The 57,671-nt window shown below is 71.1% G+C and carries 46 protein-coding genes (1 of these 46 running past the window's edge); 26 read left to right on the top strand and 20 right to left on the bottom strand.

Annotated elements, in window-relative coordinates; genetic code table 11:
• Positions 1-8,510: type I polyketide synthase (locus ABT137_RS39825; protein ID WP_351716621.1), on the bottom strand; the 8,510-nt coding region annotated here is incomplete at its 3' end.
• A 238-nt stretch (positions 8,511-8,748) separates the two neighbouring features.
• Between ABT137_RS39825 and ABT137_RS39830 the strand changes: the two genes are divergently transcribed.
• Positions 8,749-9,138, top strand: coding sequence for a YybH family protein (locus ABT137_RS39830; protein WP_351716623.1), 390 nt, complete (start codon positions 8,749-8,751; stop codon positions 9,136-9,138).
• 122 nt (positions 9,139-9,260) lie between these two features.
• Positions 9,261-10,751 (top strand): aldehyde dehydrogenase family protein, encoded by a 1,491-nt coding sequence (locus ABT137_RS39835; protein ID WP_351716626.1) that lies wholly within the window; start codon positions 9,261-9,263, stop codon positions 10,749-10,751.
• 68 nt (positions 10,752-10,819) lie between these two features.
• Here the strand turns inward: ABT137_RS39835 and ABT137_RS39840 are convergent, their stop codons facing one another.
• Positions 10,820-12,076: a cytochrome P450 family protein gene (locus ABT137_RS39840; RefSeq protein ID WP_351716629.1), complete on the bottom strand. Its 1,257-nt coding sequence runs from the start codon at positions 12,074-12,076 to the stop codon at positions 10,820-10,822.
• A gap of 241 nt (positions 12,077-12,317) precedes the next feature.
• On the opposite strand from ABT137_RS39840, the gene ABT137_RS39845 reads away from it, so the two are divergent.
• The 3 genes from ABT137_RS39845 (at position 12,318) to ABT137_RS39855 (ending at position 16,006) form a co-directional block, all read left to right on the top strand.
• Complete coding sequence (locus ABT137_RS39845; RefSeq protein ID WP_351716631.1) at positions 12,318-13,085, top strand: SDR family NAD(P)-dependent oxidoreductase; 768 nt, start codon at positions 12,318-12,320, stop codon at positions 13,083-13,085.
• A 212-nt stretch (positions 13,086-13,297) separates the two neighbouring features.
• Positions 13,298-14,482 (top strand): acyl-CoA dehydrogenase family protein, encoded by a 1,185-nt coding sequence (locus ABT137_RS39850; RefSeq protein WP_351716633.1) that lies wholly within the window; start codon positions 13,298-13,300, stop codon positions 14,480-14,482.
• A gap of 54 nt (positions 14,483-14,536) precedes the next feature.
• Positions 14,537-16,006 (top strand): flavin monoamine oxidase family protein, encoded by a 1,470-nt coding sequence (locus ABT137_RS39855; protein ID WP_351716635.1) that lies wholly within the window; start codon positions 14,537-14,539, stop codon positions 16,004-16,006.
• A 99-nt stretch (positions 16,007-16,105) separates the two neighbouring features.
• Here the strand turns inward: ABT137_RS39855 and ABT137_RS39860 are convergent, their stop codons facing one another.
• Entirely contained in the window at positions 16,106-16,627 is a 522-nt protein-coding gene (locus tag ABT137_RS39860; RefSeq protein ID WP_351716638.1) for a flavin reductase family protein, read from the bottom strand.
• A gap of 270 nt (positions 16,628-16,897) precedes the next feature.
• On the opposite strand from ABT137_RS39860, the gene ABT137_RS39865 reads away from it, so the two are divergent.
• Positions 16,898-18,484: an aspartate aminotransferase family protein gene (locus tag ABT137_RS39865; RefSeq protein WP_351716639.1), complete on the top strand. Its 1,587-nt coding sequence runs from the start codon at positions 16,898-16,900 to the stop codon at positions 18,482-18,484.
• 217 nt (positions 18,485-18,701) lie between these two features.
• Complete coding sequence (locus ABT137_RS39870) at positions 18,702-19,019, top strand: winged helix-turn-helix transcriptional regulator (protein ID WP_502984651.1); 318 nt, start codon at positions 18,702-18,704, stop codon at positions 19,017-19,019.
• A 124-nt stretch (positions 19,020-19,143) separates the two neighbouring features.
• Here ABT137_RS39870 and ABT137_RS39875 read toward each other — a convergent pair whose 3' ends face one another.
• Positions 19,144-21,684: an ATP-binding protein gene (locus ABT137_RS39875; RefSeq protein WP_351716643.1), complete on the bottom strand. Its 2,541-nt coding sequence runs from the start codon at positions 21,682-21,684 to the stop codon at positions 19,144-19,146.
• A gap of 685 nt (positions 21,685-22,369) precedes the next feature.
• Here ABT137_RS39875 and ABT137_RS39880 point away from each other — a divergent pair.
• From ABT137_RS39880 to ABT137_RS39910, 7 genes are all read left to right on the top strand, one after another.
• Positions 22,370-22,771, top strand: a complete 402-nt coding sequence (locus ABT137_RS39880) for a YybH family protein (RefSeq protein WP_351716645.1) — start codon at positions 22,370-22,372, stop codon at positions 22,769-22,771.
• 182 nt (positions 22,772-22,953) lie between these two features.
• Positions 22,954-23,142, top strand: coding sequence for a hypothetical protein (locus ABT137_RS39885; RefSeq protein ID WP_351716648.1), 189 nt, complete (start codon positions 22,954-22,956; stop codon positions 23,140-23,142).
• 3 nt (positions 23,143-23,145) lie between these two features.
• Positions 23,146-24,933, top strand: coding sequence for a fatty acyl-AMP ligase (locus ABT137_RS39890; protein WP_351716649.1), 1,788 nt, complete (start codon positions 23,146-23,148; stop codon positions 24,931-24,933).
• Entirely contained in the window at positions 24,933-25,931 is a 999-nt protein-coding gene (locus ABT137_RS39895; RefSeq protein WP_351716651.1) for a beta-ketoacyl-ACP synthase III, read from the top strand. The genes ABT137_RS39890 and ABT137_RS39895 overlap by 1 nt, the downstream gene beginning before the upstream one ends.
• A gap of 387 nt (positions 25,932-26,318) precedes the next feature.
• Positions 26,319-27,383, top strand: a complete 1,065-nt coding sequence (locus ABT137_RS39900) for a Rieske 2Fe-2S domain-containing protein (RefSeq protein WP_351716654.1) — start codon at positions 26,319-26,321, stop codon at positions 27,381-27,383.
• Positions 27,380-27,550: a hypothetical protein gene (locus tag ABT137_RS39905; RefSeq protein ID WP_351716656.1), complete on the top strand. Its 171-nt coding sequence runs from the start codon at positions 27,380-27,382 to the stop codon at positions 27,548-27,550. Before ABT137_RS39900 ends, ABT137_RS39905 begins: the two co-directional genes overlap by 4 nt.
• On the top strand, positions 27,547-28,485 hold the full coding sequence (locus ABT137_RS39910; protein WP_351716658.1) for a PDR/VanB family oxidoreductase: 939 nt from the start codon (positions 27,547-27,549) through the stop codon (positions 28,483-28,485). Before ABT137_RS39905 ends, ABT137_RS39910 begins: the two co-directional genes overlap by 4 nt.
• Here the strand turns inward: ABT137_RS39910 and ABT137_RS39915 are convergent.
• On the bottom strand, positions 28,436-29,158 hold the full coding sequence (locus tag ABT137_RS39915) for an IclR family transcriptional regulator domain-containing protein (RefSeq protein ID WP_351716661.1): 723 nt from the start codon (positions 29,156-29,158) through the stop codon (positions 28,436-28,438). The genes ABT137_RS39910 and ABT137_RS39915 overlap by 50 nt on opposite strands.
• A 202-nt stretch (positions 29,159-29,360) precedes the next feature.
• Here ABT137_RS39915 and ABT137_RS39920 point away from each other — a divergent pair, with 202 nt between their 5' ends.
• The 4 genes from ABT137_RS39920 to ABT137_RS39935 are packed head-to-tail and all read left to right on the top strand — an operon-like array spanning position 29,361 to position 32,736.
• On the top strand, positions 29,361-30,326 hold the full coding sequence (locus tag ABT137_RS39920; protein ID WP_351716663.1) for an ABC transporter substrate-binding protein: 966 nt from the start codon (positions 29,361-29,363) through the stop codon (positions 30,324-30,326).
• A gap of 38 nt (positions 30,327-30,364) precedes the next feature.
• Positions 30,365-31,120, top strand: a complete 756-nt coding sequence (locus ABT137_RS39925) for an ABC transporter permease (protein ID WP_502984652.1) — start codon at positions 30,365-30,367, stop codon at positions 31,118-31,120.
• Complete coding sequence (locus ABT137_RS39930; protein WP_351716665.1) at positions 31,117-31,893, top strand: ABC transporter permease; 777 nt, start codon at positions 31,117-31,119, stop codon at positions 31,891-31,893. Before ABT137_RS39925 ends, ABT137_RS39930 begins: the two co-directional genes overlap by 4 nt.
• Positions 31,894-31,917: 24 nt before the next feature.
• Positions 31,918-32,736 carry an ABC transporter ATP-binding protein gene (locus ABT137_RS39935; protein WP_351716667.1) on the top strand — a complete coding sequence of 273 codons (819 nt, stop codon included), beginning with the start codon at positions 31,918-31,920 and terminating at the stop codon, positions 32,734-32,736.
• Here ABT137_RS39935 and ABT137_RS39940 read toward each other — a convergent pair.
• The 10 genes from ABT137_RS39940 to ABT137_RS39985 form a co-directional block, all read right to left on the bottom strand.
• Positions 32,705-34,882, bottom strand: coding sequence for a discoidin domain-containing protein (locus tag ABT137_RS39940; protein ID WP_351716670.1), 2,178 nt, complete (start codon positions 34,880-34,882; stop codon positions 32,705-32,707). The genes ABT137_RS39935 and ABT137_RS39940 overlap by 32 nt on opposite strands.
• Positions 34,883-34,937: 55 nt before the next feature.
• Positions 34,938-36,545: a glycoside hydrolase family 13 protein gene (locus ABT137_RS39945; protein ID WP_351716673.1), complete on the bottom strand. Its 1,608-nt coding sequence runs from the start codon at positions 36,543-36,545 to the stop codon at positions 34,938-34,940.
• Positions 36,546-36,576: 31 nt separating this feature from the next.
• Positions 36,577-37,458, bottom strand: coding sequence for a carbohydrate ABC transporter permease (locus tag ABT137_RS39950; RefSeq protein WP_351716674.1), 882 nt, complete (start codon positions 37,456-37,458; stop codon positions 36,577-36,579).
• Positions 37,455-38,414: a carbohydrate ABC transporter permease gene (locus ABT137_RS39955; RefSeq protein ID WP_351716677.1), complete on the bottom strand. Its 960-nt coding sequence runs from the start codon at positions 38,412-38,414 to the stop codon at positions 37,455-37,457. Before ABT137_RS39955 ends, ABT137_RS39950 begins: the two co-directional genes overlap by 4 nt.
• A gap of 5 nt (positions 38,415-38,419) precedes the next feature.
• A complete protein-coding gene (locus tag ABT137_RS39960; RefSeq protein ID WP_351716680.1) occupies positions 38,420-39,769 on the bottom strand; it encodes an ABC transporter substrate-binding protein in 1,350 nt (449 codons plus the stop codon).
• A 141-nt stretch (positions 39,770-39,910) separates the two neighbouring features.
• Positions 39,911-40,906 (bottom strand): LacI family DNA-binding transcriptional regulator, encoded by a 996-nt coding sequence (locus ABT137_RS39965; protein WP_351716683.1) that lies wholly within the window; start codon positions 40,904-40,906, stop codon positions 39,911-39,913.
• 58 nt (positions 40,907-40,964) lie between these two features.
• Complete coding sequence (locus tag ABT137_RS39970; RefSeq protein ID WP_351716765.1) at positions 40,965-41,780, bottom strand: ABC transporter permease; 816 nt, start codon at positions 41,778-41,780, stop codon at positions 40,965-40,967.
• A 29-nt stretch (positions 41,781-41,809) separates the two neighbouring features.
• Positions 41,810-42,673, bottom strand: a complete 864-nt coding sequence (locus ABT137_RS39975; protein ID WP_351716685.1) for an ABC transporter permease — start codon at positions 42,671-42,673, stop codon at positions 41,810-41,812.
• 3 nt (positions 42,674-42,676) lie between these two features.
• Entirely contained in the window at positions 42,677-43,867 is a 1,191-nt protein-coding gene (locus ABT137_RS39980) for an ABC transporter substrate-binding protein (RefSeq protein WP_351716688.1), read from the bottom strand.
• A 77-nt stretch (positions 43,868-43,944) separates the two neighbouring features.
• Positions 43,945-44,976 (bottom strand): ABC transporter ATP-binding protein, encoded by a 1,032-nt coding sequence (locus tag ABT137_RS39985; protein ID WP_351716690.1) that lies wholly within the window; start codon positions 44,974-44,976, stop codon positions 43,945-43,947.
• A gap of 123 nt (positions 44,977-45,099) precedes the next feature.
• On the opposite strand from ABT137_RS39985, the gene ABT137_RS39990 reads away from it, so the two are divergent.
• Positions 45,100-45,840, top strand: a complete 741-nt coding sequence (locus tag ABT137_RS39990; protein WP_351716692.1) for a FadR/GntR family transcriptional regulator — start codon at positions 45,100-45,102, stop codon at positions 45,838-45,840.
• Between the two features lie 38 nt (positions 45,841-45,878).
• Positions 45,879-46,658, top strand: a complete 780-nt coding sequence (locus ABT137_RS39995) for a cache domain-containing protein (protein WP_351716694.1) — start codon at positions 45,879-45,881, stop codon at positions 46,656-46,658.
• Positions 46,659-46,748: 90 nt separating this feature from the next.
• Here the strand turns inward: ABT137_RS39995 and ABT137_RS40000 are convergent, their stop codons facing one another.
• The gene (locus ABT137_RS40000; protein WP_351716696.1) at positions 46,749-47,417 is read right to left on the bottom strand and encodes an MmyB family transcriptional regulator; all 669 of its coding nucleotides are present in this window, start codon (positions 47,415-47,417) and stop codon (positions 46,749-46,751) included.
• A gap of 251 nt (positions 47,418-47,668) precedes the next feature.
• On the opposite strand from ABT137_RS40000, the gene ABT137_RS40005 reads away from it, so the two are divergent.
• Both ABT137_RS40005 and ABT137_RS40010 read left to right on the top strand, forming a co-directional pair.
• On the top strand, positions 47,669-48,325 hold the full coding sequence (locus ABT137_RS40005; protein ID WP_351716698.1) for a helix-turn-helix domain-containing protein: 657 nt from the start codon (positions 47,669-47,671) through the stop codon (positions 48,323-48,325).
• 46 nt (positions 48,326-48,371) lie between these two features.
• Positions 48,372-48,935: a toxin-antitoxin system, toxin component gene (locus ABT137_RS40010; RefSeq protein ID WP_351716766.1), complete on the top strand. Its 564-nt coding sequence runs from the start codon at positions 48,372-48,374 to the stop codon at positions 48,933-48,935.
• Between the two features lie 41 nt (positions 48,936-48,976).
• Here ABT137_RS40010 and ABT137_RS40015 read toward each other — a convergent pair whose 3' ends face one another.
• Positions 48,977-49,957, bottom strand: a complete 981-nt coding sequence (locus tag ABT137_RS40015) for an alpha/beta fold hydrolase (RefSeq protein ID WP_351716768.1) — start codon at positions 49,955-49,957, stop codon at positions 48,977-48,979.
• 285 nt (positions 49,958-50,242) lie between these two features.
• Here ABT137_RS40015 and ABT137_RS40020 point away from each other — a divergent pair, with 285 nt between their 5' ends.
• Both ABT137_RS40020 and ABT137_RS40025 read left to right on the top strand, forming a co-directional pair.
• Positions 50,243-50,470: a hypothetical protein gene (locus ABT137_RS40020; protein ID WP_351716770.1), complete on the top strand. Its 228-nt coding sequence runs from the start codon at positions 50,243-50,245 to the stop codon at positions 50,468-50,470.
• A gap of 224 nt (positions 50,471-50,694) precedes the next feature.
• Positions 50,695-52,305 (top strand): IS200/IS605 family accessory protein TnpB-related protein, encoded by a 1,611-nt coding sequence (locus ABT137_RS40025; protein ID WP_351716700.1) that lies wholly within the window; start codon positions 50,695-50,697, stop codon positions 52,303-52,305.
• On the opposite strand, the gene ABT137_RS40030 is transcribed toward ABT137_RS40025, so the two are convergent.
• Together ABT137_RS40030 and ABT137_RS40035 are read right to left on the bottom strand one after the other, a co-directional pair.
• Positions 52,302-52,985, bottom strand: coding sequence for a 4'-phosphopantetheinyl transferase family protein (locus ABT137_RS40030; protein ID WP_351716702.1), 684 nt, complete (start codon positions 52,983-52,985; stop codon positions 52,302-52,304). The genes ABT137_RS40025 and ABT137_RS40030 overlap by 4 nt on opposite strands.
• Positions 52,933-53,838: a metallophosphoesterase family protein gene (locus tag ABT137_RS40035; RefSeq protein WP_351716704.1), complete on the bottom strand. Its 906-nt coding sequence runs from the start codon at positions 53,836-53,838 to the stop codon at positions 52,933-52,935. The genes ABT137_RS40030 and ABT137_RS40035 overlap by 53 nt, the downstream gene beginning before the upstream one ends.
• 321 nt (positions 53,839-54,159) lie before the next feature.
• Between ABT137_RS40035 and ABT137_RS40040 the strand changes: the two genes are divergently transcribed.
• Positions 54,160-55,287 carry an ATP-grasp domain-containing protein gene (locus ABT137_RS40040; RefSeq protein WP_351716705.1) on the top strand — a complete coding sequence of 376 codons (1,128 nt, stop codon included), beginning with the start codon at positions 54,160-54,162 and terminating at the stop codon, positions 55,285-55,287.
• A gap of 222 nt (positions 55,288-55,509) precedes the next feature.
• Positions 55,510-57,189, top strand: coding sequence for a carbohydrate binding domain-containing protein (locus ABT137_RS40045; RefSeq protein WP_351716706.1), 1,680 nt, complete (start codon positions 55,510-55,512; stop codon positions 57,187-57,189).
• A gap of 27 nt (positions 57,190-57,216) precedes the next feature.
• Here the strand turns inward: ABT137_RS40045 and ABT137_RS40050 are convergent, their stop codons facing one another.
• Positions 57,217-57,671 carry the 3' portion of a sulfotransferase family protein gene (locus ABT137_RS40050; RefSeq protein ID WP_351716708.1) on the bottom strand. Its footprint extends 421 nt past the window's final position, so only the last 455 of its 876 coding nucleotides appear in the window; the start codon falls outside the window, past its right edge; it ends in the stop codon at positions 57,217-57,219.

The following is a 57,671-nucleotide window of genomic DNA, read 5'->3' on the forward strand; positions in this document are numbered from 1 at the left end:
TCGAACTCGTCCGCGTCATACAGAAACCCACCATGACGCGTGTACGACGCACCCGTACGATCCGGATCCGGGTCATACAGACCATCCACATCCCAACCCCGGCCGACCGGAAACTCCCCCACCGCATCCACACCCTCGGCCACCAGCCGCCACAGACCCTCCGGCGACGCCACCCCACCCGGAAAACGGCACCCCATCCCCACGATCGCAATCGGCTCGTCCGAGGAGGCCACAGCCGCACGCACGGCGGCGGAGGCCGGGGGTGTGATCCGGTCGAGGAGGTGACCGGCGAGGGCCGCGGGCGACGGGTGGTCGAAGACGGCGGTGGCGGGCAGCCGCAGGCCGGTGCGGGAGCCGATGCGGTTGCGCAGTTCGACTCCGCCGAGGGAGTCGAGGCCGATGTCCTTGAACGCCCGGTCGGGCGTGACGCCGGTGCGGTCCGCGTGCCCGAGCACCTCGGCGACGACGGTGCGGACCAGGTCGAGCACCGCGTCCCGCCGCTCCTCCACAGGGAGTTGGGCCATGCGGTCACGCCAGGCGGTGTCGCCGCCGTTCGGGGCGTCCGCCGCGGTGACGGTGCGGCGCGCGGGGGGCGGGGCCGCGGGGCCGGCCGGGCCGCGCAGGACCGCGGGCATCGGATCCGTTCCGGTGCGCGGCCCGGCCGGGTTCAGGAGCGCCGGTACGAGCAGGGCGTGGCGCCCGTCGGCCAGCGCGCGGTCGAACAGGGCGAGGCCCTGCGCGGGGGTGAGCGGTGCGAAGCCGGCTCGGGTCCAGCGGGCCAGGTCCGCCGCGCCGAGCGATCCGCCCATGCCGGCGGCGGTGTCCCACAGGCCCCAGGCGAGGGAGAGGGCGGGCAGCCCGTTGGCGCGACGGTGCGCGGCCAGCGCGTCGAGCCCGGTGTTGGCGGCGGCGTAGTTGGCCTGTCCTGCGGTGCCGACGACGCCGGAGACGGAGGAGAACAGCACGAACGCGGTCAGCGGAAGGTCCCGGGTCAGCTCGTGGAGGTGCCGGGCGGCGTCGGTCTTGGGCCGCATGACCGCGCGGAGCCGGTCCTCGGTGAGGGACTCCACGGTCGCGTCGTCGAGGACGCCCGCGGTATGGACGACGGCGGTCAGCGGGTGCTCGGCGGGCGCGTGTGCCAACACGGACGCGAGGGCCTCGGGGTCGGCGGCATCGGCGGCGATCACGGTCACTTCGGCGCCCAGCGCGGTGAGTTCCGCCGCCAGGTTGCGGGCGCCCGGCGCGTCCGGCCCGCGCCGGCCGGCCAGGAGCAGCCGGCGTACGCCGTGCGCGGTCACGAGGTGCCGGGCCAGGAAGGCTCCGAGCCCGCCGGTACCGCCCGTGACGAGCACGGTTCCCTCGGCGTGGAACAGTGTGCCGACCCCCGTCACCGCTTCGGCGTCCGTACCGGCCTCGGCCTCTGCCACCGACTCGACACGCACGAGGCGCGGCACATGGAACCGCCCCTCGCGGACCGCGACCTGGTCCTCCCCGAGGGCCAGCGCGGCTGTCAGGGCGGTGTCGTCGGCCGGGTCGTCCAGGTCGATCAGGGTCAGCCGGCCCGGGTGCTCGGACTGCGCCGAGCGGATCAGGCCCCACACGGGTGCCGAGGCCAGGCCGGGCACGTCCTCGTCGGGCAGCGCGGCGACGGCGCGGGTGGTGACCACGGCGAGGCGCGCGTCGGCGAGCCGCTCGTCGGCCAGCCACTGCTGCACCAGCCGTAGAGTCCGTACCGTCGCCTCGGCGGTGGGACCCTCGCCCGCCAGGCCGTCCCTCTCCTGCGCGCCGATGCGGGCGACGGCGACCTCGGTGTCGTAGGCAGGGGCCAAGTCCTGGGCGTCTTCAGGCAGTTCGACCCAGTCGACGGTGGCTTTGGGGGCGGGGACGGTGGGCCAGCGCAGTGCGTGGAGCGGCTCCCCGGTGCCGTCGGCGGTCGGGTGGGCGAGCCGGTCCCGGTCGACCGGGCGCAGTGCCAGCGACGCCACGGCCGCGACGGGTTCGCCGGTGGCGTCGGCGAGGGTGAGCGCGGTGGTGCCGGTGGCTGTGTCGGTGGAGATGCGCGCCCGCAGCGCGGTGGCGCCGGCGGCATGCACGGCCAGTCCGCTCCAAGCGAAGGGCAGTTGGATCTCGCCCGGCTCCGTGTCCTGCGCCGCGTGCAGGACGAGGGGGTGGAGCACGGCGTCGAACAGGGCCGGGTGAAGGGCGAAGGCAGCGGCGGCCGCAGCTTGGTCGTCGGGGAGCCGTACCTCCGCGTACAGGTCGCCGTCGGCGCCGCGCCACAGGGCCCGCAGGCAGCGGAAGGCGGGCCCGTAGTCGTATCCGGCGGCGGCGAGACGGTCGTAGACGTCCGTGAGGAGTTCGGGCCGGGCGCCGGCGGGCGGCCAGGGGCGCAGTGCCGTGGCCGGGTCGGCGGACGCAGACGTCGGGTCGAGGGTGCCCGAGGCATGCCGGGTCCACTCGTGCGGTGCGTCGTCGCCGGTGTCGGGGCGGGCGTGCACGGTGAACGGGCGGGTGCCGTCGGCGTCCGGTGCGCCGACGGCGATCTGCACCTGAGCCGCCTGCCGGTCCGTCAGGGCGAGCGGTGCCTCCAGGGTCAGGTCCGCCACGTACGGCGTCCGGGTGCGGTCGCCGGCCGCGACGGCCAGTTCCAGGAAGGCGGTGGCCGGGACGAGGACGGAGCCACCGACGGCGTGGTGGGCGAGCCATGGCTGGTCGGCCAGGGACAGCCGGCCGGTGAGGACGGACTCGTCGCGTCCCGCCATGTCGACCGCGGCGCCGAGCAGCGGGTGCGCGGAGACGTCCAGGCCTAGGCGGCGCGGGTCGCCGTCGGGCCGCGGCGCCAGCCAGAAGTGCGCGCGGCGGAAGGCGTAGGTGGGCAGGTCGACGGTCGTGGCACCGGGGAAGAAGGAGGCGGGGTCGAGTCGGCCGCCGGCGGCGTGGGCGATGCCCAGCCCGTGGACGAGCGTGTCCGCCTCGGGACGGCCCGCACGGAGCAGCGCCGCGACGGTGACGGGGTGGACGTTTCGTTCGGCCCGGTCGGTGAGGCAGCGGTCGGCGAGGGCGGACAGGACGGCGTCGGGGCCACACTCGACGAACACGGTCGCGCCGTCGTCGTGAAGGGTGCCGACGGCGTCGGCGAAGCGTACGGCCCGGCGGATCTGGCTCGTCCAGTACTCCGGCGAACGCAGTTCGTCCTCGCCGGCGAGCCGTCCGGTGACGGTGGACACGAGAGGGATGACCGGTGTGTGGTACGTCAGGGCGGCGGCCGTCCGGCGGAACTCCTCCAGCACCTCGTCCATGTGCGGGGAGTGGAAGGCATGGCTGACGGTGAGCCGGCGCTGCCTGCGACCGCGGGCCGCCCACTCCTCCGCGACTTCGGTCACGGCGTCGGCGTCGCCGGAAATCACCACGGAGTCGGGGGAGTTGACCGCGGCGATCGCCACCCGGTGCTCGCGGCCCGCCAGGGCGGCCGTCATCTCCTCCTCGCTCGCCTGGACGGCGACCATGACGCCGTCCCCCCGCGCGGCCTGCATCAGGCGGCCGCGAGCGGCGACCAAGCGGGCCGCGTCCGCCGCCGACCACAGGCCCGCGACGTGCGCGGCGGCCAGCTCGCCGACGGAGTGGCCGGCGACGGCGTCCGGGGTCATGCCGTGATGCTCCAGTAGCCGGTACAGGGCGACCTCGAAGGCGAACAGGGCGGGTTGGGCGTAACGGGTGCTGTGCAGCAGACGTGCTCCGGCCTCGGCACCGTCTCCTTCCGCACCTTCCTCCTGTGCGAACATCACCGCCCGCAGCGGCCTGTCCAGATACGGGTCCAGTTCGGCGCAGACCGCATCCAGGGCCTGCGCGAAGACCGGGAACGCCGCGTACAGCTCGCGGCCCATGCCGACGCGCTGTGCGCCCTGCCCGGTGAAGAGCATCGCCGTGTGCCCGGCGCGGGCCGCGTCGCCGCGGGCCAGGCGGGGATGGTCCTCGCCACGAGCGAGGGCGTCGAGGCCGGCGAGCAGGTCGACGGTGCGGGTGCCGGTGATCACTGCCCGCTCCTCGAAGGCGGTACGGGTCGTCGCCAGGGAGAGGCCGATGTCGGCGGAGCCGGGCCCGGTGTGCTCGCGCAGGTGATCGCGCAGCCGCTCCGCCTGGGCGCGCAGCGCCTCGGGGTCCCTCCCGGAGACCACCCAGGGCACCGGTGTGGTCGCCTCTGCGGCCGGCGGGACCGGGTCGGGGTCGCCCTCCTCGACGATCAGATGGGCGTTGGTGCCGCTGATGCCGAACGACGACACCGCGGCCCGGCGCGGGCGGCCCGTCTCGGGCCATGCCCTGGCGTCGGTGAGCAGTTCGGCGGCACCGGAGGACCAGTCGACGTGCGAGGTGGGCACGTCCACGTGCAGGGTGCGCGGCAGGATGCCGTGCCGCATCGCCTGCACCATCTTCATCAGGCCCGCCACGCCCGCGGCGGCCTGTGTGTGCCCGATGTTCGACTTCAGCGAGCCCAGGAAGACCGGCGCGGCGCCGTCCCGCCCCTGTCCGTAGGTGGCGAGGACGGCCTCGGCCTCGATGGGGTCGCCGAGGGTGGTGCCGGTCCCGTGCGCCTCGACGGCGTCGACGTCGCCGGTGTGCAGGCGGGCGTCGGCGAGGGCCTGGCGGATCACCCGCTCCTGGGACAGGCCGTTGGGCGCGGTCAGGCCGTTGGAGGCGCCGTCCTGGTTGACGGCCGTACCGCGGATGATGCCCAGGACTCGGTGTCCGTGCAGACGGGCGTCCGACAGCCGCTCGACGAGCAGCAGCCCCACGCCCTCCGCCCACGACGTACCGTCGGCGGACGCGGCGAAGGACTTGCTGCGGCCGTCGGCGGCCAGGCCGCGCTGGCGGGAGAACTCCACGAACATCCCCGGCCCCGACATCACGGCCACGCCGCCCGCCAAGGCGAGTGAGGACTCCCCTGAGCGCAGCGAGCGCACCGCCATGTGCAGGGCCACGAGGGACGAGGAGCACGCGGTGTCGACGGTGACGGCCGGGCCGGTCAGGCCGAGCTGGTAGGCGATGCGCCCGGACATCACACTGGCGGTGCTGCCGGTCAGGACGTGGCCCTCCACACCGTGGCCGGTGTCGTCCATACGGGGGCCGTAGTCGAGCGCGGTGCCGCCGACGAACACGCCGGTACGGCTGCCGTGCAGGGAGCGCGGATCCAGTCCCGCGCGCTCGACGGCCTCCCAGGCGGTCTCCAGCAGCAGTCGCTGCTGCGGGTCCATGCCGAGGGCTTCGCGCGGCGAGATGCCGAAGAACGCCGCGTCGAACTCGCCCGCGTCGTGCAGGAATCCGCCGCGGTCGACGTAGCTGCCACCGGGTCGGTCGGGGTCGGGGTGGTACAGGTGCGGGTCCCAGCCGCGGTCGGTGGGGAACGCGGAGATCGCGTCCGCTCCGTCGGCGACCAGCCGCCACAGGTCCTCGGGCGAGGCGACCCCGCCGGGATAGCGGCAGGCCATGGCGATGATCGCGACGGGCTCGTCGTCATCGTGCCGGACGGCCACGGCGCCGTAGGGGTCATGGTCGCCGTCGGTCTCGCCTCCGCCCAACAGCCCGAGCAGATGGTCGAGGACGGCACCGGGCGTGGGCCGGTCGAAGAGCAGGCCGCTGGGCAGCCGCAGTCCGGTCGCTCCGGCCAGTGCGTCGCGCAGTTCGACGGCCATCAGCGAGTCGAAGCCGAGGTCCTTGAAGGTGGCGTCCAGGCCGATCCGCCGATCCATGTCGTCGCCCGGCTCGTGACCCAGAACCGCGGCGATGTGCGCGCGCACGGTGTCGGTGAGTGTGCGGCGGCGCTGGCGCTCGGGCAGGGCCGCCAGGCGTGCGCGGAGTCCGCCCGTCGCGTCGGCGGGCGCGGTGTCTCGCCGAGGTGCGTCGGAAGAACGTTCCGGCAGCGGTACGGGTCGCCGGACGGCGCCGTCGATCCAGTGGCGGGTGCGCTGGAACGCGTACGTCGGCAGGTCGACGCGGTGGGCGCCGCTGCCCTCGTAGGCAGCCGTGAAGTCAACCCGCCCGCCGCGTACGAACACCGTGGCGAGCGCGGCTACCAGGGTCTTCGCCTCGGGGCGGCCCGCCCTGAGGACCGGCACCGCCACGGCCGCCTCCCGGTCGCGCACCGAGGCGTCCACCATGGGCGCGCACACGCCGTCGGGGCCGAGTTCGAGGTACGTGGTGACGCCCTCGGCCTCCAGGGTCCGGGCCGCGTCGGCGAACCGCACCGGCCGGCGCACTTGCTCCACCCAGTAGGCGGGGGTGCACAGTTCGCCGACCCTCGTGGTCGTGCCGGTGACGGTGGAGACGAACGGGATGCGCGGCTCGTGGAAGTCCAGTGCCTCGACCTCCTGGTGGAACCGCGTCAGCATCGGGTCCATCAGCCGGGAGTGGAACGCGTGCGAGACCTGCAGCCGTCTGGTCCTGCGCCCCCGTGCGGCAAGTGCGGCTGCGATGTCCGCCACGGCCTCCTCGGTCCCGGAGACCACCACCGCGGTCGGGCCGTTGACCGCGGCGAGGCCCGCCTCGTGCTCCCGTCCGGCCAGCAGCGCGGCAACCTCGTCCTCGGCCGCCTCCACGGCGGCCATCGCACCCCCGGCGGGCAGTTCCTGCATCAGCCGACCGCGGGCGGCCACCAGCCGGGCCGCATCGGCCAGGGAGAGCACGCCCGCCACGTGGGCGGCGGCGATCTCGCCGACCGAGTGCCCGGCGACGAAGTCCGGTTGCGTCCCCCACGACTCGGCCAGCCGGTACAGGGCCACCTCGACGGCGAACAGAGCGGGCTGGGTGAAGCGGGTCTCGTCCAGTTCCCCGCCGGAGGCGATCACCTCGCGCAGCGAACGCGGCAGCAGCGGATCGAGGTGGGCGCACACCTCGTCGAAGGCCTCGGCGAACCTCGGGAACGCCTCGTACAGCTGTGTGCCCATGCCGGTGCGCTGGCTGCCCTGCCCGGTGAAGACGACGCCGAGGCGGCCCGGACGCGCAGTGCCGGTCACGACGTACGGAGACGGCTGCCCGTCGGCCAGGGCGCGCAGGCCCCGCAGCAGCCCGTCGCGGCCCTCGGCGAGGACGACCGCGCGATGGGTGAAGGCGGTGCGGGTCGCGGCCAGGGACCAGCCGACCGCGGGGAGTTCGGGCGCGTCCGGGCCGGTCGCGAGGTCGTGCAGCCGTGCTGCCTGTGCCTGAAGTGCGTCCCCGCCGCGCCCGGAGACCACCCACGGCAGGACGCGGGGGATCGTCCGGGGGGTGGCCGGCGGCGCGGCGGGGACGGTCCGGGGGGCTTCGGCGACCACGAGGTGGCAGTTGGTGCCGCCCATGCCGAAGGAGCTGACGCCCGCGACCAGCCGGCGGTCGGGGTGCGGCCAGGCGGTCGCCTCACGGGGGACTGCGAGACCGAGGTCGGCCAGCGGGATCGCCGGGTTGGGGGTGTCGAAGTTGCGGTTGGCCGGCAGCAGGCGGCGCTCCAGGCCGAGCAGCACCTTCAGCAGCCCGACCAGACCGGCCGCGCCCTCCAGATGCCCGACGTTGGTCTTGGCGGAGCCGATGAGCAGCGGGTCGTCGCTCCGGCGCCCGGTGCCGAACACCGCGCCCAGGGCAGCCGCCTCGATCGGGTCGCCGACCGGAGTGCCGGTGCCGTGTGCCTCGACGTACTGCACCGCGCGCGGGTCGACGCCCGCACGCTCGTAGGCCTCGCGGATCACCTGTTCCTGGGCGGTGCCGTTGGGCACGGTCAGGCCCGGGGTGGCGCCGTCGTTGTTGACCGCGCTGCCGAGCAGGACACCGTGGATGCGGTCGCCGTCGGCCTGCGCGCGTTCGAGTGGCTTGAGGACGACCACGCCGCCGCCTTCGCCGGGCACGAAGCCGTTGGCTCGGGCGTCGAAGGCATAGCTCTCCCCGTCCGGGGACAGCGCCCCGAACCGCTCCTCGGTGAGGATGGTCTCGGCGAGGATGTTCAGGTTCACGCCGGCCACGATCGCGGTGTCCGCCTCCCCGGAGCGAAGGCTCTCGCAGGCCAGGTGCACCGCGACCAGCGACGAGGACTGGGCGGTGTCCACGGTCAGACTCGGCCCGTGCAGATCCAGGAAGTAGGAGACGCGGTTGGCGATGATGCCGCGGTTCAGGCCGGTCATCGTGTGCTGGGTGATCGCCTCGGTGCCGTGCTGACGGACCAGACCCGCGTAGTCGTCGCGGAGTGTGCCGACGAACACCGCCGTGCGGCTGCCGCGCAGTGTGTCGGGCACGATGCCGGCGTCCTCCAGCGCCTCCCAGGCCAGTTCGAGGACGAGGCGCTGTTGCGGGTCCATCACGGCGGCCTCGCGCGGTGAAACACCGAAGAAGGCCGCATCGAAATCGCCGACGCCGTCGAGGAATCCTCCGCGCCTGCCGTGCGGCCCCTCGCTGATGACGCTCACGCCGGTTTCGAACAGCTCCCCGAGGGCCTGCGGGCCGGGCGCCATCGGAAGTCGGCAGGACATCCCCACGACAGCGATTTCGTTCATTCCGGTCCCCCAACGAGGCTTCGAAAGAAGGCGATACGGAAGGTCGTATGCGAAAGTGATCGCCAGTCTGCCGAAGGGCACCTCAGCACCCAGTAACACACCGGTAATCCGCTTGTGCGGCGGGAAAGGTGAGCAGGGCGTTGCCGGACGATGAGAAGGCGGTGGTGGGGGTGCGGTTACGTTCTACCGGCGCTCACAGACCGGCTTCGACACCAAAGAAAGTGGGAGCAACCTCGACATGTCCAGCACCCTCGAAGAACTCACCCGCGCTGCCGAAGAGCACGGCAAGCTCTACGTCGAGGCGTTCAACGCCGGTGACGTCGGCACACTCAGGACCATGTACACCGAAGACGCCGTCTCGGTCTGGGAGCCGGGAAACCCGTTGACCGGAAAGGAGCGTGAGGCGTCCCTCGCCGAGTTCGTCGCGCAGAAGCCGAAGATGACGGCGACGCTGCGCGAGTCGTATGTCACCGGGAACACCGCGTTGCTGGTCGTGGACTGGGCCATCGATATCTCCACTCCGGAGGGCGATGAGCACCTGGAGGGAACGGGGCTCGACGTTCTGCGTCTCGGCCCGGACGGAAAATGGCGGTTCGCCATCGACAATCCTTTCGGCGCCGAGAACTGACGTTCCCGCGCTTCTGTGGCCATGACGCGGAGGGTCTTCCCGCGTCATGGCCACACTGCTGCGCCCGGCCATCGCCGGCATTCATCCGTGTTTCCAGTGCGTCCCCATCATGAAGGGAAGCCATGAACTCATCCGTTGCCCTGTTGTCGCCCGAGGCCGCCTCATTCGTGCGGCGCACCCACGGCCTCTACGTCGGCGGGGCCTTCGTGCCCGCCGCCGACGGCAGGACGTTCCCCACGTACGACCCGTCCACGACGCAGCACATCGCAGACGTCCCCTTCGCCGGCCCCGCCGACGTCGACAAGGCGGTGGCCGCAGCCCGCTCGGCGTTGGACGGCGCCTGGGGCGCCCTGCCCGCACTGGTGCGCAGCCGGTTGCTGGTCCGGCTCGCCGAGCTGATCGAGGAACACGCGGCCGAACTCGCCGAGATCGAGGCGCTCGACGGCGGCAAGCCCGTCGCGGTGAACGAGGTCATGGACCTTCCCGCGGCGATCGAGCACTTCCGCTACTACAGCGGCTGGCCGACGAAGATCGAGGGCGAGACGATCCCGGTGTATCTGCCGGACACCCTGTGCTACACGCGCAAGGAGCCGGTGGGCGTGTGCGCGCAGATCATCCCGTGGAACTATCCGCTGATGATGGCCGCGTGGAAGCTGGCACCGGCGCTGGCGGCGGGCTGCACGGTGGTGCTCAAGCCGGCCGAGCAGACCCCGCTGTCGGCCCTGCGCCTGGCGGAGCTGGTCGAGGCGGCCGGCTTCCCGCCGGGCACCGTCAACATCCTCACCGGGGACGGCACGACGGGCGCCGCCCTCGTCGACCACGACGGTGTCGACAAGATCGCGTTCACCGGGTCCACGGAGGTGGGCCGCGAGATCGCCGCCCGGGCCGGGGCCCGGCTGAAGCGGGTGACGCTGGAACTGGGCGGCAAGAACCCGAACATCGTGCTCGCCGACGCCGATCTCGACGCCGCGGTGGAGGGCGCTTTCAACGGGATCTACTTCAACAGCGGACAGACGTGCATCGCCGCGTCCCGGTTGTATGTGCACCGCAGCCGGTACGAGGAGGTCGTGGGCCGGCTGGCCGAGGCGGCCGCCAAGGCCGAGGTGGGTCCGGCGCTGGACCGTGCGACCCGGTTCGGCCCGCTGGTCTCCGCTGAGCAGTACGACCGGGTCCGCGGCTACCTCCTGGACGGCCTCGCGGCCGGTGCCACCCTGCGCGCGGGCGAGGTGCCTCCGGCCGCCCCCGCAGGCGGCCACTACGTCCGCCCCGCCCTGTTCACCGACGTGACCCGGGAGATGCGGATCGTGCGGGAGGAGATCTTCGGGCCCGTTCTGGTGGCCGCGCCCTTCGACGAGGTCGACGAGGCGGTGTCGCTGGCCAACGACACTCCGTACGGGCTCGCCGCCGGTGTGTGGACCCGTGGTCTCGCCCAGGCCCACACCCTCGCCGCTCGCCTGCGCAGCGGCATGGTCTACCTGAACTCCTGGGCCTCCGGCGACCCGGGCGCCCCCTTCGGCGGTGTCAAGGCCTCGGGCATCGGCCGGGAGATGGGCCACGCCAATCTGGACGCGTACCTGGAGACCAAGACCGTGTGGACGTCCCTGGCCACGTGAGCCGCACTGCACGGGCCACGCCCCCGGCCGACAGAGAGGCCAGGGGCGTGGCGTGGCCGACCGCAGGATCAGACGGCGGCCTTCGAGCGGGTGAACACCGGTAGCGCGACGTGGCCGTTGGAGACGAAGGACTCCAGCGGGCGCAGCCGGTCGACGGGTTCGGCCAGGGCCAGGTCCGGGAAGCGGTCGAAGAGGGCCGGGAGTGCGACCAGGGCCTCCAGGCGGGCGAGCGGGGCACCCAGGCAGTAGTGCACGCCGTGCCCGAAGGACAGGTGGTCGCCCCGGGTCGGGCGGGTGAGGTCGAACGCGTCCGCGTTCTCGCCGTGGACCTTCGGATCACGGCCGACGGCCGCGAAGTTGACAAGGATGGCGTCGCCCTTGGCGATCACCGCGTCATCGAGCTCGATGTCCTCGACGGCGTACCGGAGGGGCAGGCTGCCCAGCGGGGAGTGGGCCCGCAGGGTCTCTTCGACGACATCCTCCCAGGAGGCGTGGCCGCTGCGCACCAGCTCCAGTTGCCCGGGGTTGGCGAGCAGGGCGCAGGTGGCCTGGTCGAGCAGGTTCACCGTGGTCTCGTGGCCGGCGGTGTACATCAGGAACAGGGTGTCGATCAGTTCCCGCTCCGACAGCCCCGTCTCGCCGTCCTGCTCCTCGTCGCGGGCGGCGACGAGCGCGCTGGCGAGGTCGTCGCCGGGGGTGGCGCGCTTGTACTCGATGAAGTCCGCGGCGAGGGTGTAGAGCGCGAGTTCGTTCGCCCGCGCCTCCTCCTCGGACGTCGAGGTCTGGAAGATGGTGGCCATCATCGTCGTCAGCTTGGTGCGCACGTCGTCGGGTATGCCGAGCAGCTCGGAGATCACCCGGGTGGGCAGCGGGTAGGCGAACTGCTCCCGCAGGTCGAGAGGTTGGTCGCCCGGCGCCGCGGCCACGGCGTCCAGCAGCTCGGCGGTGACGGCCTCGATGCGCGGGCGGAGCGCGGCCGTGCGACGAGCGGTGAAGGCCTTGGCGACCAGCCTGCGCAGCCGGGTGTGTTCGGCGCCGTACGCGGTGATCATGTTGCGGTCCTGGACCCAGATGGACAGCGGCCAGGATGCGGCCAGTTCGCCCTCGCCGTTCTCCCAGGCCGGCCAGTGGCGGTAGGCGTCGCGCGAGACCCGGGGGTCGGTCAGCAGCCGCTTGACGAGGGCCTGGTCGGTGACCGACCAGGCGGGCACCCCGCCGGGCAGTTCCACCCGGGTCGCCGGCCCCCTCTCACGCAGGAGAGCCGCCTCCGCGTGAATGTCACGACCCGTGGGATCGATGGCAAACGGGCAGGATTCTTCGGTCACGGTTGTCTCCCCTGGTGCAGGCAAGCGAAACTCTGCATTGGATGCGGGAATCCGCAGCCTAGAGAAGACCTGTAATCCGCCGCTCACCCCGCGGTCTTCCCCTCCGGCCGCTTACCTTGAGGTAACCACTGACTTGCATGTTCGTACTTGTGACCACCGCTTCCATGAGTGAGTCTGAGACGACGACCGGAAGGCATGCCTTGGCTCATCGCTTTCCGCGCGGACCAGTTGAGAGGAATTCATGAGCACGTACGCGGGCAAGAAAGCGGTTATCACCGGCGGAACCATCGGAATGGGCCTTGCCACGGCCAAGGCTCTGGTCGAGGCCGGCGGCGAGGTACTCGTCACGGGCCGAAACGAGAAGAACCTGGAGGCCGCCCAGGCCGAACTCGGCGCCAAGGGCCACGCCGTTCGCTCCGACACCGCACAGCTGAGCGACATCGAAGCACTGGGCGGGATCGTCCGGGAGAAGCTCGGCCAGATCGACCTGCTGTTCGTCAACGCCGGCTTCGCGCAGCCCGGCCCGTTCGGCCATGTGACCGAGGAGCTGTTCGACAACACCTTCAACGTCAACGCGAAGGGCGCGTTCTTCACCGCCCAGGGCCTCGCCCCGCTGGTCAGGGACGGCGGCGCGATCATCTTCACCACGTCCGTCGCCAACGACTCGGGCAACCCCGCCATGGGACCGTACGCCGGATCGAAGGCCGCGGTACGGGCGTTCACCAAGGTCATCGCGGCCGAGCTGCTGCCCAGGAACATCCGGGTCAACGCCGTCAGCCCGGGCTTCATCCACACACCGACCGCCGGCATCACCGGCGCCACGCCCGAGATGCTGCAGGCGTTCGAGAAGGTCGGTGACCAGATCACTCCGATGCGCCGTCACGGCTCGGCTGCCGAAATCGCCCGCGCCGTGCTGTTCCTCGCCTTCGACGCCACCTTCACCACCGGTGAGGAACTGAACGTCGACGGCGGCCTGGGACAGCGCATCACCCGGCCGCAGGAACAGTAACAAACCGCAGGATCCGACAGAGAATTACCGTGTGCCCGGACGAATGATGAATTCGTCCGGGCACACGGCTTTTCATCGGCGGCGGCCGGAGACAGGCTTTCCGGCGCCGTCCCCCACTTCGGCCGAGAACGACCGGTTACCGCGCTGTGACTGCACTCGGGGTCCGTTCTGCCAGGCTGCAGGTGTTGCCCCTGACGGACAAGGAGACGGCAATGCCGACGCGCGCAGTCGACGCAGCATCCCTGCTGGATGCAGTGCGAGAAATTGTCCCCAAGCTCAAGGAGAACGGGCTCGAGGCGGAGGACAACCGCTGGCTTCCCGACGAGAACCTTCAGCTCCTCGAAAAAGCCGGCGTGTTCCGCATGGCCACCCCGAAGGCGTTCGGCGGACTGGAGTTCTCCGTCGCCGACCAGGCCGCGGTGCTGGCCGAGATCGCCCACGGGGACGTCTCCACCAGCTGGATCGCCAGTGTCTGGGTCTCCAGTGCCTGGATGATCACGCTGTTCCCGGAGGAGATCCAGAAGGAGATCTTCGCGACGCCCGACGTGCGCATCTCCGGTGGGTTCACGCCGTCCGGCGTGCTCACCCCGGCCGAGGGCGGCTTCGTCCTGAACGGCTCCTGGAAGTTCAACTCCGGCTGCCGCGGCGCCCAGTGGAACGTGGCCACCTCCATCGTGCAGCACCCCGACGGCACGGCCGAGGAAGCCATCGCGATGGTGCCGATGCGGGACTTCACCATCGAGGACGACTGGCACACGTCGTCCGTGGCCGCGACCGGCAGCTCCACCTCCACAGCCACCGACGTGTTCGTACCGGCGCACCGCGTCGTGCCGACGGACCCGGCCGCGTTCGAGGCCGCTCTGGCCGACCTGCCGGCGGACTGGCAGCCCACGGGCCGCGAGTACAGCCTCTACAGCTACATCATCTCCCAGGGCGTGGCCACGCTCCTCGGTGCCGCCCGCGGCGCGCTCAAGGCGTTCCTCGAGCGGCTGCCCGGCCGCGGCATCACGTACACGTCCTGGACCGACCAGACGCAGCACCCGCTCACCCAGATCCAGGTCGCCACGGCGGACGCGAAGATCTCCGCCGCCGAGGCCCTGATGCACCGCACCTACGAGACCCTCCAGCGACGCGCCGACGCCGGTGAGCAGCCGACGGTCGAGGAGAGGGCGGCGGTGCGCGGCCACAGCGCCTACGCGGTGCAGCTGGCCAAGGAGGCGGTGGACGTGCTCTACAACGCCAGCGGCGCCACCGCCATCCAACGCGGCGTTCCCATCCAGCGGTTCCACCGCGACATCCAGGGCCTCGCCCTGCACGGAATGATCCTGCTCTCCGCCAGCCTCGAGGTGCACGGCCGGGTCCTGCTCGGCCTCGACCCCGACACCCCACTTCTCTAGCCCGATCCGCCCCCTGGCGTCCGTGCCCGGGGGTGCAACACCGAAGGAAGCAACGTGAACACAGACAGACGCCTGCCCGCCGCTCCGGCGCCCCTGGGACTCTCGCGCCGGACGTTACTCAAGGCAGGCGGCCTCACCGCCCTCGCGGTCCCGGCGGTGTCCGCACCGGCCTTCGCCTCGACCCTGGTGTCCGACGGGGCCGACGCGTCCGACGCCACTTACGACGTCATCGTCATCGGCGCCGGGTACGCCGGTGTCACCGCCGCCCGCGAGCTGCGGGCGAAGGGGCTCAAACCGCTGATCCTGGAGGCACGCAACCGCATTGGCGGCCGCACCTTCACCTCCACCTTCCTGGGCCAGCAGATCGAGCTCGGCGCCCAGTGGATCGGCCCCACGCAGCCCCTGGTCAACGCCGAGCTGAAGCGCTACGGCATAGGCACGCTCTCCGGTACCCCGCCGACCCGCCTGATCATGCCGTCCGGCGGCAGCTTCAAGGAGTTCCCCCCGGACGAGGTCGACGCACGCTACGGCGACCTGATGAACCGGCTCTTCGAAGGGGCGCAGGACCTCTTCCCACAGCCGACCGATCCGCTCTACCGCAAGGACCTCGTCACCGCGGCGGACGGGCTGTCGCTGCGCGACCGGCTCAACCAGCTGCGGCTGTCCGCGGAGGACGAGAGCTGGCTCAGCGGAACGACCGCCGGCTACTCGGGCGGCTCCAGCTCCACGGGCGCGTACACGGCCCTGGCACAGTGGTGGTCCCTGGCCGGCTACAACGTCGCGGGGTACGAGGCCGTCATGTCCCAGCGCATCTCGGGCGGCATGGCCGCACTGCTGCAGGTCATGCTGAACGACGCGGGGGCCACGCTGCGCCTGAACTCCCCCGTGGCCTCGGTGGCCGACGACGGCGCGAAGGTCAGGGTCACCGTCTGCTCGGGGCAGGTGTATCAGGCGCGAGCCGCCGTGGTCGCGGTTCCGGTGAACGTGTGGAAAACCATCTCCTTCAGCCCAGGGCTGCCGACGGTGCACCGGCAGGCCACCACCCAGGGCGTCGGAGTGCCGTTCAGCGGCAAGCTGTGGATGCAGGTCAGTGGGCTCTCCGACCGGGTGGCGGCACGCGGGACCGAGGGCAGCCCGTTCACCACGCTGCTCTCCCAGGGGAACGTCGGCGGCGGCCAGCTCATGGTCGGCTTCAACAGTCTGCCGGTCCTCGACGGCGCGGACACCGCCGCGGTGCAGGACGCTGTGCGGAGGTTCCTGCCCGAGGCGAGCGTGCAGGAGGTGCTGGCGCACGACTGGGGCAAGGACCCGTATTCCCTCGGTGGTTGGGCGCTGCGGCGTCCGAGTCAGCTCACCGGCCAGCTGCCCGCCATCCAGCAGCCGCAGGGCCGGTTGTCGTTCGCCAGCGGTGACATCGCCACCGGCTGGGTCGGCTTCGTGGAGGGTGCCATCGAGTCGGGGCTGCGGGCCGCGCAGCAGGTGCTGAAGGTGACGGGGAGCACGTTGAGCCGCGCCGCCTCCTGACCGACGCGGTAAAAGGAGCCGGTCCCCACCCTGGGGGACCGGCTCCTTCTACGTCGCCGTCGCCGAAGCCGACCTGCACCCGGTGCCGGTGCCGGGTCGTCAGCGCCCGGCCGTCGCACCCGCGTGGAAGCCGCCGTCGAAGAAGAGCAGGCCCTGCCCGCCGGGCCCGCACAGCGAGTGCAGCACCGAGCCGATGAATATCGAGTGGTCGCCGGAGTCGTGGCAGTCGGCCAGTTCGCACTCCAGCCACGCCAGCGCTCCCGCGAGCAGGGGCGCGCCGGTGCGCGGGCCCGGCCGCCAGTCGACCGAGGCGAACTGCGGCGGGCCGAGCGGGCGCGACTTGTCGGCGAAGTAGCGTGCCAGGCCCTCCTGGTCCGCTCCCATGATGGACACGGCGAACCGTCGCTCGGACGTGATCGCCTTGTGCATGACGGCGCTGTGGGCCACGCAGCACAGCACCTGCGGCGGTTCCAGCGACACCGAGCTGAAGGCGTTGGCCGTCATGCCGTGCGTGTGCTCCCCGCCCACCGTGAGCGCCACGACACCGGTGGTGAACCGTGCCATGACCTCGCGCAGTGAAGCGGGCACCGCAACGGATGTCGAGGGCCCCTGATCGGACATGTCGTTCTCCCGTCGTTCGCGAGTTCGCGGCCAGTGCCCTCGCCCGAAATCCTGAACAAAGTCCACGACAACATATCCGGGAGAACCAGGCCTGCCTCCATTCGCAGGTCATCCCCCACTAATCTGGGCCCGGGCCAGGGCATTTACCGCGCCATGACCGCTCACTGGCGCCTGCGGCGCACATCTCCCGTAAGGTCGTCTCGATATGCCGGAGTCTTCGGTGATGACCGACCACAATGTCCTGACACCCACGGCGAAAAAGGGGCCGACATGAACTCTCCGTCGTCCGAGATCGAACTCGCAGAACCGCAGATGCTCCAGTTCCTGTCGTTCCTGGGAATCGACGTGGAGTATGTGCGCGCGGAGGGCAACACCCTCTACTTCCGCGACGAGAACGGCGAGGAGATTCCGGTCCTCGACTACGCCGGCGGATACGGCGCACTGATACTGGGCCACAACCATCCCGACCTCGTTGCTGCTGCAAGGGACTTCCTCGACTCCGGTACGCCCGTGCTGGCGCAGGCTTCCCGGCAGGCGGCGGCGAGCAAGGTCGCGGCCGCCCTGAACCGCATCGTGCGGCGCGAGTTCGGCGACCCGGAGCCGTACTACGCGGTGTTCTCCAACAGCGGCGCCGAGTCGATCGAAGTGGCCCTCAAACACGCGGAATTCGACCGGGTTCTGAAGGTCCGGGCGCTGGCGGCGGAGATCGCCTCGCATGTCGACGACGCGCGGGCGGCGCTGTCCGCCGGCGGGGTCGCAGTGGCGGACGGCGCCCTGCGCGCGGTCGGCGTCGAGACGGCCGGGCGGGGCGCAGCGGCTTTCGAGGACCTGGTGGCCGAAGTCCTGCGGCGCAACGCCGAGCAGGCCGCCAGGCCACCGGTGTTCCTCACACTGGAGGGCGGGTTCCACGGAAAGCTGGTCGGCAGCGTCCAGTTGACACACAACGCCTCGTTCCGGCTGCCGTTCGCAGCCATGGCGGCGCAGGCCCGCTTCCTGCCCGTGGACCAGCCACAGGCCGTCGCCAAGCTGGCCGCGGAGGAACGGGCCGGCGTGCTGGACGTGGTCGTCGAGGACGGCGAGGTGCGCCTCGTGGAGCGCCCGTTCCCCATCTTCGCCGCGTTCGTGCTGGAGGTCGTCCAGGGCGAGGGCGGGATCCGGCCGGTCTCGCCGGAGACGGCCCAGGCCGTGCGGCTCGCCTGCGACGCCGTGGACTGCCCCGTCGTCGTGGACGAGATCCAGAGCGGCATGGGCCGCACCGGGGCGTTCTTCGCCAGCTCGCTGATCGGCCTCAAGGCCGACTACTACGCGCTGGCCAAGGGACTGGGCGGCGGGATCGCCAAGGCCGCGGTGACACTCGTGCGCGAGAGCAGGTACCGCAAGGACTTCGAGCTGGTGCACAGTTCGACCTTCGCCAAGGACACGTTCTCCACCACGCTCGCCCTGAAGACCCTGGAGCTGCTCGAGGCCGGTGACGGCGAGGCGTATCGCCTGGCCGCACAGTGGGGCGACCGGCTGCTGTCGCTGTTCGGCACGCTGCGCGAGGAGTTCCCCGACGTGGTCAAGGACGTGCGCGGAAAGGGCCTGATGCTGGGGCTGGAGTTCCACGACCAGTCCGGCTCCGCGGCCACCGGGATCCGGGACGCGGCCGCCGCCGACATCCTCGGCTACGTCGTCTCCGGCTACCTGTTCCGCGCGCATCGCATTCGCACGTTCCCGACGGCAAGCGCTGTCAACACCCTCCGCTTCGAGCCGTCGGTCCTGCTGACCGACTCCGAGGTCGACCGCCTGGAGTCGGCGCTGCGAGAACTGTGCACCGTTCTGCGGGAACAGAACGAGCAGGTGCTGTTCGGCGGGTGACGGTCTCGTGTGAAAATCCCCGCAGTCACGGCCGACTTCCGTTGTTTTTCGGCCAGTTAAGGGCTCGTTACGTCCGGCTCACACCCGTTGGGGCGAGGCTCTGCGATACTCTGGCGGCTCTGGTTTCACCTGCACGTGTACGGCCGCCGGAGATGGAGGCAGGGGTGGGAGAATGAGCGTAAGGGTACGGCCGGTTTTCTGCGGCCTGGATGCCGCAATGGAAGTCATCAGCGGCAAGTGGAAAGTTCTCATCCTCTGGGCTCTTCGTCATCAGCCACAACGATTCGGCGCGCTGAAGCGGCTTGTGCCGGGGGTGAGCGAGAAGGTGTTGATCCAGCAGTTGCGCGAGCTGGAGGCGGACGGGATCGTACTGCGCACGACGTTCGACGATGCGCCGCTGCGGGTCGAGTACTCGCTGACCCCCATGGGGGTGGCGCTCAACGAGGCGCTCGAACCCCTCGGCTCCTGGGGCCGGGAGCATCTCCCGGCGCGGCCGGAGCGGGAAGTCGTCCCGGTCAAGGCCGCCGAGTCCTGACTGCGCGCACCGCTCGGCCCGGCGGCTGAAGACCCCCGGGCCGAGCGGTGTATGCGTGGACGACGGGTGAGCGACGGCCGGACAACCTGGACCGCCCACGGGAGCACTTACCCGTCCAGAGCAGTCACCCCGCCATTCGACAGGTCATGCCGGGGCGAAATCCCCGCGGCGGCTGGATGCACAGCAGCGAGCGTATGTAGCGTCGCCGGTCGTCCTGCCGGTCGCCGAGGCGCACGCGCAGCGCCCTGCGGAACCATTTGGCCGGATCCTTCCCCTCTGTCTTCGCGTCGTCGGGCAGCAGGCTGTCGAGCAGCTGGTCCACGGCGGCGTCCGACAGCGGGTCCAGGGTGAGCGTGGTGACGTGGCGCTTTCCGCCTCCCCACTCCGGGCGCAGCTGCAGCAGTTCCGGCCGGGCCGTGGCCACCACGAGCAGCGGTACGCCGGAGAAGTCCGCCAGGCCCGCGACGAAGTTCAGTGCGGCGTCGTCGGCGCTGTGCAGGTCGTCGACGAGCAGGACGAGCGGCCGCTCGAGCGTGGTGCGCTCGAGGAACCGGCGCCAGGTGGTCAGCTCGTCTCCCGTGCGAGTCAGGCGTACGGCGGCCTCGATGTCGGGGGCGACGAACTGCTCCAGGCACTCCAGCAGCCGCTGCCGGCGTTCCTCCTCCTCGACCAGCCGGTTGACGGTGAGCACAAGCTTCTCCCGGGCGGCCGCGGGTGGGTCGCCGGGCTCGATGCGGCACAGGGCCCGCACCAACTGCTGCTGGATCTCGAAGACACCGTCGGCAGCGGATCGCGGCGGCCAGCACACGCTTACGCGAGCCACGTGCGCACGGTCCTTGACCGTACGCCCGAGCTCGGCCAGGAAGCGTGTCTTGCCTATGCCGGGGTCACCCAGCACGGTGACCACGTGCGGGGTCGTACGGTGCCAGGTCCGCTCCAGCAGCTCGATCAGCAGCGACAACTCGGACTCCCGCTCCACCGTGGGAATCCTGAGGGTTCCCACGTACTCCGGCCGCATGCCCTGGACGGACCACTGCTCCTTGCCACCGTCGTCCCGCAGGGCGCGGTAGCCGATCATGTCCTCGGTCGCCGTACGGGTGTTGTCGCAGGCGTGGATCTCACCGGCCTGGGCGCGGGAAAGCAGCGAGTCGCAGGTGTCCAGCAGCTTGCCGGTGATGGACGACGGCTGCCCGAGGTCGCCGGGCCGATAGTGCACGACCGCCTCGCCGGTGGCGACCGCGGCGCGGAACGACAGGCCGCCCCCATTGCCGGACGGCGCTCCCGGGAGAACGGCCGACCGGAGTCCGTCCCGGGTCGCGAGCGCGGCGAGCACCGCCCGCTCGGCGTCGTCACCGCCCTCCTCGCCGGCATCGAACAGTGCCATCAGGATGGATCCGATCGCCGCGGTGACCCTGCCGCCGAAGTACTCGATGTTCTGGTGCACCCACCGTGACGCGCCCTCCAGCAGATCGTCGACCGCCTCGGCGTCGCCGTCCATGGTGCTGGTGTCCAACTGGGTGCGCATCAGCAGCACGCTGACCTGCCCGCGTCTGGTCGTCGCAGGCCCCGACTCGAGCCGGGGCTGCGCGGATCGCACGGCGCCCCTCACCGGAACCGCCTCGGCCGCCGCTTCGGGCTCGCGGTCGGGCACGGGTACCAAGGCCGAAACGGTCGGGGCCGACGCCGGCACGTCACCGGTCCGGCGGTCCGACCGGTCGTGGTACGGCCCGGGGGCACCGGATGGGCCCCGCCCGTGGCCTTCCGGCCGGAAGCCGTCCGGCCGATGGCCTTCCCGTCCGGTGGCGTCCGCGGCGGTCGGCGCGTCCTCGCGTGGGCCGGACAGCGACGCGAGGGGCACGGCGGACAGTGGCGCTGGAGGCCCGGAGGGACCCGGCAAGGCCGTCTCCCCGTAAGGCTCCCGGCCTCCGGGTGCCGCGGGCGCGCTGAGCCGGGGATCGTGGTTCAGGATGGCCTGCTGGAGGGTCTGCAGTTCACGGCCGGGTTCCAGGCCCAGTTCCTCCACCAGTACGGCACGCATCCGGCCGTAGACGTTCAAGGCGTCCGCCTGGCGTCCACTGCGGTACAGCGCGATCATGAGCTGCCCGCTGGAGCGCTCCCGCAGGGCCGTCTCCTCGACCATGGCCTCCAGCTCGCCCAGCACCACGTGGTGGCGACCCAGCGCGAGTTCCGCGTCGAAGTAGTCCTCCATGGCGTTGAGCCGTGCGTTCTGTACGGCGGACAACTCGGGCCAGTCGATCCCGGCCTCGACCAGGTCCGTCAGGACCGGCCCCCGCCACAGTTCCAGTGCCTCGCCCAGCAGCACCGCGGCATCCTCGGGCCGACCCGCCACGAGCGCCTCGCGCCCGCGCTCGGCCATGGTCTGGAAACGGTAGAGGTCGACGTCGTCGGGATCGACGGTCAGCTTGTAGCCGGGAGGCTGGGTCACCAGCGGCGCCGGGGCTCCTCCCGACGGGGTCAGAGCCCTGCGCAGACCCCAGACGGCGTTCTGCAGGATCTTCCGCGCCGAGGTCGGCGCATCGTCGACAGCCCACAGGGCGTCGAGCAGCTGGCTGGTCGATACGACCCGGTTCGCCTGCAGGAGCAGGTATCCGAGCGTAGCCCTCTGCTTCGTACCCCCGAGGCTGAGAAAAGAACCATCGTCCAAAGCCTCCAGAGGCCCCAGGACGCGAAATTGCACAGCTCCCCCTAGTCGCTCGCACAGGACACATCGGCCGCCGGAACCCTGTCTTCCAGGTTCCATGAAGGCGGACCGGGTCATACTTCGCGCGCACATTCGTCGTAGTGAAGGAGAACACGCTGAATCGTCTCAGCCACAGGACTCTTCGTTGAATCGGCAATGAACGACTCGAATACGGCGCCCGAGCGGGCCCTTTAAGCCATCGAGGGCATTTTTCAGCCGATCTCGACGCCGTAGCGGATGGCTTCTCTCCCGGGATCACGAAGCCCCATCAACCGGAACTGCATATTCCGATGGGCCGCTCCGAGGAAGTCCCGACCCTCAGGGTCCGATATCCGAATGGTGCACTTCGTCCGCATTGCCCGGCACGCCCTCCCCGTAAGTCACACGAGCCGACCTTAGACCAGCCGCCGACCCGGAGGTAAGTACTGACTTTCAGGTAACTGCTAACCGCCAGGTAAGCGGCCGACGGAGCCCCGGCCGGCCCACACCCGCACACCCACCGCCGGGTAACCGACAGCTCACCCGGCAGCCGGAGGAATGCGAAGTTACCCCACCATGACCAACCCTGGGTGGAATTCTGCGAGGCTTTCGAAAGTCGTAGTCCATCCGACCCGAACGCGTACACGGAGAGATTGGGAGAGGCATTTTCATGAGCAATCTAATCGACTTCGACATTCCCGAGGATCCGGACAAGCTGAACGAATTGTTCGTCCGCGTCTTCAACTCGGGCGACGGGGCCCTTTATGACGCCATGTACACCGACGACGCCGTCTCCAACATCTCCGGGGCCCCCTTGTCGGGTGCGGCCCGCACCGCGTTCTTCAAGGAATTCCTGGCCTCCGGCCCGAAGATCGACTCCCGCGTCCTGCACACGTACACCACCGGTGACACCTCGCTGCTGATCGTGGACTACTCCCTCGACATCCCCACCCCCGACGGCCAGACGCTCCACATGCACGGCACCTGCACCGACGTGCTGATCCGCAACGAGGACGGCGAATGGCGCCTGGCCGTCGACCGCCCGGTCCCGGACGAGGCACCGGCCGCCTAGGGTCCCGGCCCTCGGGTCACACCCCGGCCGCCGGGCCCGATGCGCCGGCGGCGCCCGCCTCTGTGCCCGGGCCCGCTCTCCCGTGCACAGAGGCTCTTTCCTTGCCCGGACTCTCCCGGAGCAGGCGGTTACCTCGTCATGACCGCCCCCGCGGAAGGTGAACAACAGCGAAGGAACATGCCATGGACCATCGGGCGGGGGCCCTACCGACGCACGGAGACGGACCGGAGTCCACGGCGGACGTGCGCCTGCTCCCCAGCCTCCAGGAACTGCTGCTGGCCGCGCTGACGCCGTTCTCCGCACACCCCACCTCCCCCACAGGCACGTCGTATCTGCCCGAGGCAGGCGCCAGGGCCGACAAGGAGACCTGAAACGTGACCACCACCGGACCGGATCCGCACGTCGACGTACGCACTCTTCCCGACGCCTTGCGACTGCGCAGCGAGAAGCAGCCCGACGAAACGGCCTACGTCTTCCTGCGCAACGGCGAGGAGCCGCACGAGTCGCTCACCTACCGCGAACTGCACGAGGCAGCCCGGCTGCGGGCCGCCGAGTTCGCCGCCGCGGGGCTGTCCGGCGGCAACGCCGTGCTGCTGTACCCCTCGGGCCTGGAATTCGTACGAACCCTCCTGGGGTGCATGTACGGACGCGTGGCCGGCGCTCCCGCGCAGGTACCCCGCCGCCGCGACGAGGTCCTGCGGCTCCGCCGGATCGCCGATGACGCGGGCACGTCGACCGTGCTGACCACAGCCGAGGTCGTCCGCGAGCTGCGGGAGCGCTTCGGCGACCTGCCCGCACTGGCCGGACTCACCCTGCTGGCCACCGACGCCACGGCCCACGACCCGGCCGTTCCCGACGGGGACTACGGCACGCCGACGCCTCCGGCGCCCGCGGACACCGCGCTGCTGCAGTACACGTCCGGCTCCACCGGCGACCCCAAGGGGGTCGTGGTCAGCCACGCCAACTTCCTTGCCAACGTTGTCGAAACCGACGAGCTGTGGCCGAGCGAGCCGCACGGCACGGTGGTGAACTGGCTCCCGCTCTTCCACGACATGGGCATGCTCTTCGGCGTCGTCCTGCCGCTGTGGGCGGGTGTCCCCTCGTATCTGATGGCCCCCGACGCGTTCATTCGCCGCCCGGCCCGCTGGCTGGAGGCCATCGCGCGGTTCCGCGGCACGCACGCCGCCGCGCCCAGTTTCGCCTACGAGTTGTGCGCGCGGGCCGCCGCGGAGGGCAGGACGGGTGGCGTGGGTGACCTGTCGAGCTGGCGCGTGGCCGCCAACGGCGCCGAGCCGGTGCGCTGGGGCACGATCCGGTCCTTCACCGACGCGTTCGCACCGTACGGCTTCGACTCCCGGGCCATGTGCCCCGGCTACGGCCTGGCGGAGAACACCCTCAAGGCCACCGGCACCCGTCAGGACCGCGCACCCGGCGTCCTGTGGCTGTCCGCCGAGGCCCTGCGCGACGGCGTCGCCGAGCCCGTCGGCGAGTCGGCAGAGGGCTCCGTTCCCGTGGTGAGCAGCGGCGGTACGGTCGCGCGCACCCGGGTGCGGATCGTGGACCCGGTCACCCGGCAGGACCTTGCGGAAGGCCGGGTCGGCGAGATCTGGGTCTCCGGCCCCTGCGTGGCCGGCGGTTACCTGGGCCGGCCCGAGGCCAGCGAGCACACCTTCCGCGCCCGGCTCGCACAGGACGACGGTTCCGGCGCCACGCACCTGCGCACCGGCGACCTCGGCTTCCTGTACGGCGGTGAACTGCACGTCACCGGACGGCTGAAGGACGTCATCATCCGCAAGGGCCGCAACCACTACCCACAGGACATCGAACTGTCCGTCGAGCGCGCCGCGCCGGGCCTGCACCCGAACTGTGCGGCCGCCTTCGCCTGCGACGACGGCGACCGCGAACGGCTGGTGGTGGTGGTCGAGGCCGACGGCCGGGTCCTCAACTCCGTGGGCCTCGAAGGCCTGTGCCGACGCGTCGGCGACGCCGTACGGGAGGCGCACCGGATCACCCCGGACGACGTCCTCGTCGTACGGCGTGGCATGCTGCCCAAGACCTCCAGCGGCAAGGTGCAGCGACGGGCCTGCAAGAAGCGCTACGAGGACGGCGAGCTGAGGGCCATGACGGCACCGGCTGCCGGCCACGCCGGAGGGGAGGAGTGATGGCCCGGCTCCGCGTGCCCGAGCGCCGCCCCGGATCACGCATTCTCGGCGTCGGCGTGTACCGGCCGACGCGAGTCGTGGGCAACGAAGAGATATGCGCCCGCATCGACTCCACCGACGAGTGGATCCGCCGCCGCTCCGGCATCGTCAGCCGGCGCTTCGCCGGCCCCGACGAGACCGTCATCACCATGGCGGTGGAGGCCGCCCGCAAGGCGATGGCCCAGTCCGGCACCCACCCGGGGGAGGTCGGGATGGTGCTGTTGGCCACCATGTCCTTCCTGGAACAGGCCCCGGCCGCTGCACCCCGGGTGGCCCATCAGTTGGGCGCCCGCTCCGCCGGCAGCCTGGACATCGCCGCCGCGTGCTCGGGCTTCTGCTACGCCCTCGGCCTGGCCGACTCGCTGGTGCGCTCCGGCGACGCCCGCTCCGTCGTGGTGATCGGCTCGGAGAAGATGAGCGACATCATCGATCCCGCGGACCGCGGCACGGCGTTTCTGTTCGGCGACGGCGCCGGTGCGGTCGTCGTCGGCCCGTCCGACACACCGGGCATCGGACCGGTGGTGTGGGGTTCCGACGGCGAACGACACCACATGATCGCCCACGACCGCACCTGGCTGCACGCCCGGGACACACCCGGCCCGTGGCCGACGTTGCGGATGGCCGGCCCCGAGGTGTTCCGCTGGGCGAGCCATGTCGTGCCGGAGATCTCCCGGCAGGCGGTGGAGCGGGCGGGTCTCGACATCGCCGACCTGGCTGCCTTCGTGCCCCACCAGGCCAACGCCCGAATCATCGACACCGCCGCGAAGTCCCTGGGCCTTGCCTCGCACACGGTCGTGGCCAAGGACGTCGTCACGGCCGGCAACACCTCGGCCGCGTCCATTCCGTTGGCCATGGACGAGTTGCTGTCCGAGGGCACGCTGTCCAGCGGCGACCCGGCACTGCTGGTCGGCTTCGGCGCCGGACTGGCCCACGCGGCGCAGGTGGTGGCCCTCCCCTGATCGCAACACGGCGGCCATGGCGCCCATCGCCCCGTCGGGTTCGGGCGGCGGCGAGTCGTCGAAGCCGGTGCCGGTGGCGATGCCGTCGCCGCCCTACCGCCAGGTGGTCCCTGTCGGTCGGGTCGAGGAGGTAAGGGTGGCTGCGCCGGGAGCCGGCCTCGACGCGGCGGCCGACGTCCCGTGCCCGACAGCCGCTCCGCACGTCACACCCCCCAAACCCACGGGCGGACCAGAGCTCCACGGTTTCACACCGTCCTGACCAGGTCTTGCATAGAGATTCTTCCGCCTGGCAGAAGCTGCCTTGCCGGGCCCGCACAGGAGTCACGACCCTGATTCCCACCACGGCCGCGGGGCGACGGAGCCCCGCCGACAGGGACGGGAACTGCCATGCCGCACATCACCGCGTTCGCCAGGAACCAGTGGTACGTCGCCGCCTACAGTCACGAGGTCGGGCGCGAGTTGCTCGGGCGGACGATCCTCGGGGAACCCCTCGTGTTCTACCGGGCGGAGGAGGACGGTACGCCCGTCGCCCTCAGCGACCGCTGTGTGCACCGCCGTTACCCGCTGTCGGAGAGCGGGCTCGACGGTGACCGGATCGTGTGCGGGTACCACGGGTTCACCTACGACCGGACCGGCGCGTGCGTGTACGTGCCGGGGCAGAAACGCATCCCGCGCACCGCCAGGGTCGCCTCCTACCCGGTGGTCGAGCAGGACTCGCTGGTGTGGGTGTGGGTCGGCGACCCGGCGCTCGCCGACGCGGACACCGTCCCGCGGGCCCGGCACCTCGACTCCCCCGGGTGGCTGACCGTCCGCGGCATGGAGCCCATCGACGCCGACTACGGCCTCCTCGTCGACAACCTCCTCGACCTCTCCCACGAGACCTATCTGCACGGCGGGTACATAGGCACCCCCGAGGTCGCCGAGACGCCCATCACCACCGAGGTCGACGAGGGCGCCGGGATCGTGCGGGTCAGCCGGCACATGGACGACGCCGAGTGCCCGCCGTTCTACGCCCGTTCGACCGGGATCGAGGGCCGGATCACGCGCTGGCAGGACATCGAGTACCACGCACCGTGCCTGTACCTGCTGCACAGCCGGATCGCGCCGACCGGCGTGGTGCCGGAGGCCGACGGCAGCGACCCGAACGGCTTCCACACCGAGATCACCTATGCGATCACCCCGTCCTCGGACGGCAAGGTGTACGACTTCTGGATGGTCTCCCGGGACTGGGCGACCGACGACGCCGAGGTCACCGAGTTCCTGCGGAGCAACAACCACACGGTGGTCATGCAGGACGTGGACGCCCTCAACCTCCTGCAGCGGACGCTGGGTTCGGAGCGGGCCGGCTACCAGGAGCTGAGCATCAACATCGACACCGGCGGCCTGGCCGCCCGCCGTATCCTCGCGCGGCTGGTCGAGGAGGGCGACAAGCCCGTGGAGAAGGTCCTGTGAGCACGCCGACCGGTGAGATCTACCGCATCGACTGGCTGCCGGGCACCGACGTCCTGCACGGCACCTGTCACTGCGGCGCCGAGCACACCGCCCAGGACCCGGTCGAGATGTGGGAGTGGATGCTCGGCCACCCTGAAGGCCACCAGCCTCCGGAGCGCACCTCATGAGCCTGTACGAAGCCGAACTCGTCGTGACGGAACGCGTGTCGGCGGCCGAGGGAGTAGTCGCCCTGACTCTGCGGCATCCGCTGGGCGAGGAACTGCCCGGCTGGGTTCCCGGAGCACATGTCGATGTCGTGCTCGGGCCGGAGCTGGAGCGGCAGTTCTCGCTCTGCGGGGATCCCGGGGACCGGTCACGCTGGCGGATCGCGGTCCTCAGGGAGCCGGACGGGCGGGGCGGATCCGCCCACGTCCACGAGCAGTTGGGCGTCGGCGACAAGGTGCGGGTGCGCGGGCCGCGGAACCACTTCCGGCTCGAACCCGCACTCCGCTACCGGTTCGTCGCGGGCGGCATCGGTATCACCCCGATCCTGCCGATGCTCGCCGCCGCCGAGGCCGCGGGCGCCGAGTGGACGCTGCTGTACGGCGGCCGGACCCGGCGGTCCATGGCGTTCACCGATGAGTTGGCGCGGTACGGGGGCGAGCGGGTCACCGTCGTTCCGCAGGACGAGTCCGGGCTGCTGGACCTGGCCGCCGTGCTCGACGACGTCCCGGACGGCACCCTCGTGTACTGCTGCGGTCCGGGGCCGCTGCTGGACGCGGTGGAGGCGCGCTGCCCGGCCGGGGTGCTGCGGGTCGAGCGGTTCCGGCCGAAGGACCAAGCGGCGGGCGAGGAGCGGGAGTTCGAGGTCGTCCTCGCGCAGAGCGGTCGTACCCTCACCGTCGCGCCCGGCGTCTCCGTGCTCGACACGGTCCGGGCCGCCGGGGTCGAGGTGCTCTACTCGTGCACCGAGGGCACCTGCGGGACCTGTGAGACGGATGTCCTCGAAGGCGACCCGGACCACCGGGACTCGGTGCTCACCGAGGAGGAGCGGGCGGCCGGGGAGACCATGCTCATCTGCGTGTCGCGGTGCCGAGGGGGGCGCCTGGTGCTGGATCTGTGATCCGCAGGTCCGCCTCGATCGCCGCCACGGCCGCCCGAAGACGTGGCAGCAGATCGCGGCGGACCGTCGTGACGGACATCCGCCCGGAGTGCACCGCGAGGCTCACCCCGGCCGCCGCCTGGCCGCTCCGGTCGCGGACCGGGGCGGCCAGTGACGTCACGCCGTCCTCGGGGTCGCCGTCGAGCAGCACGTACTCCTCCGGGTGTCCGGCTCCCGGCGGATCGGCCAGCATCGCGCGGCCCACCGCCGTACCGCGCGCCGGGAAGCGCGCCCCCACCGCGACGGCCGCCGCCATGACCCGCCGGGCCGGAACCTGGGCGACGCACACGACCACGTCCCCGTCCAGGACGCACAGCGCCGCCGACTCCCCCACCAGTGACGCGAGTTGCTCCAGGTGCGGGGCGGCGAGGCGCGGCAGGTCGAGGCCGGAGAGATAGGCGTAGCCGAGTTCCAGGATGCGCGGGGTGAGGCGGAACAGGCGGCCGTCCGAGTGGACGTAGCCCAGGTCCGCGAGGGTGAGCAGCAGGCGGCGGGCGGCCGCGCGGGTCAGGTCGCAGGCGCGGGCCACCTCGCTGAGCGTGCGCGCCGGGTGCTCGGCGTCGAAGGCGCGGATGACGGCCAGGCCGCGCTCGAAGGACCTCACGAAGTGCGGTGCACGGGCGTTCACGGGCATCATCGCCTCCCCGGTCCGACATGGCCGACACCCGGAACACGGTGAGAGCGCGGTTCGATAACTGTCAACAATTTTGTCAGCCAAGCCCATTGACCCGCTCCTCCGGCCGGTTCTACCGTCCCGCTCAGCACCCCCCGATCGAGCACCACTGTGCGCAGTGCGCACAGCCTGTCGGAACACCGTTGTCTGCACAGGAGGAGCCATGCGTCGTCTGCTCGCCGGTCTCGCCACCGGCACCTTCCTGCTCGCCACGGCGGCCTGCGGCTCCTCCGGGGGCTCGTCGTCCACCGCCACCTCGTCGGGCGGCACCACCACGGTCAAGGTGGGGATCATCCCCATCGTCGACGTGGCACCCCTCTATCTCGGCCAGAAGGAGGGCTTCTTCAGCAAGCGCGGCCTGAAGCTGTCGACGACCCTCGCGCAGGGCGGCGCGGCCATCGTGCCCGGTGTGACGAGTGGTCAGTTCCAGTTCGGCTTCAGCAACATGACCTCGCTGATGATCGCGCAGTCCAACGGCGTGCCGGTGCAGGCGATCGCCAACGGCGTGGCCTCGACGGGCGTGGCCGGCAAGGACTTCGGCGGGCTCGTCGTGAAGAAGGGCAGCAGCATCACGTCGCCGAAGCAGCTGGAGGGCAAGAAGGTCGCCGTCAACACGCTGAAGAACATCAACGAGACCGCCGTACGCGAGTCCGTGCGCAAGGCGGGCGGCGACCCGGACAAGGTGAACTTCGTCGAGCTCGCCTTCGACCAGATGCCGGCCGCGCTCGACAAGGGCCAGATCGACGCGGCGATGGCCGTCGAACCGGCGCTTGCCACCATGAAGCTCCAGGGCGCCAGCGAGATCGCCTCGCCGCTGGTCGACGTGGGCCAGAACCTCACCGTCGCCATGTACTTCACGTCGACGTCGTACGCGCAGAAGAACCCGGCCGTCGTGAAGAAGTTCCAGGAGGCCGTCGCGGAGTCGCTGTCCTACGCCGACGCGCACCCGGACGAGGTCCGGCAGATCGTCACCACCTACACCAAGACCCCGGCGGATGTCCTGGCGAAGGTGACGCTGCCCAAGTGGCCCGCCGAGGCGAACCGTTCGTCGATCGAGACGCTGGAGAAGCTCAGCGAGCAGGACGGCCTCTTCAAGACGGCCCCCGACCTGGACAAGCTGCTGCCGTGACCAAACCCGTGAAGGGTCCCGTGAAGGGTCTGAACGCCATGCTCGGCGCGGGCGGGCTCGCGGCCTTCCTCGCCCTCGGCGAGGCGGTGCCGCGGCTCGGCCTGGTCAAGGCGGACTACTTCCCGCCGACCAGCCGGATCGCCCGCGCCCTCGGCACCGAACTCGCCGACGGCGCCTTCTGGTCGGCGCTCCGCGACACCCTCACCGGCTGGGCGGTGGGCCTGGCCGTCGCGGTCGGCGCCGGCATCGTGGCCGGCGTCGTCCTCTCGGTCGTCCCGCACCTGCGCGCGGCCACCGCCTCCACGATCGAGTTCCTCCGCCCGATCCCCTCGGTCGCCCTGATCCCCCTCGCCATCCTCCTCTACGGCACCGAACTCCGCTCGGTCCTCCTCCTCGTCGTCTACGCCTCCTTCTGGCAGGTGCTGATCCAGGTGATGTACGGCGTCCAGGACGTCGACCCGGTCGCCGAGGAGACGGCGCGGTCGTACGGTCTCGGCACCTGGGCCCGGATCCGGCACGTGCTGTGGCCGACCGCGCTGCCGTACGTGATGACCGGCGTCCGGCTGGCCGCCGCGGTCGCGCTGATCCTCACCATCACCGCCGAACTCGTCATCGGGGCGCCGGGGTTGGGGCAGCAGATCGCGGTGGCCCAGGCCTCGCAGGCGGTACCGGACATGTACGCCCTGATCGTGGTGACCGGGCTGCTCGGGCTGGCCATCAACGTGGGCGCGCGGTCGGTGGAGCGACGGGCGCTGGCCTGGCACCAGTCGGTGCGCGGGGAGGTGGCGGTGTGAGGAACGTACTGCTGAGGGTCGGGTACGTCCTCGTCCTGCCCGCCGTCCTGGTGGCGCTGTGGTGGCTGGCCTCCGCCGGCAGCACGAACGTCTACTGGCCGCCGCTGCGCACGATCCTGAGGACCTTCCCGGACGTGTGGACCGGCGAGCGGCTCCGTGAGGACCTGCTGCGCAGTGTGCTGCGGCTGCTCGCCGGGTACGCGTCGGCGGCCGTCGTGGGCGTGGCCCTGGGCACGGTCATCGGCTCGTACCGGCGGGTGCGGGCGGTGTGCGAACCGGTCCTGGAGTTCCTGCGGGCGGTGCCGCCGCCCGTCCTCGTCCCGGTCATCATGCTGTTCGCGGGCATCGGCGACGCCATGAAGATCGTGGTGATCGCCAGCGGTTGCGTCTGGCCGATCCTGCTGAACACGGTCGAGGGCGTCCGGGCGGTCGACCCGGTGATGGCGGAGACGGCGCGTTCCTACGGCATCACGGGCACGGCAAGGCTGCGTACGCTGGTGCTGCGTTCGGCGAGTCCGCAGATCTTCGCGGGCCTGCGGCAGGCGCTGTCGATCGGGATCATCCTGATGGTCATCAGCGAGATGTTCGCAGCCAGCAACGGGCTCGGTTTCACCATCGTGCAGTTCCAGCGCGAGTTCGCGATCCCCGACATGTGGACCGGGATCCTGCTGCTGGGCCTGCTCGGCTTCGTGCTGTCGGTGGTCTTCCAGGCGGTCGAGCGGCGGGTGCTCGGCTGGTACCACGGGCTGCGCGCGACAACCCGGCGGTCCTGAATGAACCTCGCGAAGGGGCGGTCCATGCTCGACGTACGCGGCCTGAAGAAGGTCTACGACGGATCCGGCCGCCGCATCGAGGCGGTGCGGGACCTCACCTTCACCGTGGCGGCGGGCGAACTCGTCTGTCTGGTCGGCCCGTCGGGCTGCGGCAAGACCACCCTGCTGAAGTGCATGGGCGGCCTGCTCACCCCGACCGGTGGTGAAGTCCTCCTGCAGGGGCGGAAGGTGACCGGGCCGCCGCCCGGGATGGCGTTCGTCTTCCAGGAGTACGGCCGCAGCCTGTTCGCCTGGATGCGGGTCGCCGAGAACGTCGAACTCCCGCTGAAACAGAAGCGTTTGCCGCGCGAGCGGCGGAAGGAGCTGGTCGCCGACGCGCTCGGCTCGGTCGGTCTCGCGGACGCCGCCGGCGCCTACCCGTGGCAGCTCTCCGGCGGTATGCAGCAGCGGGTGGCGATCGCGCGCGCCCTCGCCTACGAGCCCCAGGTCCTGCTGATGGACGAGCCGTTCGCGGCCGTGGACGCGCAGACCCGGGCCGATCTGGAAGACCTGGTCCGGGGGTTGTGGCAGGAGCGCGGGATCACGATCCTGTTCGTCACGCACGACATCGACGAGGCGGTCTACCTGGGACAGCGGGTGATCGTCCTTTCCGCCTCCCCGACCGTCGTCCAGGAACAGCTGAAGGTCGATCTGCCGGACGAGCGCGACCAGTTGCACACACGGGTCGCCCCGCGCTTCGCCGAGCTGCGGACCCATGTGTACGAGCAGATCCAGGCGGCGAAGCGCGGGGTTCCCCGGGGGGAGGACCCGGTCACGACGTCAGATACGCCTCCACCTCACTGAACTGGCCGGCCGGCCAGCCGTCGTTGGCGGTGACGGTGAGCCGCAGGTAGCGCAGGTTGGTGGAGCTGGGCAGGGGCACGGTGACGGTGTTGCCGGTGGCCGGGTCGAAGCGGTAGCCCGTGGAGCCCACCACGGTCGAATAGTTCGACCCGTCGGTGCTGCCCAGCACGGTGACGGTCTCGGTCCGCGCGCTCCAGGCCGAGGACGGGGGCAGCTTCAGCACCACCCGCCGGGCCGCGTAGGAGGCGCCGAGGTCGACGGTCAGCGACTGCGGGAAGGCGTTGTTGGTGGACTCCCAGTAGCTGTTCGCGTCGCCGTCGACCGCCTTGCCGGGGGTGTAGACGTCCTGCGAGCCGGTGGCGGTCGCCGGGCGGCCCTTGGCGAGGTTGCGGTTCGGGTCCGGGTCGGGGTTGCCCTGCCCCGGCGTCGGCCAGGTGGAGCAGTCCGACCAGGTGCTGGACCAGCCGGAGTTGCCGCCGCCGTCGGTGAGGGCGAAGGAGCCGGAGTTCGCCGGGTAGGGGCAGTTGTAGATGCCGGCCGCGCCGACTCCGGTGGCGGTGACGTTGCGGAAGGCGGCGGCGCCCTGCGCCTCGGCCTGGACCACCACCGTCCCGGTGTTCTGCACGGTCGCGCCGGTCACGTTGACGTTGCGGACCGCGTACCCCTGCCCGCCGCCGGAGACGAACTCGAAGGCGCTGTACGGGCTGTTGGTGACCGTGGTGTTGGTGATGTTGACGGTGGCGTTGATGGCGCTGTCGTAGGAGTCGACGCGCAGCGCGCCCATCGGGTGGTTCCAGTTGGGGTTCATCGCGCCCGTGCGCACCAGCGTGTTCCCGTCGACCGTGATGGTGCCGGACAGCGGGGAGAACGGGTCGAGGAACTTCTGGTTGGAGATGGCGATACCGCTGCCGAGGGCGTTGGTGTCGGAGATCAGGTTGTTCTTCACCGAGATGTCGGTGCCGCCGTAGATCGCGATGCCGTTGGCCAGGTTCGGCTGGGAGATGGTGTTGCCGGTGAAGCTGGAGTTGGAGTCGGGCGAGTTCAGCGACCACATGGCGAGGGAGTCGTCGCCCTGGTTGCGCAGGAAGTTGTTGCGGACCTGGACGCCGTGGGCGTTGCCGTTGAGGTTGAGGCCGTCGGCGGTGGTGTCGAGGATGCGGCTGTTCTCGACGACGAGGTTGTCGTTGTTGCCGGTCAGCCAGAACCCGCACTTGAGGTGCTGGATCCACATGCCGGAGACCGAACTGTTGGGTCCGAGCGAGCCGTTGACGAAGTTGTCCGGGTTGGAGTCGACGCGTTCGGTGACCTCGCCGATGACCGCGAAGTTGTTGATGTGGACGTTCCCGGAGGAGCTGGACTGGTCGATGAACCGGGACGTGTGCACGACCGAGTACCAGCTGCCGGCGCCAAGGAGGGTCACGTTCTGGACGCCGCTCAGGGAGGACGTCAGTTTGTAGTCGCCCGGCGGGATCCACACCGTCCCGCCCTGGGCGGCGGAGATGGCGTCCCGGAAGGCCTGGGTGGAGTCGCCGTTGCCGCTGGGGTCGGCGCCCTTGGAGACGACGGACACCGATCCGGCGGGCTGCGCGGCGGCTGCGGCGACCTGCTCGAAGTCGGCGACGTCCACGGTGACCTGGGTGCCGGTGGACTCGAAGGCGACCTTGTCGCCGGCCTGGATGTTCTGGCCGAGCAGCAGCCGGGCGTTGTCGAAGAAGTGGTGCTGCTTGGCACCGGCGATCCAGCCGGTGTCGACGTAGGAGTACTTCGACGTGACGGCCAGGGTCTTTGCCAGCTTGACCCCGTTGACGTACACGTTCAGGGTGCCGGTCTGGCCGTCGGGCACGCTGTAGGACAGGTTCACGGCGTTGGACGCCTGGGGTGCGGTGAACTCGACCCGCTGCCCGGAGGTCAGGCGGACGGCCTGGCGGCCGGAGGCCTCGGAGGCGAGGGTGCCCTGGGTGTAGTCGGGGCCGATCTTGGTGCCGGTGGTGGTCGCCGACTCCGCCTCCACCGAGGTGAAGGGGAGGCTCGCGCCCGCGGCCGCGTGGGCGGCGGGCGCGAGGGCGACGAGCATGCCCGCGGCGAGCGCCACGGCGGCCGCCGCGGCTGGCATGCTCCTGACAGTTCTGGTTGTGCTGCGCTGCATGTGCTGATCCCTTCGGAGGTGGGGGGACGGGGATAGCGCGAGCGGTACCGGCGGCTCAGTTCGTCAGCCAGGCCGCCGTGTCCTGCGGCAGCCGGCCTTCGTCGTCCAACGGGCCGCTGCTGAGCAGGAGTTCGGAGTGGGCGGGGAGCTCGGCGGGGGTGGCGCCCAGGTTGACCACGCACGTCACGCCCTCGCCGCGGGTGAAGGCGAGCACACCCTCGGGGGCGGGCAGCCAGGTCAGCGGGCCGTCCCCGAAGCGCGGGCGCAGGGCGACGGCGCGCCGGTACAGGGCGAGCATGGAACCGGCGTCGTCCTGCTGCCGGTCGACCGCGTACGACTCCCAGCCGGCCGGCTGCGGCAGCCACGGCTCCTCCCGTGAGCCGAAGCCCGCGTACGGCGCCCCGGCCGCCCAGGGCAGCGGCACCCGGCAGCCGTCCCGGCCGGGGTCGGTGCCGCCGGACCGGAAGTACATCGGGTCCTGGATGCGGTCGGCCGGGATGTCGGCCTCGGGCAGCCCCAGCTCCTCGCCCTGGTAGATGTACACCGCGCCGGGCAGGGCCAGCGACAGCAGCGCGGCCGCACGGGCCCTGCGCGTCCCCAACTCCAGGTCGGTCGGGACGCCGAAGGCCTTGGCCGCGAAGTCGAAGGCGGTGTCCTCGCGGCCGTACCGGGTGGCCGTACGGGTCACGTCGTGGTTGCACAGCACCCAGGTGGCGGGGGCGCCGACCGGGGCGTGCTCGGCGAGGGTGGTGTCGATCGAGGTCCGCAGCCGGGCCCCGTCCCAGGGGCAGGACAGGAAGGAGAAGTTGAAGGCCGTGTGGAGTTCGTCGGGGCGCAGGTAGCGGGCGAAGCGTTCGGCGTCGGGGAGCCAGACCTCGCCGACGAAGACACCGTCGTAGGCGTCGGCGACCGCGCGCCAGGCGCGGTAGACGTCGTGGAGTTCGTCGCGGTCGACGAAGGGGTGGGGGTGCGGGTGCGAGGCCAGGTCGGGCAGGTCCGGGTCCTTGGCGAGCAGGGCGGCCGAGTCGATGCGGACGCCCGCGACGCCCCGCTCGAACCAGAAGCGCAGGATGTCCTCGTGCTCCTGGTGGACCGCCGGGTGGGCCCAGTTGAGGTCGGGCTGTTCCGGGGTGAAGAGGTGGAGGTACCACTCGCCGTCGGGCAGCCGGGTCCAGACCGGTTCGGTGGAGCCGACGAACTGCGACGGCCAGTCGTTGGGCGGCAGGTCGCCGTTCGGGCCGCGGCCGGGGCGGAAGTGGAACAGCTCGCGCTCCGGGCTGCCCGGCCCGGCGGCCAGTGCCGCCTGGAACCACGGGTGTTGGTCGGACACGTGGTTCGGGACGATGTCGACGATCGTCCGGATGCCCAGCTCGCGCGCCTCCGCGATGAGTTTCTCGGCCTCGGCGAGGGTGCCGAAGGCCGGGTCGATGGCCCGGTAGTCGGCGACGTCGTAGCCGCCGTCCTTCATGGGTGACGGGTACCAGGGGCTGAACCACAGCGCGTCCACGCCGAGTTCGGCGAGGTACGGCAGCTTTGCGCGGACGCCCGCGAGGTCGCCGGTGCCGTCGCCGTCGTTGTCGGCGAAGCTGCGGACGTACACCTGGTAGATGACGGCCGAACGCCACCAGTCCTGGTCCTTCGGGGCATGGCTGGGCTGTCCCACTGGGCGAACCTTTCTGTCGGAGGAAGGGCCGTCAGCCCTTGGTGCTGCCCGCGCTGATCCCGGCGATGATGTGCCGCTGGAAGACGAGGAACAGCGCGACCATCGGGATGCTGGCGATCACCATCGCGGCGATGAGCACGGTGAGCTGGATGTTCTGCGACAGCTGGACCAGGGCCACGCTGATGGGCTGCTTGTCGGTGTCGGAGAAGACCATCAGCGGCCACAGGAAGTCCTGCCAGACCGCGACCAGGGCGAAGATCGACACGACGCCGAGGACCGGGCGGGACATGGGCAGGACCACGGACCAGAGGATGCGCAGCTTTCCGGCGCCGTCGATCTCGGCGGCCTCCAGCACGTCGCGGGGCAGCTGGTCGAAGAACCGCTTGAGGAGGTAGAGGTTGAAGGCGTTGGCGACGGCCGGCAGCCAGATGCCGAGCGGGTCGTTGAGCAGGCTGGTGTGGATGAACGGCAGATCGGCGACGGTCAGGTACTTGGGTACGACCAGGGCCTGGGCCGGCACCATCAGGGTGGCCAGGATGCCGCCGAGGATCACCTTGCCGAAGGCCGGCTTCAGCTTCGACAGGGCATAGGCGGCGGCCGTGCAGAACACCAGCTGGAAGGCCCAGGCACCGGCGGCCTGCACCACCGTGTTCCACAGGTGCTCCGGGAGCTGCATCAGGTCCCAGGCGTCGGTGTAGCCGGACAGGTGCCAGTGCTTGGGGATGACGGTGGGCGGGGTCTGGGCGATCTCGTCCGGTGACTTCATCGCCCCGGTCACCATCCAGTACACCGGGAACAGGAAGGCGAGCGCGAAAAGGACGACGACCCCCGTGAAGACCGTCCAGTAGGCCGCCCTCCCGCGCGGGCGCGCCAGGGTCGCCGGGGAGATCAGGGTGCGGGTGGCGCTGCTCATCCGTCCTCCCCGGACCGGGTCAGCCGCAGGTACACGGCGGAGAAGATGCCGAGCAGCACCAGGAGCATCACGCTGAGCGCGCAGGCGCCGCCGAAGTCGTTGTAGAGGAAGGCGTACTTGTAGATCAGGTAGAGCACGGTGACCGTGGCGTTCTCCGGGCCGCCCCCCGTGATGACGAACGGCTCGGTGAACACCTGCATGGTGGCGATGATCTGAAGGAGCATCAGCATGAGGATGACGAACCGGGTCTGAGGGATCGTCACGTGCCGGATGCGCTGGAGGAGATTCGCGCCGTCCAGTTCGGCGGCCTCGTACAGCTCGCCGGGGATGGACTGGAGGGCGGCCAGGTAGATCAGGACGGTGCCGCCCATGTTGGCCCAGGTGGCCACGATCACCAGGGAGACGAGCGCGGTGCCGGTGCCGTTGGTCCAGTTCGAGGTGGGCAGGTGCAGGAAGCGCAGCGTCTCGTTGGCGAGGCCGGCCCCGGGGTCGTAGAACCACTTCCACAGCAGGGCGCTGACCACCGGCGGGATCATCACCGGGAGGTAGACCACGACCCGGAAGAACGCCTTGGCGTGCCGCAGTTCGTTGAGGACCAGGGCGAGGACGAACGGGATCGCGAAGCCGATCAGCAGGGCCAGCAGCGTGAAGGTGAGGGTGTTGCGCCAGGCCGCCGAGAACTCGGGGTCGTGCAGGACCCGGGTGAAGTTGGCGGTGCCGACCCACTCGGCGGACGAGCCCGGCGTGTACTTCTGGAAGGAGATCACGACGGCGCGGATCGCCGGGTACCAGGAGAACAGGGCGAAGCAGATCAGTCCGCCGATCAGGAACCCGTAGGCGCGGACCTGGTCGGTGATCCGGCGCCGCCTCCGGTCCCCTGCCGGGGGCGGCGCCGGGGCCTGTCCTACGGCGACCGCCGCCGTGGCGGCGGGTCGTCGTGCGGCCGTCTTGGTCATCGTGGTCAGCCCCGGGCCAGGATGCCGTCGATCTTGTCGTTGGCGTCCTTGAGGAGCTGGTCGATGTCGGCGTCCTTCTTGGTGAGGACCGCGGACACGGCGCCGTCGAGGACGGAGTAGATCTGCTGGGCGTCCGGCGGCTCGATCTTCATCTGCAGGGACTGGTTGCCGTTCAGGAACGCCTGGTAGTTCTCCACCGGCACGTTGGCGTTGGCCTTCTTGACCGCCTGGTCCTTGGCGTCGGCGGCGCCGGTGAACAGGCGCGGCTCGGGCAGGCCGACGGGCGCGTTGTTCTTCTTGGCGCGGGCGTAGTCGCCGAGGAAGCCGTCACCGGGGGTGAGGAACATGGAGTCGAGCCACTTGAGGCCGGCCCGGATCTGGGCGGGGGTGTCCTTCTTGTTGAACATGTAGCCGTCGCCGCCGATGAGCGTGCCCTTGCCGCCGGGCATCGGGCCGAGGGCGAGGTCCTTGTAGTTGCCGCCCTTCTCCTTCACCAGGATCGGGATGTTGTCCGGCGCCGAGAGGTACATGCCGAGCTTGCCCGAACCCATCATCTGCTGCACGTCGTTGAGGATCAGCAACTGCTTGCTGCCCATGGTGTTGTCGGTCCAGCGCATGTCGTGCAGGTTCTGCAGCACCGCGTGGCCCTCGGGGGTGTCGACGGTCGCCGACTTGCCGTCGGCCGACACCACGTCACCGCCCTGCGAGTACATCTCCGCGGTGAAGTGCCAGCCGCCCTGGTTCTGCGCGCTGTAGTCGGCGTACCCGACGGTCCCGTTGCCGAGCGCGGCGATCTTCTTGGCGTCCGCGCGGACCTCGTCCCAGGTCGTCGGCGGCTGGTCGGGGTCGAGGCCGGCCTGCTGGAAGAGCTTGCGGTTGTAGATCAGGCCCATCGAGTAGCCGGTGCGCGGGATGCCGTAGACCTTGCCGTCGACGGTGTAGATGTCCCGCAGCTGCTTCTGGATGGTGTCGTAGCTCTTCAGTTCCTTGAGGTACGGCGTGAGATCGGCCGCCTGGTTGATGTCCACGACGTGCTTGGCGTCGGTGAAGTACGTGTAGAACACGTCCTCCATCTGGCCGCCGGCGAGCTTGGCGTCGAAGGTCTTCGGGTCCTGGCAGGGGAACGCGTCGTGCGCGACGACGTCGATGTCCGGGTTCTTCTTCTCGAAGTCGGCGATGTCCTGGTCGAAGAACGACCGGTCGACCTTGGCGCTCTTCGGCGGCTCGCAGTTGACGGTGATGCGCGTCTTGCCGCTGCCCGCGTCGTCGCCCGACCCGCAGGCCGTGGCCGAGAGCGCGAGTGAGGAACAGACGCCGAACGCGACGAGAGCACGGCGGAACCCGGTGCTGGACATCGGTGGACCCCCCAGAACAGGAGCAGTTGGGCGCCGCACCGGGACCGGTGGGCGCCGCACACTCAAGCACCGGCAGCACCGCCGCGCAAGATGTCACGCAGAATCTGTAATTATTCGACAGCGGATGGGATCTCCTGCGCCTCAGGCTTTCGGCGCTTGCGCGGTCGACCCCCTCACGACCAGCTCGGGCTCGAACAGCAGCTCCTCCGCCGGGACGACCGTCCCGCCGATCTGTGCGTTCAGGAGTTCGACGGCGGCCCGGCCCATGGCCTCGATGGGCTGCCGGACGGTGGTGAGCGGGGGCTCGGTGCAGTTCATGAACGCCGAGTCGTCGTAGCCGACGACCGAGACCCGGGAGGGCACCTCGTACCCCTTGCGGCGGGCCGCGCGGACGGCGCCGAGGGCGAGGGGGTCGCTGGCGCAGATGATGCCGGTGACGCCCCGGTCGATGAGCCGGGACGCGGCCGCGTGGCCGCCCTCGATGGAGAAGATCGCGCGGGCCACGAACTCGTCCGGCAGGTCGCCGATCGCCCGCGCCGCCGCCAGCTTCCGGGCCGAGGGGACGTGGTCGCCGGGGCCGAGGACCAGGCCGATGCGCTCGTGCCCCAGGGAGGCGAGGTGGCGCCAGGCCTGCTCCACCGCCACCGCGTCGTCGCAGGACACACCCGGGAAGCCGAGGTGCTCGATGGCCGCGTTGACCAGCACCACCGGGATGTTGCGGTCGGCGAGCAGCCGGTAGTGGTCGTGCGGCGCCTCGGCCTGGGCGTAGAGCCCGCCGGCGAACACCACCCCGGAGACCTGCTGTTGCAGCAGCAGCTCCACGTAGTCCGCCTCGGAGACCCCGCCCTTGGTCTGCGTGCACAGCACCGGGGTCAGGCCGAGCTGGGCCAGGGCGCCGCCGATGACTTCGGCGAACGCCGGGAAGATGGGGTTCTGCAGCTCGGGCAGGACCAGACCGACGAGCCGGGCGCGCTCACCGCGCAGTTGGGTCGGGCGCTCGTAGCCGAGCACGTCGAGGGCCGAGAGCACCGCCTGCCGGGTCGCCTCGGAGACCCCTGGCTTGCCGTTGAGCACCCGGCTGACCGTGGCCTCGCTGACCCCGACCTTCTTGGCTACTTCCGCAAGTCGTCGCGTCATGCACGCAAGAGTAGCGTAATTTACGCAAGCCTTTTGCGTAACGCCTCAGGGAACGGGATCAGACGCGGCTGCCGGTCGCCGTGTCCGCCGAAAGCCGTTGCGCGACGTAGATCGGGACGACGGACAGCAGGACGAGCACCGCCGCCACCACGTTCACCACCGGAGCCTGCTGCGGGCGGGTCATGTTGTCGAAGATCCACAGAGGCAGGGTCTGGACGCCCGGTCCGGCGGTGAAGGTGGTGACCACGATCTCGTCGAAGGAGAGCGCGAAGGCGAGCAGTCCGCCCGCGAGCAGCGCCGAACGCACCAGCGGGAAGGTGACGTCGACGAAGGCGCGGAAGGTGTCGGCGCCCAGGTCGGCGGCGGCTTCCTCGTAGCTGCCGGAGGTGCGGCGCAGCCGGGCGACGACGTTGTTGAAGACGATCACCACGCAGAAGGTGGCGTGTCCGACGACCACGGTGAACAGGCCGAGTCCGACGCCGAGCGGCTCAAGGACCGTGCTGAAGGCCGAGTTGAGGGCGATGCCGGTGACGATGCCGGGCAGCGCGATGGGCAGGACGACCACGAAGGAGAGGGCGTCCCGGCCGAAGAAGCGGTACCGGGCGACGGCGAAGGCGATCAGTGTGCCGAGCACCAGGGCGATCGCGGTGGCGCCGAGCCCGGCCTTGACCGAGGTCCACAACGCCTCACGGGCACCGGAGCTGCGCCAGGCGGCCGACCACCAGCGGGTGGTCAGGCCGGGCGGCGGCCAGCTCGCGCTGCGGTCCGGGTTCAGGGAGTTGACGAGGACCAGCAGCAACGGCACGTAGATCACGGCGAAGCCGAGGGCGGCGGCGAGGCGGAGGGCGACGCGGGCGGGCCGGGAGAGTGTCATGTGTGACATGTGACATAGCACCCTGATTGTCAGAGGCTGCTCAACGCCCCCGTCCGCCGCATCGCCAGCAGATACAGCACGATGACGACGACCGGGACGGTGGCGAGGGCGGCGGCCATGGGCAGGTTGAGTTCGATGTTGGCGTAGACGAGGTTGCCGATGAGCTGGGTCTTGCCGCCGACGATCTGCACGGTGATGTAGTCGCCGAGGCTGAGCGAGAACGTGAACACCGAGCCGGCGGCGACCGACGGCAGCACCATCGGCAGCACCACCGACCGGAAGGTCCGCCCGGCGCGGGCACCCAGGTCCGCCGACGCGTCGAGGAGGTTGTCGGGCAGCTGCTCCAAAGCGGTGTGGATCGGCAGGATCATGTACGGCAGCCAGAGGTAGGTCAGGGTCAGCACGGTGGCCGGCAGCCCGAAGCCCGGCCCGCTCAGCCCGAACGGCTTCAGCAGCCAGTCGGCGAGTCCGCCCTCGGACAGGATCAGCCGCCACGCGTACACCTTGACCAGGTAACTCGCCCACAGCGGCGTGAGGATGGCGACCACGAGGAGCGGGCGCCGGCTCGGCTTGGCGACGCGGGCGGTGTAGAAGGCGACCGGGAAGGCGAGCACGGCGCACAGGGCGGTCACCGCGAGGGCGACGCCGACGCTGCGCAGGATCACCTGCCGGAACACCGGCGTCGTGAACAGCTCATGGAAGTTGTCCGTCGACCACACCTTCACCACCTCGGAGGTGAAGGAGTCCGTCGTCCAGAACGCGGAGACGAACAGCACGGCCAGCGAGCCGAGGTAGAGCACGGCCAGCCACAGCAGTGGGGCGGTCAGCAGCAGGGCGAGGCGGAGCCGGGGGCGCCGGTGCAGCGCCCCCGCGGTCCGGGTGAGCAGGGCCATGGGTCAGCCCTTGATCTCGGTCCAGGCCTGCACCCACTTGGCGTACGGCACGCACGTGACGTCGGTGCGGCCGTCCAGGCACTGCTCGATGGGCGTGTTCCAGAAGGCGATGTTCTTCCAGTAGCTCTCGTCGGCCGCGTGGTAGGTCGTGCAGAAGTTCTTGTCGCTGGTCAGGTCGCAGGCCTTGGCGTTGGCCGGGGCCTCGCCGAAGTACTCGGCGACCTCGGCGTTGACCTTCGGGGAGACGATCCAGTTGAGCCACTGGTAGGCGCAGTTGGGGTGCTTGGCCTTGGCGGAGACCATCCAGGTGTCGGACCAGCCGGTGGAACCCTCCTTGGGTACAAAGGCTTTCACCTTGGCGCCCTCGTCGGCGGCCAGGTTGGCGATGACCTGCCAGCTGGTGCCGATGACGGAGTCGCCGCTCTTGAAGGCGGAGATCTCCTTGAGGTAGTCGCTCCAGTACTCGCCGATGTCCGCGTTCTGCTGCTTCAGCAGGGCGACGGCCGCGTCGAACTGCTTCTGGTCGAGCGCGTAGGGGTCCTTGATCTTCAGCTCGGGCTTGGTGGCCTTGAGGTAGAGGGCCGCGTCGGCGATGTAGATCGGCGAGTCGTAGGCGGTGACATGGCCCTTGTACGTGCCGGCGTCGTCGAAGACGGCCGACCAGGAGGTGGGCGCGGGACTGACCTTCTGGGTGTTGTACATCAGCAGGTTGGCGCCGCGGCCGTGCGGGATGCCGTACATCTGGCCCTTGACCGAGTTCCAGGCGCCGTTCTTCAGGCCGCTGAAGATGTCCTTGTAGTTCGGTACGAGCTTGGTGTTGACCGGGGCCGCGTCGCCGGAGGCGATCAGGCGCAGGGAGGCGTCGCCGGAGGCGGAGACGGCGTCGTACTGGCCGGTCTTCATCAGCTTGACCATCTCGTCTGAGCTGGCCGCGACCTTGGAGTTGACCTGGCAGCCGGTCTGCTTCTCGAAGTCGGTGACCCAGTCCACCTTGGGGTCGTCGGAACCGTCCTCGACATAGCCGGCCCAGGCGATCAGGTTGACCTCGCCCTCGGACTTGCCCAGCTTGGCGAGGGGTTTGAGGTCGGGCGGGTTGAGGCCGGTCGAGGAGCCGGAGCCGGAGGAGCCGCAGGCGGTGGCGGCCAGCAGCAGCGCGGCGACTGCGGTCGCGGTGAGTGGACGGGTGAGGCGCACGGCGTTCTCCATACGTGAGGGACGGCGCATCCGGACGTCGGGGACGGCGGATCCGGACGATGGGGGCGGACGGCGGTTCAGTCGGGGACGTGGACGGTGTGCCGGCGCTGCCAGCGCAGCCGGACGCGGGTGCCGCGGTAGGCGGCGACGTCCTCGGCGGAGGTGTCGAGGTTCTGCTGGAGCGCGGTGAGCCGGCCGCCGCCGTCCAGGTCGACCAGGAAGCGGGTGGCGTCGCCGAGGTAGACCACCTCTGCGACGGTGCCGAGCGCGCCGACGTGCCCTTCCACGTCCGGGTCGGCGGTCTCGCCGAGGACCCGGATCTTCTCGGGCCGGACGCTGTGGGTGCCGCTCTCGCCGAGCACGCGCAGGGCGGCCTCGCCGGTGAGCAGGTTGGAGGTGCCGACGAAGGAGGCGACGAACGAGGTCTCGGGGCGTTCGTAGATCTCGGCGGGGGTGCCGACCTGTTCGATGCGGCCCTGGTGGAAGACGGCGACGCGGTCGCTCATGGTCAGGGCCTCCTCCTGGTCGTGGGTGACGAAGACGAAGGTGATGCCGACCTCGCGTTGCAGGGCCTTGAGTTCGATCTGCATCTGCTCGCGGAGTTTCAGGTCGAGGGCGCCGAGGGGCTCGTCGAGGAGCAGGACGCGGGGGCGTCCGACGAGGGCGCGGGCGAGGGCGACGCGCTGGCGCTGGCCGCCGGAGAGCTGGGAGGGGCGGCGGGCGCCGTAGCCGTCGAGGCGGACCTCGGCGAGGGCCTTGCGGGCGCGGACCAGGCGTTCGGCCTTGGGGACCTTGCGGACCTTGAGGGAGTAGGCGACGTTCTGCTCGACGCTCATGTGCGGGAACAGGGCGTAGTCCTGGAAGACGGTGTGCACGTCGCGTTCGAAGGGGGCGCGGCGGGTGACGTCCTGCCCGGCGAGTTCGATCGTGCCCGAGGTGGGGGTCTCGAAGCCGGCGATCAGGCGCAGCACGGTGGTCTTGCCGGAGCCGGAGGGGCCGAGCATCGAGAAGAACTCGCCGTCGCGGATCTCCAGGTCGACCCCGGCCACGGCGCTCGTGTCGCCGAACGACTTCCGCAGATCCCGCAACCGGATCGCGCTGGCCTCCATGGGCGGGAACCTCTCTGCCGTTCTCGTGCGTTGCACCTGGTGACCGGAAAGATATGAAGTCATAGTTCAAAGCTCAAGACCCTTCCGAGGTAAAGGTTGGGTCAACGCATAGGGTGGTGGGCCGTGAGACAGCACCAGACGGTGGGCGGCGCCCGAAAGGCCGTCTTCGCCCCGGTGGACGGCGGGGCCCGGGTCGACGCCGTGGTCCGCCGGATCGGCGACGCCATCGAGCTCGGCCTGCTCTCCGACGGGGAGCAGCTGCCCGGCGAGACCGAACTGGCCGGACAGCTCGGGGTGTCCACGGTGACCCTGCGGGAGGCGCTGATGGCCCTGCGCCAGCGGGGTCTGGTGGTCACCCGCCGGGGCCGGGGCGGCGGCAGCTTCGTCTCCTCCCCCGAGGTGCCCGACCGGGAGCGGCTCACGGCGCGGCTGCGCGGCTGGAGCCCCGAGGAGCTGCGCGACCTCGGCGACCACTGGGCGGCCCTGTCCGGCACCGCCGCCGACCTCGCCGCGCAGCGCACCGAGGACCACGACCTCGACCAGCTCCGCCGCACCACCGAGGAGCTGCGCGGGGCACCGGACGCGGCGGCGCGCAGCCGGGTCTACGGCCGCTTCCACGTGGAGCTGGCCGCCGCCGCCCAGTCGGCCCGGCTCACCCGCGAACAGGTCGCGCTCCAGACGGAGATCGGGGCGCTGCTCTGCCTCGTGCTCGGCGACGACGAATATCGTGAAGAGGTGGCGGACCGTCACCGGTCCGTAATCTCGGCCGTGCAGGATGGGGCGCACACATCGGCCAGGGAGCTGGCCGAGCGGTGCGTACGGGACTCGACGGCACGGCTCATCGCCCTGCGGCTGGCCCTGTAGCCGCGCCGTACCCGCTCCCCCGTCCGCCGGAGGGCACCATGAGCCGCGGCACCGTCCCCTGCGGTCCGGCGGCGGCCACGCTCGGCGCCGCCGAGGAGTACGTGGCCGCGCGGGTCGGCCACGCCCTGGAGGCGGTGTTCGACACCGTCGCGGCCACCCGCGCCGACACGGCCGCGCTGCTGAGCCGGGTGGCCGCCGAGGACCGCCGGCCGGTGACCGCCGACCTCGCCGCGCTCCGCCCCGGTCTTCATCTGCGCCTGACCCGGCAGGAGTTGGTCTCCGGCGTCGGGTTCGTGGCCGCGCCGGGGATGCTGGCCGACGTCCCGGCCTGGCTGGAGTGGTGGCAGAGCGACGCCTCGGGGGACGTACGGCCGCTCCTCCTCGACCTGGACCCGCGTACCTCGGCCTACTCCGACTACACGCACTGGGACTGGTTCGCGCTGCCCCGGGACACCGGGCGGCGGGCGGTGGCCGGACCGTACGTGGACTACCTCTGTTCGGACGAGTACAGCCTCACGCTGTCCGCGCCGGTGGAGGTGGGCGGCCGGTTCCTGGGCGTGGCCGCCGCCGACGTGTACCTGCGGCACTTCGAGGCGGCCGCGCTGCCGCTGCTGCGCGAGCTGCCCGGACCCGCGCGGCTGGTCAACGCCCGCGGCCGGGTGGCGGCGTCGGCGGACCCGGCCCGGCTGGCCGGTTCGCTGGACAAGGGGCCGGACTTCGCGGCGGTCCTGGAGAGCGGGCGGCCGGGCACGTTCGGCGGGCTGCGGCTGGTGCCGTGCCGGGGCGTGCCGCTGGTCCTGGTCGTGGCGGGCGGTTGAGAAGGGGCTGAGGCGGGGGCGGGGCGGGGTCCGGACCTCGCCTGCGTCCGGCCCGGCGCCGTCGGCGACCTGAACGCCGACGGTGCCGGGTCAGCCTTCGGGGGCCGGGACGACGGTCAGATGGGCGCCCAGGCCGCCGGGCCGCCGGGCGCGGCGCGGGGCGGCGGGGCGGGGGACGGCGCGCAGCACCAGGGTGTAACGCGCGTAGCCCATGTCCTGAAGGGTCTTGGGGGTTTCACCGACGACCCGGCACTCGGTGGCGCCCAGCAGCGGGTCCGGGTGCAGCAGCAGCCGGACGGCCCCGTCGAGCTGTGCGCCGTCCTCGCCGACCACGCGCAGCCAGTGCGGCAGGCCCTGCCGGAAGGCGGCCTCCATGATGGGGTCCTGGGCGATCTCGCGGCGGATCGACTGGAGTTCGTGGTCGTGGCCGTACCGCTCCAGGGTGGTCTTGAACTGCGCCAGCATCGGCAGGCACCAGCCCGCCTCGTGGGCGCCGAGGACCGCGCCGGCATCCGGGTGGAACAGGACGAAACGCAGGAAGTTGTCCCCGGGCATCGCGGTGGGATGCGGGGCGACCGCCCGGAAAAGTGTCTCGAACGCGCCGTTCGCCAGCACCACGTCCCAGCGGTGGTCCACCACCAGGGACGGGAAGGGGACGGCGTCCAGCAGTAACGCGTAGTCCTGGAGGTACGCCTGGCCCTCAAGGCTCTCGGGGACGGGCCGCGGCGCCGGCCGCCGCCCACCTGCCTGATATGCCATCGGGAGGTCACCCCTCTTGCCTATGCGGCCTTCTCGCGGCGATGTGATCCTGCTGCCCCACCCTGAGTCATGTCAACTATCGTGGCATTTCATGCCTGTTGACGTCCGAAATTGGCCACAGTTGTGGCGAGACCTGGATGTGAGTTCGAACGACCCGCTAATCTCCGGGGGGTTCGCGCGGGTGCCGGGACGTTCACGGCACACCTTGTGAGAAGCCCCTGATTCCCCTGAGAGACGTAGGAGTTCTGTCGGTGACGGATGGCTACGAGGATCCGGGCGCCACGGCGACCGCCCAGCTGCCGGCCGCCGTCGCCCGCGTCACCGCGCTCGCCGACCGGCTCGGCGTCCCGCACGCCGAGGTCTTCCACGTCGGACGGCTCTCCCACGCCTGCGGTGTTCCCGAGCCCGTGGTCCGGGCCCTGCTGACCGGCCGCCCCGCGGGCGAGCCCGACGTCCAGGCCCGCTTCCTGCAACGCCTCGACCTGCTGCGCCACACCCGGCTCAAGCCGAACGGCCGCAAGCACACCCAGCAGGAGATCGCCGACGGCGCGGGCATGTCCCGGCAGCAGGCCGGCGCCCTCATCAACGGTGACCGGCGGCCGACCATGGAGCACTGTGACGCCCTCCAGCGCTTCTTCCGCGTGCACGCGGGGTTCCTCACCGCCGAGGACCCCGAGGCGCTCGCCGGCGCCCTGCAGCGCGTCGAGCAGGAGCTGTTGCAGAAGCTGGCAGACCGGGAGCGGGCCGCGGCCGAGGCGGCCGAGGACCCGCTGGAGCGGCTGTTGCAGGACCACGGGGTGCGCGGCATCGCCTGGCGGGCCGCCCAGCTGCCCACCGACCAGCACCGGGACAAGGTCGCGGAATGGCTGGACATGCTCCTGGAGAGCGTCAAGCGGCCCGCGTCGTGAGCCGAGAGTCGTGACCCGAGGGAGGAAAGTGGGCATCGGCAGGGACATGCGCCGGCTGAGCGGTGAGCTGGTCGGGGAACTGACCCTGCCCACGCCCGCCCCGCCGCAGGAGCTGTACCGGGCGCTGTGCGACGCGCTGGGCCGCCGCCGCGGCCGCCCCGTCCAGTTCCGTACCGCCGTCTTCCCGCCCGGCACCGCCAGCGGCCTCTGGCTGGACCTGGCCGACCGCGACCTGGTCGTCGTCGAGGAACGCACCGTGCCCGACCACCAGTTGGTGATCCTCGGCCACGAGCTGTGGCACATGCACGCCGAGCACTGCGGCCATGACGTGGAGGGGGTCGGGGTGGCCGCGCGGCTCCTCGGCACGGCCACCGGCACCGGCTCCGACGCGGGCACCGGGGCCGACGAGGCCGCGCTCCGGGCCGCCGTCCAGCGGGTGGCCGCCCGCACCCGCTTCGACCGGACCGAGGAACGGGACGCGGAGACCTTCGGGCTGCTGCTGGCCAGCAAGTGCCGGACCTGGCTCGCGGGTTCGGCGCTGCGCGGTCCGGTGCGCCGGCACGACGTGGCGGGCCGCATCGAGGCGTCGTTGGGGTACCTGGGAAAGTAGGCCTCGCGGCCTCGGGGCCGTGACCGGGGCAGCACGGGCTCTCAGGTGGCGCTGCGTTCGCTCGCCTCACGCAGGTCCTGCTGCGCGGCCGGGCCGTGGCCGGTACCGGGGCGGCCGTCGAGGAGCAGGGTGCGCCAGTGCTCACGGCTCCAGTCCGCCGGGGCGGTGGTGGCCGTGAACTCCTGGACCAGGGCGACGAACCGGGCCGGGTCGGCGTGGAACGGGAAGTGCCCGGCGCCCTCGAAGATCTCCAGCCGGGCGCCGGGCATCGCCTCGAGGGCGCGGTGGGCGTGCGGTACCGGGACCACGCTGTCGCGGTCGCCCCACAGGAGCATGGTCGGCATGCCCTCGGTGAGATAGCAGCGGTCCAGCATGGTGACGACCTGGCCACGCCAGTCGACGACCGCGCGCAGGCTGCGGACGAAGGCGTTGCGGGAGGTCTCGTCGGGGAGCGCGTCGACCAGGGTGAGCAGTTCCGGGGCGTCCTGACCGAGGCCGGTGTCCAGCAGTCTCAGCAGGCGTACGGCCAGACCCACTTGGAGCCGCATGCCGGGCAGCCGCAGCGCGGACAGCATCAGATGGGCGCCGGGGAGCGAGACGAGCCGCAGCACCGGGTTGACCTCGCGGCCCACCCCGCCCGCACTGACCAGGATGAGCCGCTCGGTGCGCTCGGGGAACTGGTAGGCGAACTGCATCGCGACTCCCCCGCCGAGCGAGTGCCCGACGAGGGTCGCGGACTCGATGCCCAGGGTGGTCAGCAGGTCCCGTACCCCGTTGGCGTAGGCGGCGACCGAGTAGTCGGCCCGCGGTTTGTCCGACTCGCCGTGGCCGAGCAGATCGGGGGCGATCACGGTGTGGGTGCGGGCGAGGTCGGGGATGAGCCGTGCCCAGGTCGCCGAGGAGTCCCCGATGCCGTGGATGAGGACCAGGGCGGGCCCGTCGCCGGCGATGCGGTAGGCACGCCGGTAGCCGTGCACGACCCGGTGGCGCGCCACGAGTTCCCCGTCGCCCACCGGGCGCAGGTGCGCGGTGCGCTGCGGACGGCTGGGCACCACTTCTGGCACGGCTCGGCCTCCTCCGCTCTCCGGGCCCGCTGCGGCCCGGCCGGAATCCTCTCCTTCCAGGGTAGGAAGACATTTCCCCAGGGAGTTTCGGTGAGGTTTCACCTCCGCTAAGCGAGCGAACCGAGGCCCGGCACGGGGGCGTTGTCAGTGGCGACCGGCAAGCTGGGGGGTGCGCACCGCACACCCGGTGTGCCCGCGCCGTCCGGGCGCGTGACCACGACGACCGACGGGGAGAGCCGACCGATGCACACCGCCGTACTGACCGACCGTGAACGCGCCGCCGTCCAGGCCTATCTGCGGCTGCTGCACACCGTGCGCGCGGCCTTCGACGGACCGCCCGACGCCCCGCGCCCCTTCGTGGTGCCACCGGCCGTGCTCGCCGAGGCCGAGGAGGCACTGGCCGGAGCCGGGCTGACCGGCAACGAGGAGGCGTTCTTCCGGCTGCTGCACGACTGGTGCCCACTCACCTGAGCCGACGGCGCGTCAGGGGTTGGGAGCAGGTGGCGGCTGATGACGCTTGAGTGCGTTCTGACACGCGCGAGTGAGCCTCCCGGCAGGTCAGACACGTTCCTGCCCGGGGGAACGAGAGTTCTTGCGTCGAATGTGTGACCTTCTGAGGTGGTGGTCGTTGGGCGTGGTGACGGATTTCTGCGACATGGGCCCGGGGGTGACAGGGGGCGGGTGGACTGCGGGAGGTGGCGGCGCCGTTCGTTGTGCCCGGCCCCTCGGGAGTCTCCGTCCGTACCCGGCTCAAGGGCCTGACCGTGGGAGACGAGAAGGTGCTGCGCCTGGTCGGTGACCACCTCGGGTCGCTGGCTTCCCGTGATCTGAGGGCGCGGTGTGCGGCCGGGCTGGACCACGACAGCGGGCAGTGGGCGCGGCGCAAGCGTGTCCTGACCGAGGGGTCCTCCTCGCGCTGGGCCGGGTCGGTCACGAAGGCCACCCACGACCAGTGGGCGTTCGCCCGGCGCGGCCTGCTCGCGTACATCCACCGCCTCCAAGCAGGCGTACGCACCATCGCGCACCGCCTGTCCCTGCCCATCGGCGAGAAGGGCTCCAAACGAGCGCCGGGTGGCTATCGCAGCAGGCGGGAGTGGTTCGCCAAGTCCCGCCGCCTGCACGTCCTCGAAGACCGGCTGAAGGCGGCGCAGGCCGACTGGCAGGCCGGTGTCGTGCGTGTGGTGCGCGGCGGCAAACGGCTGCTGAACACCCGTCACCACCTGGAGACGGCCGGGCTCACCCACGAGCAGTGGCGTGCCCGGTGGCAGGCCGGGCGCCGGTTCCTCCAGGCGGACGGAGAGTCCGGGAAGCGTTACGGCAACGAGACCCTCCGCGTCACCCCCGACGGCGAGGTCTCCCTCAAGCTTCCCGCGCCGCTGGCACATCTGGCGAACGCCCCGCACGGCCGGTACGTGCTCGTCGGCCGGGTGTCGTTCGCGTACCGGGGCGAACAGTGGGCCGACCGCGTCACCGCGAACCGGGCTGTCGCCTACCGCATCCACGAAGACGTGCAGCGTGGCCGCTGGTACCTGACCGCATCATGGACCATCCCACCGGTGAAGACCCTGCCGCTGGAGACGGCCCGCGCAAGCGGCCTGGTCGGCGTCGACACCAACGCCGACCACCTCGCCGCCTGGCGCCTCGACAGGGACGGCAACCCCCTCGGCGAACCACTCCGCTTCGCCTACGACCTCACCGGCACCGCCGACCACCGCGACGCCCAGGTGCGGCACGCCCTGATCCGCCTGCTGCACTTCGCCCGGCGGCACGGTCTGGCGATCGCGGTCGAGGACCTCGACTTCACCGCGGAGAAGACCCGCGAGAAACACGGCCGCCGCAAGAAGTTCCGCAACCTCATCTCCGGCATGCCCACCTCTCGGCTGCGAGCGCGGCTCGTGTCCATGGCGGCCGAACTGGGCATCCCCGTCGTCGCCGTCGACCCCGCCTACACCAGCAAGTGGGGCGCCCAGCACTGGCAAAAGCCTCCTACCAGCAAGACCAGGAAGGCCACCCGCCACGACGCGGCCGCGGTGGCGATCGGAAGGCGCGCCCTGGGACACCCGATCAGGCGTCGGACGGCACCGCCCCGCACCCACCAGAGCGATGGATGCGGGCATCGGACCGTCCAGGCCAGACCGGGCGCCCCGGGGCGTGAGGGAAACCGCCCCCGCATCCCCGGACCACGGACACGATCCGTCGGCGCCGAACGCGGAGCGAACGCGGTCGACCAGAATGCCCACCACCGTCCGGGGCGTTCGGCTGAGCACGAGCCCTGGCAACAGGACTCGCTCCCGCTCAGTCTTTAGGAACGGTGCGGCACGACCACGGCCGAGGTCAGCATGCCGTGCCCCACGCTCCAGCGGCCCTCGAAGACCTGCAGCCGCCGCCCGCCGACCTCCGGCCCGGGGACCAGGAGGCGGGCGCGCAGGATGCCGTGCGGCCGCTCACCGGGCTCGGGGACGAGTTCTATGTCGGCCTCCATGAAGTCCAGCCACTTCCCGGTGAGGGGGAACCACGCCTTGTAGACGGACTCCTTGGCGCTGAACAGCAGCCGGTCCCAGTGCACGCCGGGCCGCCCGGCCGCCAGCAGGCCGAGCCGCTCCCGCTCGGCGGGCAGCAGCACGGCCTCGGCGACGCCCTCGGGGAGCGCGGCGTGCGGTTCGGCGTCGATGCCGAGGGAGGCCAGGTCGGCGGCGCGGACCAGGGCGGCGGCGCAGTAGCCCTCGCAGTGGGTCATGCTGCCGACCAGCCCGTCCGGCCAGCGCGGGGCGCCGCGCTCGCCGCTCACGACGGCCTGCGGCGGGACTCCCAGCTTCTCCATGGCGCTCCGGGCGCAGGCGCGCACGGCGGCGAACTCGCGGCGGCGCTTGGGCACGGCCCGGGCGACCAGCGCCGCCTCCTCGGGGTAGAGCGGGGCCTCGCGGATCGACTCGTCACCGAGCATCTCCACGGCCACCACCGACTCCGGGAGCAGCTCCTCGATCACCGGTTCCGACCTCCATCGGCAGAATGCGGCGCAGCCGGCCCGGTTCCCCGGAACGCTTGCGCCACTCGCGGGGATATCCCACGGAGACCTCTTCGAAGCGGACCCCGTCGAGCCAGGTGGTCCGGGGGATGTGCAGATGACCGTAGACCATGGTCGCGACGCGGAACCGGCGGTGCCAGTCGGCGGTGCGGGTGGTGCCGCACCACATGGCGAACTCCGGGTACCAGAGCACGTCCATGGGGTGCCGGTCCAGCGGATAGTGCCCGGCCAGCACGGTCGGCAGGTCCTCCGGCAGCTCGGCGAGCCGGCGCTCGGTCTCCTCGACCCGGGCCCGGCACCAGTCCTCGCGGGTCGGGTAGGGGTCGGGGTGCAGCAGGTACTCGTCGTTGCAGACGATGCCGGTGCCGTGCGCGTAGGCGAGGCCCTCGTCCTTGGTGGCGCAGCCGGCCGGCAGGAAGGAGTAGTCGTACAGCAGGAACAGCGGTGCCACGACGACCGGGCCGCCCGGGCCCTCCCAGAGCGGGTACGGGTCCTCGGGGGTGACCACGCCCAGCTCCCGGCAGAGGTCGACGAGGTGCTCGTAGCGGGCGACTCCGCGCAGGGTGACCGGATCCTTGGGGTGGGTCCACAGGTCGTGGTTGCCGGGCGCCCACAGCACCTTGCGGAAGCGGCCGGCGAAGGTCTCCAGCACCCAGCGGATGTCCGCGACGGTCTCCGCGACGTCACCGGCGACGATCAGCCAGTCCTCGTCCGTCTCCGGACGCATCTTCTCGACGAGCTCGCGGTTCTCCGGGTACGAGATGTGCAGGTCGCTGATGGCCAGCAACTGCCCGGCACCGGCCGTGGACTCCACCCCGTACCCCTTCCGATCATGTCGTCGGCCCCCACCACAACACACTTCGGGGGCCGGGAACAAGAGCACCGGGCCGGGCGCGGGGCCGGGCTTCGGGCCGTCAAGGAAACCGGCGCGGACGGTGCAGGAAAACGCGCGTGGACAGTACGGGGAAATCCGTAACACTCGCGTTGCACGCGGGGCCCCTTGAACGCCGTATGATCCCCCCAACACCACCGCCACGAACTTCCCTTCGCCCAGGGCGGTTTGGTGTCCCTCCAACCACCCTGCCCGGGCACGGGCCCGCTGAGCCCTGCCCGAAAACCCCGAAAGGCGGCTTTAATGCGCTCTCGCGTACGCGTCTGGCTCAACCGCACGTACGCGGAGAACGTGTTCTTCATGGATCAGCTGCGGAGAAATCCCAGCGACCGGGCGGTCGAGATCCATGCGACGCACGGTGACGCCGACTCCCCCGTGCTGGCCGCCGCCGACACCGCCGACCTGGAGCCGGAGGGCCTGTCCCCGGCCGCCTACGTCGAGTACGCCCTCGACCAGTGCCAGCGCCGTGGCATCGATGTCTTCGTGCCCCGGCTGCACCAGTCGGCGATCGTGGCCCACCGGGCCGACTTCGAGGCGATCGGCACGGCCCTGCTGGCGCCGACGCCGGAGGCGACCGCGGTCTTCGAGGACAAGGCGACCGCGTACGAGGCGGTGAGCTCGGTGGGCGTCCCGGTGCCGCCGTGGTCGCGGGTCCGCACGGCGGACGAGCTGGTCGCCGCGGTCGAGGAGCTGGAGGCCGGCGGGCACAAGGCCTGCTTCAAGCCGGCCGTCGGCGCGGGTGGCGTGGGTTTCCGGGTGATCACGCGCGCCCCCTTCTCGCTCTTTCACCTCAACGGGTTCCCCGGCCCGTACGTCCAGCTCGACCTGGTCGTGGACGCGCTGCGCCGCGCGGACCAGCCGGTGGACTGGCTGGTGATGCCGCGGCTGGAGGAGCCGGAGGTGTCCGTCGACTGCCTCACCGGGCCCGACAACCGCATCCGGCTGGCCGTGGGCCGCACCAAGAAGGGCCGCCGGCGCGGGTTCACCCTCGACGAGCAGTGGCTGAAGCCGGCGCGGATCATCGCCGAGGGCTTCGGGCTGCACTACCTGTCCAACATCCAGTTCCGGATGTACGGCGACCAGCCCGTGCTGCTCGATGTCAACACGCGTCCCGCTGGGGGATTGCACCAGCTGTCGCTCTGCGGGGTCAACGCGCCCTGGGCCGCCGTGCAGTTGGCGCTGGGCGAGGACCCCGGGGTGATCGAGCCGCCGTTCCTGGGGCAGGACTACGCGGTGGTGTCAGGGCCGAAGCCTGTCCTGCCGTCGGTTCCCGTGCAGCGGGAAGAGACGGAAGAGGTGGTGCTGCAGGCGGCGGTGCCTGCGCCTGTTGCTGTCGGGTCGGTGGAGGCGGCGGAGGCTTTGCCGCTTTAGGTATGACGCCGGCTGCGGGTCCGTTGCGGCTGATCGCGCCCACGCGGCGGAGCCGCAAATTGAACACAGCCCCGCGCCCCTTTCGGGGCGCCTCGACTCACCGGTATGGACCAATTCACGCCCGTCTCCTTGACAGGCGGATTGGTCCATACCAACTTGGTTGCGCACCCCCCTGCACCTTCGTGCAGCTCCCGAACACCCCCATTCCTTGAGGGAGATCGCGTGCGCAACTCGCTCAGACGTTCCAGACGTCGGATATTCGCTCTGCTCGGGTCCGCCGCTCTCGCGCTCGCCGGCGCCATCGCGCTGCCCGGTACCGCGCAGGCGGCGAACGTCCTGTCCAACCCCGGCTTCGAGTCGGGGAGCCTCTCGCCGTGGTCCTGCTCCGGGAACCTCGGCTCGGTCGTGTCGTCGCCCGTGCACAGCGGCTCCAAGGCGCTCGCGGGGGCCGCGAGTTCCAGTGACAACGCCCAGTGCACGCAGACCGTCGCCGTGCAGCCCAACACGACGTACTCGCTCAGCGGCTGGGTCCGCGGTTCGTACGTCTACCTCGGGGTGACCGGCGGGGCGTCCACCTGGACGACCTCCGCGTCCCAGTACAGCCAGCTGACGGTCTCCTTCACCACCGGGGCCTCGCAGACCAGCGCCCAGATCTACGTGCACGGGTGGTACGCCCAGGGGACGTACTACGCCGACGACATCAGCCTCGACGGGCCCGGCGGCAGTTCGGACACCCAGGCGCCCACCGCGCCCACGAACCTCACCTCCACCGGGAAGACCTCGTCGAGCGTGTCCCTGTCGTGGTCGGCCGCGACGGACAACGTCGGGGTGGCGGCCTACGACGTCTACCGCGGGTCGACCCTGGCGACGAGCGTCTCCGGGACCTCCGCCACGGTGAGCGGCCTGTCGGCCAGTACGGCGTACACGTTCACGGTGAAGGCGCGGGACGCGGCCGGGAACGTGTCGGCGGCGTCCAACTCCGTGTCGGTGACGACGAGCGCGGGCAGCGGCGGCGGGACCGGGTTCAAGCAGGCCGCGCCCTACCTCTACGAGGGCTGGGGGGATCCGCCGAACCCGTCCACGGTGATGAGCGCGACCGGCATCAAGAACTTCACGATGGCCTTCGTGCTGGACTCGGGCGGCTGCACGCCGGCCTGGGACGGCAGCCGGGCGCTGACCGGCGGCGCCGACCAGACCGCGATCAACCAGATCCGGGCGGCCGGCGGTGACGTCACCCCGTCGTTCGGCGGCTGGCAGGGCAGCAAGCTCGGCGCCAACTGCTCCTCGGCGAGCGCGCTGGCCGGGGCGATCCAGAAGGTGATCGACGCCTACGGTCTCAAGTCCGTCGACATGGACATCGAGAACACGGACGAGTTCGAGAACGAGGCCGTGCAGGCGAAGATCCTGACCGCACTGAAGACGGTCAAGGCCAACAACGCCGGCCTGAAGACGATCGTCACCTTCGGGACGTCCACCACCGGGCCGACGTACTACGGCAACCGGCTCATCGAGCAGGCCCAGTCGATCGGCGCCGACATCGACGTCTTCACGATCATGCCGTTCGACTTCGGCGGCGGCTCCGACATGTACGGCAACACCGTCGCCGCGGCCGAGGGGCTGAAGACCAAGCTGAAGTCCACGTTCGGCTGGGACGACGCGACGGCCTACGCGCACATCGGGATCTCCGGCATGAACGGGCTGTCCGACCAGCAGGAGAACACGACCCCGGCGATCTGGACGCAGATCCGTGACTGGGGGAACTCGCACCACATCGCCCGGCTCGCGTTCTGGGCGGCGAACCGGGACCGCGGCTGCGCGGGCGGCGGCGTGGTGAGCAACTGCTCCGGGATCAGCCAGAGCGACTGGCAGTTCACCTCGATCACGGCCGGCTTCACCGGCTGAGCATCGGGACCGACGGCGTGGGGATGCCTAGACCGGGTATCCCCACGCCTTCGCTATCTCGGCGAGCCGGGGCGGGAGTTCGGCGGTCGGGTCGGCCTGGCGGGCGGCCTGGATCCTGCCGGACTTGATCTCCTTGCTCCAGTCGCCGAGCTTCGGCTTGAACGTGCCGTGGTCCTGCTTGCCGTAGTCGAGCATGCCGCTCTCCCACGGAACGCCGAGGTACTCGCACAGACCGCGGGTGACCCGCTCCGGGTCGGCGGTGAGGTCCTCGTACGTGATCACGTGGGCCTCGGTGAGGCTCTGGCGGGCTTCTTCGAGCTTCTCGGCGTAGCTCAGGACCTCGGCGCGGATCGCCTCGTGGTTGGGTTCGGCGCGGCGGCTGGTCAGGGACTGGATGACGGCGCCGGGGTGGCGCAGCAGCAGGATGAACCGGGCATCGGGCCAACATCGGTGCAGCCGGGGCCAGATGAGGGTGTTCGGCG

Origin of the sequence: Streptomyces sp. NPDC001980 (genome assembly GCF_040296885.1) — a bacterium.
GTDB lineage: Bacteria > Actinomycetota > Actinomycetes > Streptomycetales > Streptomycetaceae > Streptomyces.

Bases quoted from the DNA above. Each gene is read 5' to 3' on its own strand.
- ABT137_RS39830 (WP_351716623.1), top strand. From the start codon at position 8,749: ATGTCCAGCACCCTCGAAGAACTCACCCGCGCTGCCGAAGAGCACGGC.
- ABT137_RS39835 (WP_351716626.1), top strand. From the start codon at position 9,261: ATGAACTCATCCGTTGCCCTGTTGTCGCCCGAGGCCGCCTCATTCGTG.
- ABT137_RS39845 (WP_351716631.1), top strand. From the start codon at position 12,318: ATGAGCACGTACGCGGGCAAGAAAGCGGTTATCACCGGCGGAACCATC.
- ABT137_RS39850 (WP_351716633.1), top strand. From the start codon at position 13,298: ATGCCGACGCGCGCAGTCGACGCAGCATCCCTGCTGGATGCAGTGCGA.
- ABT137_RS39860 (WP_351716638.1), bottom strand. From the start codon at position 16,627: ATGTCCGATCAGGGGCCCTCGACATCCGTTGCGGTGCCCGCTTCACTG.
- ABT137_RS39865 (WP_351716639.1), top strand. From the start codon at position 16,898: ATGAACTCTCCGTCGTCCGAGATCGAACTCGCAGAACCGCAGATGCTC.
- ABT137_RS39870 (WP_502984651.1), top strand. From the start codon at position 18,702: ATGGAAGTCATCAGCGGCAAGTGGAAAGTTCTCATCCTCTGGGCTCTT.
- ABT137_RS39880 (WP_351716645.1), top strand. From the start codon at position 22,370: ATGAGCAATCTAATCGACTTCGACATTCCCGAGGATCCGGACAAGCTG.
- ABT137_RS39885 (WP_351716648.1), top strand. From the start codon at position 22,954: ATGGACCATCGGGCGGGGGCCCTACCGACGCACGGAGACGGACCGGAG.
- ABT137_RS39895 (WP_351716651.1), top strand. From the start codon at position 24,933: ATGGCCCGGCTCCGCGTGCCCGAGCGCCGCCCCGGATCACGCATTCTC.
- ABT137_RS39900 (WP_351716654.1), top strand. From the start codon at position 26,319: ATGCCGCACATCACCGCGTTCGCCAGGAACCAGTGGTACGTCGCCGCC.
- ABT137_RS39910 (WP_351716658.1), top strand. From the start codon at position 27,547: ATGAGCCTGTACGAAGCCGAACTCGTCGTGACGGAACGCGTGTCGGCG.
- ABT137_RS39915 (WP_351716661.1), bottom strand. From the start codon at position 29,158: ATGCCCGTGAACGCCCGTGCACCGCACTTCGTGAGGTCCTTCGAGCGC.
- ABT137_RS39920 (WP_351716663.1), top strand. From the start codon at position 29,361: ATGCGTCGTCTGCTCGCCGGTCTCGCCACCGGCACCTTCCTGCTCGCC.
- ABT137_RS39925 (WP_502984652.1), top strand. From the start codon at position 30,365: ATGCTCGGCGCGGGCGGGCTCGCGGCCTTCCTCGCCCTCGGCGAGGCG.
- ABT137_RS39935 (WP_351716667.1), top strand. From the start codon at position 31,918: ATGCTCGACGTACGCGGCCTGAAGAAGGTCTACGACGGATCCGGCCGC.
- ABT137_RS39940 (WP_351716670.1), bottom strand. From the start codon at position 34,882: ATGCAGCGCAGCACAACCAGAACTGTCAGGAGCATGCCAGCCGCGGCG.
- ABT137_RS39950 (WP_351716674.1), bottom strand. From the start codon at position 37,458: ATGAGCAGCGCCACCCGCACCCTGATCTCCCCGGCGACCCTGGCGCGC.
- ABT137_RS39955 (WP_351716677.1), bottom strand. From the start codon at position 38,414: ATGACCAAGACGGCCGCACGACGACCCGCCGCCACGGCGGCGGTCGCC.
- ABT137_RS39960 (WP_351716680.1), bottom strand. From the start codon at position 39,769: ATGTCCAGCACCGGGTTCCGCCGTGCTCTCGTCGCGTTCGGCGTCTGT.
- ABT137_RS39965 (WP_351716683.1), bottom strand. From the start codon at position 40,906: ATGACGCGACGACTTGCGGAAGTAGCCAAGAAGGTCGGGGTCAGCGAG.
- ABT137_RS39970 (WP_351716765.1), bottom strand. From the start codon at position 41,780: ATGACACTCTCCCGGCCCGCCCGCGTCGCCCTCCGCCTCGCCGCCGCC.
- ABT137_RS39975 (WP_351716685.1), bottom strand. From the start codon at position 42,673: ATGGCCCTGCTCACCCGGACCGCGGGGGCGCTGCACCGGCGCCCCCGG.
- ABT137_RS39985 (WP_351716690.1), bottom strand. From the start codon at position 44,976: ATGGAGGCCAGCGCGATCCGGTTGCGGGATCTGCGGAAGTCGTTCGGC.
- ABT137_RS39995 (WP_351716694.1), top strand. From the start codon at position 45,879: ATGAGCCGCGGCACCGTCCCCTGCGGTCCGGCGGCGGCCACGCTCGGC.
- ABT137_RS40000 (WP_351716696.1), bottom strand. From the start codon at position 47,417: ATGGCATATCAGGCAGGTGGGCGGCGGCCGGCGCCGCGGCCCGTCCCC.
- ABT137_RS40010 (WP_351716766.1), top strand. From the start codon at position 48,372: ATGCGCCGGCTGAGCGGTGAGCTGGTCGGGGAACTGACCCTGCCCACG.
- ABT137_RS40020 (WP_351716770.1), top strand. From the start codon at position 50,243: ATGCACACCGCCGTACTGACCGACCGTGAACGCGCCGCCGTCCAGGCC.
- ABT137_RS40040 (WP_351716705.1), top strand. From the start codon at position 54,160: ATGCGCTCTCGCGTACGCGTCTGGCTCAACCGCACGTACGCGGAGAAC.